General features: G+C 64.0%; 53 protein-coding genes (2 of these 53 cut by a window edge). 32 read left to right on the top strand and 21 right to left on the bottom strand.

The genetic code is table 11. The annotated features are described in order from the left end of the window. Nucleotides 1–366 carry the 5' portion of an OsmC family protein gene (locus ACX93L_RS13115; RefSeq protein WP_459405239.1) on the bottom strand. Its footprint begins 108 nt before the window's first position, so the window shows 366 of its 474 coding nt (coding positions 1–366); the start codon lies at nt 364–366; the stop codon falls past the left edge of the window. A 182-nt stretch (nt 367–548) separates the two neighbouring features. Between ACX93L_RS13115 and ACX93L_RS13110 the strand changes: the two genes are divergently transcribed. The 3 genes from ACX93L_RS13110 (at nt 549) to ACX93L_RS13100 (ending at nt 2326) form a co-directional block, all read left to right on the top strand. Next, nucleotides 549–1118: a PadR family transcriptional regulator gene (locus ACX93L_RS13110; RefSeq protein WP_459405238.1), complete on the top strand. Its 570-nt coding sequence runs from the start codon at nt 549–551 to the stop codon at nt 1116–1118. 2 nt (nt 1119–1120) lie between these two features. Then, complete coding sequence (locus tag ACX93L_RS13105; RefSeq protein ID WP_459405237.1) at nt 1121–1408, top strand: DUF2218 domain-containing protein; 288 nt, start codon at nt 1121–1123, stop codon at nt 1406–1408. A 141-nt stretch (nt 1409–1549) separates the two neighbouring features. Continuing rightward, nucleotides 1550–2326: an SDR family NAD(P)-dependent oxidoreductase gene (locus tag ACX93L_RS13100; protein WP_459405236.1), complete on the top strand. Its 777-nt coding sequence runs from the start codon at nt 1550–1552 to the stop codon at nt 2324–2326. Nucleotides 2327–2584: 258 nt separating this feature from the next. Here ACX93L_RS13100 and ACX93L_RS13095 read toward each other — a convergent pair whose 3' ends face one another. Then, a complete protein-coding gene (locus ACX93L_RS13095; RefSeq protein ID WP_459405235.1) occupies nt 2585–3955 on the bottom strand; it encodes an aspartate aminotransferase family protein in 1371 nt (456 codons plus the stop codon). Nucleotides 3956–4164: 209 nt separating this feature from the next. Between ACX93L_RS13095 and ACX93L_RS13090 the strand changes: the two genes are divergently transcribed. Next, entirely contained in the window at nt 4165–5523 is a 1359-nt protein-coding gene (locus tag ACX93L_RS13090; RefSeq protein ID WP_459405234.1) for a glutamine synthetase family protein, read from the top strand. A gap of 75 nt (nt 5524–5598) precedes the next feature. On the opposite strand, the gene ACX93L_RS13085 is transcribed toward ACX93L_RS13090, so the two are convergent. The 4 genes from ACX93L_RS13085 to ACX93L_RS13070 all read right to left on the bottom strand — a co-directional run bounded on the left by ACX93L_RS13085 (nt 5599) and on the right by ACX93L_RS13070 (nt 9278). Further along, entirely contained in the window at nt 5599–6225 is a 627-nt protein-coding gene (locus tag ACX93L_RS13085; protein WP_459405233.1) for a nucleoside triphosphate hydrolase, read from the bottom strand. Then, complete coding sequence (locus tag ACX93L_RS13080; RefSeq protein WP_459405232.1) at nt 6222–7004, bottom strand: ATP-binding cassette domain-containing protein; 783 nt, start codon at nt 7002–7004, stop codon at nt 6222–6224. Before ACX93L_RS13080 ends, ACX93L_RS13085 begins: the two co-directional genes overlap by 4 nt. Further along, on the bottom strand, nt 7004–8086 hold the full coding sequence (locus ACX93L_RS13075) for an ABC transporter permease (RefSeq protein WP_459405231.1): 1083 nt from the start codon (nt 8084–8086) through the stop codon (nt 7004–7006). Before ACX93L_RS13075 ends, ACX93L_RS13080 begins: the two co-directional genes overlap by 1 nt. 166 nt (nt 8087–8252) lie before the next feature. Then, entirely contained in the window at nt 8253–9278 is a 1026-nt protein-coding gene (locus ACX93L_RS13070; RefSeq protein WP_169589328.1) for a sugar ABC transporter substrate-binding protein, read from the bottom strand. A 237-nt stretch (nt 9279–9515) separates the two neighbouring features. Between ACX93L_RS13070 and ACX93L_RS13065 the strand changes: the two genes are divergently transcribed. Both ACX93L_RS13065 and ACX93L_RS13060 read left to right on the top strand, forming a co-directional pair. Further along, on the top strand, nt 9516–10760 hold the full coding sequence (locus ACX93L_RS13065) for an ROK family transcriptional regulator (protein WP_459405230.1): 1245 nt from the start codon (nt 9516–9518) through the stop codon (nt 10758–10760). Continuing rightward, nucleotides 10744–11178, top strand: coding sequence for an RbsD/FucU family protein (locus ACX93L_RS13060; protein WP_459405229.1), 435 nt, complete (start codon nt 10744–10746; stop codon nt 11176–11178). Before ACX93L_RS13065 ends, ACX93L_RS13060 begins: the two co-directional genes overlap by 17 nt. A 10-nt stretch (nt 11179–11188) precedes the next feature. On the opposite strand, the gene ACX93L_RS13055 is transcribed toward ACX93L_RS13060, so the two are convergent. Further along, nucleotides 11189–12109, bottom strand: a complete 921-nt coding sequence (locus ACX93L_RS13055) for a diacylglycerol/lipid kinase family protein (protein WP_459405228.1) — start codon at nt 12107–12109, stop codon at nt 11189–11191. 285 nt (nt 12110–12394) lie between these two features. Here ACX93L_RS13055 and ACX93L_RS13050 point away from each other — a divergent pair, with 285 nt between their 5' ends. After that, a complete protein-coding gene (locus tag ACX93L_RS13050; protein ID WP_459405227.1) occupies nt 12395–13630 on the top strand; it encodes an MFS transporter in 1236 nt (411 codons plus the stop codon). Here the strand turns inward: ACX93L_RS13050 and ACX93L_RS13045 are convergent. Continuing rightward, nucleotides 13619–14035 carry a winged helix-turn-helix transcriptional regulator gene (locus ACX93L_RS13045; RefSeq protein ID WP_459405226.1) on the bottom strand — a complete coding sequence of 139 codons (417 nt, stop codon included), beginning with the start codon at nt 14033–14035 and terminating at the stop codon, nt 13619–13621. The genes ACX93L_RS13050 and ACX93L_RS13045 overlap by 12 nt on opposite strands. Before the next feature lie 124 nt (nt 14036–14159). On the opposite strand from ACX93L_RS13045, the gene ACX93L_RS13040 reads away from it, so the two are divergent. Continuing rightward, on the top strand, nt 14160–15176 hold the full coding sequence (locus ACX93L_RS13040; RefSeq protein WP_459405225.1) for a zinc-binding alcohol dehydrogenase family protein: 1017 nt from the start codon (nt 14160–14162) through the stop codon (nt 15174–15176). Nucleotides 15177–15206: 30 nt separating this feature from the next. Here ACX93L_RS13040 and ACX93L_RS13035 read toward each other — a convergent pair whose 3' ends face one another. Continuing rightward, a complete protein-coding gene (locus ACX93L_RS13035; RefSeq protein WP_459405224.1) occupies nt 15207–15683 on the bottom strand; it encodes an Lrp/AsnC family transcriptional regulator in 477 nt (158 codons plus the stop codon). Nucleotides 15684–15813: 130 nt separating this feature from the next. On the opposite strand from ACX93L_RS13035, the gene ACX93L_RS13030 reads away from it, so the two are divergent. Beyond that, nucleotides 15814–16728 (top strand): DMT family transporter, encoded by a 915-nt coding sequence (locus tag ACX93L_RS13030; protein WP_459405223.1) that lies wholly within the window; start codon nt 15814–15816, stop codon nt 16726–16728. Nucleotides 16729–16753: 25 nt separating this feature from the next. On the opposite strand, the gene ACX93L_RS13025 is transcribed toward ACX93L_RS13030, so the two are convergent. Both ACX93L_RS13025 and ACX93L_RS13020 read right to left on the bottom strand, forming a co-directional pair. Continuing rightward, complete coding sequence (locus tag ACX93L_RS13025) at nt 16754–17368, bottom strand: L,D-transpeptidase (RefSeq protein ID WP_169589349.1); 615 nt, start codon at nt 17366–17368, stop codon at nt 16754–16756. Between the two features lie 110 nt (nt 17369–17478). Continuing rightward, the gene (locus ACX93L_RS13020; protein ID WP_459405222.1) at nt 17479–18606 is read right to left on the bottom strand and encodes a low temperature requirement protein A; all 1128 of its coding nucleotides are present in this window, start codon (nt 18604–18606) and stop codon (nt 17479–17481) included. A gap of 205 nt (nt 18607–18811) precedes the next feature. On the opposite strand from ACX93L_RS13020, the gene ACX93L_RS13015 reads away from it, so the two are divergent. Further along, nucleotides 18812–19207, top strand: coding sequence for a DoxX family protein (locus ACX93L_RS13015; RefSeq protein ID WP_459405221.1), 396 nt, complete (start codon nt 18812–18814; stop codon nt 19205–19207). Nucleotides 19208–19216: 9 nt separating this feature from the next. On the opposite strand, the gene ACX93L_RS13010 is transcribed toward ACX93L_RS13015, so the two are convergent. Then, a complete protein-coding gene (locus ACX93L_RS13010) occupies nt 19217–20116 on the bottom strand; it encodes a DMT family transporter (protein WP_169589356.1) in 900 nt (299 codons plus the stop codon). Between the two features lie 145 nt (nt 20117–20261). On the opposite strand from ACX93L_RS13010, the gene ACX93L_RS13005 reads away from it, so the two are divergent. Further along, nucleotides 20262–21047: an AraC family transcriptional regulator gene (locus ACX93L_RS13005; RefSeq protein ID WP_459405220.1), complete on the top strand. Its 786-nt coding sequence runs from the start codon at nt 20262–20264 to the stop codon at nt 21045–21047. A 43-nt stretch (nt 21048–21090) separates the two neighbouring features. Here the strand turns inward: ACX93L_RS13005 and ACX93L_RS13000 are convergent, their stop codons facing one another. The 3 genes from ACX93L_RS13000 to ACX93L_RS12990 all read right to left on the bottom strand — a co-directional run bounded on the left by ACX93L_RS13000 (nt 21091) and on the right by ACX93L_RS12990 (nt 24831). Then, complete coding sequence (locus ACX93L_RS13000) at nt 21091–22197, bottom strand: branched-chain amino acid aminotransferase (RefSeq protein ID WP_459405219.1); 1107 nt, start codon at nt 22195–22197, stop codon at nt 21091–21093. A 217-nt stretch (nt 22198–22414) separates the two neighbouring features. Continuing rightward, on the bottom strand, nt 22415–22906 hold the full coding sequence (locus ACX93L_RS12995; protein WP_459405218.1) for an EF-hand domain-containing protein: 492 nt from the start codon (nt 22904–22906) through the stop codon (nt 22415–22417). 263 nt (nt 22907–23169) lie between these two features. Next, on the bottom strand, nt 23170–24831 hold the full coding sequence (locus ACX93L_RS12990; protein ID WP_459405217.1) for an electron transfer flavoprotein-ubiquinone oxidoreductase: 1662 nt from the start codon (nt 24829–24831) through the stop codon (nt 23170–23172). Nucleotides 24832–25121: 290 nt separating this feature from the next. Here ACX93L_RS12990 and ACX93L_RS12985 point away from each other — a divergent pair, with 290 nt between their 5' ends. The 6 genes from ACX93L_RS12985 to ACX93L_RS12960 all read left to right on the top strand — a co-directional run bounded on the left by ACX93L_RS12985 (nt 25122) and on the right by ACX93L_RS12960 (nt 30931). Further along, complete coding sequence (locus ACX93L_RS12985) at nt 25122–26531, top strand: FAD-binding oxidoreductase (RefSeq protein WP_459405216.1); 1410 nt, start codon at nt 25122–25124, stop codon at nt 26529–26531. Between the two features lie 146 nt (nt 26532–26677). Further along, nucleotides 26678–26980 carry a putative quinol monooxygenase gene (locus ACX93L_RS12980; RefSeq protein WP_459405215.1) on the top strand — a complete coding sequence of 101 codons (303 nt, stop codon included), beginning with the start codon at nt 26678–26680 and terminating at the stop codon, nt 26978–26980. Nucleotides 26981–26984: 4 nt separating this feature from the next. Beyond that, nucleotides 26985–27737, top strand: coding sequence for an AraC family transcriptional regulator (locus ACX93L_RS12975; protein WP_459405214.1), 753 nt, complete (start codon nt 26985–26987; stop codon nt 27735–27737). Nucleotides 27738–28134: 397 nt separating this feature from the next. Further along, nucleotides 28135–29046 (top strand): NAD(P)-dependent oxidoreductase, encoded by a 912-nt coding sequence (locus ACX93L_RS12970; RefSeq protein ID WP_459405213.1) that lies wholly within the window; start codon nt 28135–28137, stop codon nt 29044–29046. Nucleotides 29047–29098: 52 nt separating this feature from the next. Continuing rightward, a complete protein-coding gene (locus ACX93L_RS12965; RefSeq protein ID WP_459405212.1) occupies nt 29099–30031 on the top strand; it encodes a LysR substrate-binding domain-containing protein in 933 nt (310 codons plus the stop codon). Nucleotides 30032–30142: 111 nt separating this feature from the next. After that, nucleotides 30143–30931, top strand: a complete 789-nt coding sequence (locus tag ACX93L_RS12960) for an SDR family oxidoreductase (RefSeq protein ID WP_459405211.1) — start codon at nt 30143–30145, stop codon at nt 30929–30931. Between the two features lie 123 nt (nt 30932–31054). On the opposite strand, the gene blaOXA is transcribed toward ACX93L_RS12960, so the two are convergent. Further along, nucleotides 31055–31876 (bottom strand): class D beta-lactamase, encoded by an 822-nt coding sequence (blaOXA, locus tag ACX93L_RS12955; protein WP_459405210.1) that lies wholly within the window; start codon nt 31874–31876, stop codon nt 31055–31057. Nucleotides 31877–31979: 103 nt separating this feature from the next. Here blaOXA and ACX93L_RS12950 point away from each other — a divergent pair, with 103 nt between their 5' ends. The 8 genes from ACX93L_RS12950 (at nt 31980) to ACX93L_RS12915 (ending at nt 37208) form a co-directional block, all read left to right on the top strand. Further along, nucleotides 31980–32864 carry a LysR substrate-binding domain-containing protein gene (locus ACX93L_RS12950; protein ID WP_459405209.1) on the top strand — a complete coding sequence of 295 codons (885 nt, stop codon included), beginning with the start codon at nt 31980–31982 and terminating at the stop codon, nt 32862–32864. A gap of 181 nt (nt 32865–33045) precedes the next feature. Next, entirely contained in the window at nt 33046–33270 is a 225-nt protein-coding gene (locus tag ACX93L_RS12945; protein ID WP_459405208.1) for a hypothetical protein, read from the top strand. 143 nt (nt 33271–33413) lie between these two features. Then, nucleotides 33414–33650 carry a hypothetical protein gene (locus tag ACX93L_RS12940; RefSeq protein WP_459405207.1) on the top strand — a complete coding sequence of 79 codons (237 nt, stop codon included), beginning with the start codon at nt 33414–33416 and terminating at the stop codon, nt 33648–33650. A gap of 97 nt (nt 33651–33747) precedes the next feature. Then, nucleotides 33748–33954 (top strand): hypothetical protein, encoded by a 207-nt coding sequence (locus tag ACX93L_RS12935; RefSeq protein WP_169589382.1) that lies wholly within the window; start codon nt 33748–33750, stop codon nt 33952–33954. 249 nt (nt 33955–34203) lie between these two features. Next, entirely contained in the window at nt 34204–35496 is a 1293-nt protein-coding gene (locus tag ACX93L_RS12930; protein ID WP_459405206.1) for an Hsp70 family protein, read from the top strand. Between the two features lie 212 nt (nt 35497–35708). Further along, nucleotides 35709–36581: a uracil-DNA glycosylase gene (locus ACX93L_RS12925; protein WP_459405205.1), complete on the top strand. Its 873-nt coding sequence runs from the start codon at nt 35709–35711 to the stop codon at nt 36579–36581. A 153-nt stretch (nt 36582–36734) separates the two neighbouring features. Continuing rightward, nucleotides 36735–36926, top strand: a complete 192-nt coding sequence (locus tag ACX93L_RS12920; protein WP_459405204.1) for a hypothetical protein — start codon at nt 36735–36737, stop codon at nt 36924–36926. 123 nt (nt 36927–37049) lie between these two features. After that, nucleotides 37050–37208, top strand: coding sequence for a hypothetical protein (locus tag ACX93L_RS12915; RefSeq protein ID WP_459405203.1), 159 nt, complete (start codon nt 37050–37052; stop codon nt 37206–37208). A gap of 57 nt (nt 37209–37265) precedes the next feature. Here ACX93L_RS12915 and ACX93L_RS12910 read toward each other — a convergent pair whose 3' ends face one another. Further along, complete coding sequence (locus ACX93L_RS12910) at nt 37266–38168, bottom strand: hypothetical protein (protein WP_459405202.1); 903 nt, start codon at nt 38166–38168, stop codon at nt 37266–37268. Between the two features lie 356 nt (nt 38169–38524). On the opposite strand from ACX93L_RS12910, the gene ACX93L_RS12905 reads away from it, so the two are divergent. Then, complete coding sequence (locus ACX93L_RS12905; protein ID WP_459405201.1) at nt 38525–39790, top strand: MFS transporter; 1266 nt, start codon at nt 38525–38527, stop codon at nt 39788–39790. Nucleotides 39791–39797: 7 nt separating this feature from the next. On the opposite strand, the gene ACX93L_RS12900 is transcribed toward ACX93L_RS12905, so the two are convergent. Then, entirely contained in the window at nt 39798–40736 is a 939-nt protein-coding gene (locus ACX93L_RS12900) for a DMT family transporter (protein WP_459405200.1), read from the bottom strand. A 349-nt stretch (nt 40737–41085) separates the two neighbouring features. On the opposite strand from ACX93L_RS12900, the gene ACX93L_RS12895 reads away from it, so the two are divergent. Then, complete coding sequence (locus tag ACX93L_RS12895) at nt 41086–42195, top strand: cache domain-containing protein (RefSeq protein WP_459405199.1); 1110 nt, start codon at nt 41086–41088, stop codon at nt 42193–42195. A 248-nt stretch (nt 42196–42443) separates the two neighbouring features. Further along, nucleotides 42444–45095 carry an aminopeptidase N gene (pepN, locus tag ACX93L_RS12890; protein WP_459405198.1) on the top strand — a complete coding sequence of 884 codons (2652 nt, stop codon included), beginning with the start codon at nt 42444–42446 and terminating at the stop codon, nt 45093–45095. Nucleotides 45096–45154: 59 nt separating this feature from the next. Here the strand turns inward: pepN and ACX93L_RS12885 are convergent, their stop codons facing one another. Further along, nucleotides 45155–46021 (bottom strand): DUF4344 domain-containing metallopeptidase, encoded by an 867-nt coding sequence (locus tag ACX93L_RS12885; protein ID WP_459405197.1) that lies wholly within the window; start codon nt 46019–46021, stop codon nt 45155–45157. A gap of 244 nt (nt 46022–46265) precedes the next feature. On the opposite strand from ACX93L_RS12885, the gene ACX93L_RS12880 reads away from it, so the two are divergent. After that, entirely contained in the window at nt 46266–48608 is a 2343-nt protein-coding gene (locus ACX93L_RS12880) for an ATP-binding protein (protein WP_459405196.1), read from the top strand. Nucleotides 48609–48648: 40 nt separating this feature from the next. Here ACX93L_RS12880 and ACX93L_RS12875 read toward each other — a convergent pair whose 3' ends face one another. Continuing rightward, nucleotides 48649–50622, bottom strand: a complete 1974-nt coding sequence (locus tag ACX93L_RS12875) for a putative bifunctional diguanylate cyclase/phosphodiesterase (protein ID WP_459405195.1) — start codon at nt 50620–50622, stop codon at nt 48649–48651. A 134-nt stretch (nt 50623–50756) separates the two neighbouring features. Further along, nucleotides 50757–53720, bottom strand: a complete 2964-nt coding sequence (locus tag ACX93L_RS12870) for a bifunctional [glutamine synthetase] adenylyltransferase/[glutamine synthetase]-adenylyl-L-tyrosine phosphorylase (RefSeq protein ID WP_459405384.1) — start codon at nt 53718–53720, stop codon at nt 50757–50759. Nucleotides 53721–54009: 289 nt separating this feature from the next. Here ACX93L_RS12870 and ACX93L_RS12865 point away from each other — a divergent pair, with 289 nt between their 5' ends. The 3 genes in view from ACX93L_RS12865 to feoB are tightly spaced (at most 39 nt apart) and all read left to right on the top strand, a layout consistent with a single transcriptional unit that may run on beyond the window. Next, nucleotides 54010–54258, top strand: a complete 249-nt coding sequence (locus tag ACX93L_RS12865) for a FeoA family protein (protein WP_459405194.1) — start codon at nt 54010–54012, stop codon at nt 54256–54258. A gap of 5 nt (nt 54259–54263) precedes the next feature. Then, on the top strand, nt 54264–54512 hold the full coding sequence (locus ACX93L_RS12860) for a FeoA family protein (RefSeq protein WP_459405193.1): 249 nt from the start codon (nt 54264–54266) through the stop codon (nt 54510–54512). Nucleotides 54513–54551: 39 nt separating this feature from the next. Beyond that, nucleotides 54552–56152 carry the 5' portion of a Fe(2+) transporter permease subunit FeoB gene (gene feoB, locus ACX93L_RS12855; RefSeq protein WP_459405192.1) on the top strand. 724 nt of this gene lie beyond the right edge of the window, so only the first 1601 of its 2325 coding nucleotides appear in the window; the start codon lies at nt 54552–54554; its stop codon lies beyond the right edge, outside the window.

Below are 56152 nucleotides of genomic sequence, written 5' to 3'. Positions count from 1 at the left end.
GCTGCCGGACTTGATCGTCACACGAGGCTTGAGAACGACGTCGGTGAAACGGCCGGAGCCTTCCTCGTCCATCACCATCAGCCCTTCGGCATGGTCCTCATAGGCGGTCACCACCACACCTGAGACGGCACAGAAATGCAGATACCACAGCTTGTGGCAGGCGGAGAGCGCGGCGACCAGAAGCTCCTCCGGGTTCCAGCGTGCGGCGTCTCCGCGGAAGGCCGGATCGGATGATCCCTGTATGTCCGACTTGCCGTTCGCCGATATCACATGATCTCGGTCGTATTCCCGATAACCGGACGTACCTGTGCCGCGATTGCCGGTCCAGGTGATGGTGACCGCGTATTCGTGCTGCTTGCCGGACATGCCTAGAAATCTCCCACTGCTGCTTCGGCCCTGACGATAGGCCAAGATCCGCATTCATCCAAGGCAGGAACGCCCGGAAGGTACCTTCCCACGCCAGCGGTAAAAAAATCAGGCAGCCCTTGAAGAGATATTTTTACGATATATCTTAGATACAGTTTCAACATATCAACAAAGGACGATCCATGAGACACTTTCATTTCGATCACCAAGAACATGGGCAAGGCTGGCACGCTATGCGGCACGGCTTCTTCGGCGGACGCCCCGAAGGCGGACGTGGCCGCGGTGGCGAACGCCGGCGGATGTTCGAATCGGGCGAGCTGCGACTCGTGCTGCTCAAGCTGATCGAGGAGCAGCCGCGTCACGGCTACGACCTCATTCGCGAGATCGAAAACCGCTCCGGCGGCGCCTATGCGCCGAGCCCTGGCGTCGTCTATCCGACGATGACCCTGCTTCTCGACATGGGGCTTACCGAGGAAGAAACGAGCGAAGGCCCGCGCAAGCTGCTCGCCATCACCGAAGCCGGGCGCGCTCACCTCGCTGAACGCGCAGGCGAAGTCGAAATCGCGATGGCGCGGCTTTCGGCTCTTGCGAAGGTCAGCGAACGCACCGACGCGGCACCGGTCCGCCGCGCCATGCAGAACCTCAAGGCCGCACTCCAAGACCGCCTCTCCGCAGACGGCGTCACCCGTGACGTCCAGCTCGACGTCGCCCGGATCATCGACGAGGCAGCAAGCAGGATCGAGAGGCTCTGACCATGGCGAGGAGGATCGCGGTGGTGCCGACCGAAAACGGATGGAAATACGTGCAGCAACTCTGCAAGCACTGGAGCCACAAGCTGGAGGTCGAACTGGGCGAGCACACCGGCACGGTGCGCTTTGCCGAAGCGGTGGCGACGATGAGCGCCGACGACAAGGCGCTCACCGTGGAGATCGATGCGGTCTCGGACGAAGTGCTGGAACGCATGAAGGGCGTGGTTGCGAGCCATCTCGACCGGTTCGCCTTCCGCGAGGCGCCCCTGCCCTTCGCGTGGGACGCTGCTTGACCCGACGCGACTAGGCAGACAACAACGCTGGCCGGCCCGCAAAGATCGGGCCGGCGGCCTCATTTCGGCGCCCTTGATCGGCGCTTGAAAAGTCCTGCCGATCGGCGTCAATTGTGCAGCCCGCAGTGAAGGAGGACACGCATGGCGAACACCCTGACCATTCCCGATCTCGCCGGCAAGGCCGTGCTCATCACCGGCGCATCGAGCGGGATCGGTGCGGCACTCGCCCGCGCCTTTGCCGCGCAGGGGGCCCTTGTCGGGCTTCACTACAATTCCGGGGCGGATGCGGCCGCCGAGATCGCCCGCGACATCACCGAAGCCGGGGGAAAGGTCTTGACCGTCCAGGCGGATGCGGCCGACTCGAACGCTCTGGCAGTGGCCGTCGACACGGTCGCGTCAACCTTCGGACGCCTCGACGGCCTCGTCAACAATGCCGGGAGCATGATCGCCCGCGTGCTCTACGAGGACATGACGGACGAACACTACGATAGGGTCATGGACGTCAACGGCCGGTCCGTGGTCGCAGCCGGCCGCGCCGCCCTTCCCCACCTGAAACAACACGGCGGGTTCATCATCAACACGACATCGGTGGCCGCACGCACCGGCGGCACGGCCGGATCGGGCCTCTACGGATCGTCGAAAGCCTTCGTCGCGGCCGTCACCAAGGGCATGGCGCTCGAATTCGGCAAGCATGGCATCCGGGTCAATGCAGTGGCGCCGGGCGTCATCGCAACGCCCTTCCAGGACCGCTATGCCCTGCCGGGCCAGCTCGATCAGATTTCGGCCAGTGTGCCGCTCAAGCGCACCGGCACGCCAGAGGATTGCGTCGGCGCCTATCTGTTCCTCGCCTCCGACATGCTGTCGGGATACATCACCGGCCAGACCATCGACGTCAACGGCGGGCAACTGATGCCGTGAGGTCTCAATAGACTTTCACAGGACCAGTCTTCGCTGCCCCTCATCCGCCTGCCGGCACCCTCTCCCCGTAAACGGGGAGAAGGGATCCGTCGCACCATCTTCGCCTGTCCCAAACGTTGCGATTTGCGCCTTCGGCACATCCTGCGTCCCCTCGCCCCGCTTGCGGGGGTCCGAAGGACGGGTCGAGACAAGCGGCTCGACCCCGGTCGTGTCAGGGTGAGGGACAAGGACGCTTGCTCGGGCTGATGGACCGGCAGCCTATTCCTTGTGATTGTCCTTCAGCCAGTCGAGGCCCTTGCGCAGGGTATCGACGGCTTGGTCGACCTCGGCATGGGAGATGATCATCGGCGGAGAGAAGAGCATGCGGTCGCCGGTGGCGCGCAGGATGACGCCGTTTCCGACGCACTGGTTGCGCACCAGCGTGCCGACTTCGTCCGGCTTGGCGAAGCGGCGGCGGGTCGCCTTGTCGGCGGCGATCTGTACGGCGCCCATGAGGCCGACGCTGACGGCTTCGCCGACGAGGTCGTGATCGGCGAGCGAGGCGAGCGCCTTGGCGAGGTAAGGGCCAATGTCGTCACGAACGCGCTCGACGAGACCTTCTTCCTCGATGATGCGGAGGTTCTCGATGGCGGCGGCGGCCGAAACCGGATGACCGGAATATGTGTAACCGTGATAGAAGTCGCCGAGCTCCTCGATCATGACCTTGGCCACGCGCTCGGACATCAGAACGCCGCCGATCGGCAGGTAGCCGGAGGACAGGCCCTTGGCGATCGGCGCGAGATCCGGCTCGAAGTCATAATACTGATGGCCGAACCAGGTGCCGAGGCGGCCGAAGCCGCAGATGACTTCGTCGGCGACCAGCAGGATCTTGTACTTGGCGGCGATTCGCTTGATTTCCGGCCAGTAGGTCGAGGGCGGAACGATGACGCCGCCGGCACCCTGGATCGGCTCGGCGACGAAGGCCGCGACATTTTCCTCGCCGAGTTCGAGGATCTTCGCCTCGAGCTCCTGGGCAACCTTCAGGCCGAAGGCTTCCGGGGTCAGGTCGCCGCCCTCGCCGTACCAGTAGGGCTGGCCGATATGGTGGATGCCAGGGATCGGCAGGTTGCCCTGTTCGTGCATCCACTTCATGCCGCCGAGCGAGGCACCAGCGACGGTCGAGCCGTGATAGGCGTTCTTGCGGGCGATCACCTGGGTCTTGGTCTCGTGGCCGAGTGCCTTCCAGTAGACGCGCGCCATGCGGAACCAGGTGTCGGAAGCCTCCGAACCCGAATTGGTGAAGAAGACGTGGTTGAGCTTGCCGCCGGTGTGGCTGGCGATCTTCTGGGCGAGCAGCGTGGTCGGCGGGGTCGTCGTGCCGAAGAAGGTGTTGTAGTAGGGCAGTTCCTGCATCTGTGCATAGGCCGCATCCGCGATCGACTGGCGGCCATAGCCGACATTGACGCACCACAGGCCCGCAAACGCATCGAGATACTGCTTGCCGTTCGAATCCCAGATGTGCACGCCGTCGGCCCGATTGATGATCTTCGTGCCGTCGGCATTCAGCTTCTTCATGTCGGAGAAGGGGTGGAAATGGTGGGCGGCGTCGATGGCACCGAGATTGGACAGGGCGGCGGCGGTCTTCGTCATGACAATATATCCTTGCGCAAGAAACCCGCAGTCCGGTGCACGCACAGGCCGAAAAGCCCGTCCGCGGCGTCCTGCTTCCCTTGCATGATTGAAAGGCGGAACGTTATCGGCTACGAACATGACCTTCCAAAAAGCGTTTGGCAAGGGCGTCGAAGTCGTACTTCCTGCGGCCAAATTGCCCCTCAAATCGCCAAAGAGAAGCATTTTTCATGACCGAATTGTCTCAAGACGCCAATTTTAACGCTGCAGATCCCTCCGCGCGTATCGAAGTCCTGCTCGTCGGCATGAACGGCGACCTGCGCGGCAAGATGATCCCAATAAAGGCCGAGGACAAGGTCTGGAAGAACACGGTGCGCCTGCCTGCCTCGACCCAGTCGCTCGACATCTGGGGCGACGACAACGACGACATCACCAAGATCTCGCTGACGCTCGGCGATCCGGACGGCATCTGCGTCGCCGACAAGACCTCGCTCACCACCCTGCCCTGGGGGCCCGCCGGCTCGAAGCAGGTGCTCGCCACGATGCACACGCTGGACGGCAACCCGCACTATATCTGCCCGCGCGCCATCCTCGCCAACGTGCTGAAGCGTTTCGAGGAACGCGGCCTGACGCCCGTGGTGGCGACCGAACTCGAATTCTACGTGGTCGAGCCGGACTTCCGCGAAACCGGCAAGCCGATGCCGCCGAAGGCACTCGTCATGGACGGTGAGGTCGAGGGTTTCCAGCTCTACGACATGCGCGCAACGGCGGCGATGGAAGACTTCCTCGGCACCGTCCGACGTTTCGCCGACGAGATGGGGCTGCCGGCGGACGCAACGACTGCCGAGTTCGGCCCCGGCCAGTTCGAGGTCAACCTCCTGCACAAGCCGAACGCCATAGCGGCGGCAGACGACTGCATCTACCTCAAGCGCGTCGTCGATTTCGCCGCCCGCCGCCACGGCCTCAAGGCCACCTGCATGGCCAAGCCCTATGCCGACCATGCCGGTTCGGGCCTCCACGTCCATGCCAGCATCATCGACCGGCAGGGCAACAACATCCTCGACGCCAAGGGCGGTGATCCGGTCAAGCTGAAGTCGATCACGGCCGGCATGCTGAAGACCATGCAGGACGCACAGCTGATCTTCGCGCCGTTTGCCAACTCCTATCGCCGCTTCCAGCCGGGCTCGTTCGCACCGGACAAGGTCGACTGGGGGTTCGGCAACCGCGGAACCGCCGTGCGCATCCCGGACAGCGATGGCCCGGCCGCCCGCGTCGAGCACCGTGTCGCCGGCGCGGATGCGAACCCGCATCTTCTGCTCGCGGCCATGCTCGGCGGCATCCTGCTCGGTCTTGATGAGGATCTCGATCCGGGTCCGGTCACCACCCCGGACAGCGCGCCGGAAAATCCGGACATGCTGACCTACGATTTCCTGACGGCGGTCGATCGTTTCCGCAAGTCGGCCTTCATCGCCGACATCTTTGGCGCCGAATACCAGCGGATCTACGGTGACACCAAGCGCAAGGAAGCGATCACCTATCTCAGGACCGTGACGAATTTCGACTACCAGACCTATCTGCCGCGGATCTGACGGCAGGACCCTGCCCCTCATCCGCCTTTCGGGCACCTTCTCCCTGCGAACGGGGAGAAGGACCGGCATCGAGGTTCAGAAATCGTCGATCCGGATGTCGGCCTTTCGGCTCTTTTCAAGCACCAGCCGGGCGTTCGGCAGGTCGTTGCCATTGAGCTTCCAGTCGATCCCGGCCGCATCGAGGTTGTAGCCCTCCCAGCGCGCGGTAAGCCGGCGTTCGAGCTCCTCGAAGGAGGGTGCGACGAAGATGGTGAAGTCGAAGAGCGGGGCGAGCGACGACCACGGCGCCTCATCGAGCAACAGGTAGTTCCCCTCGACCAGCACGATGCGGTCGTTCAGGGAGATGGGACGAGCCGAGGCGATGGCGATCTCGCGATCCCGATCGAAGACCGGCACCAGCACCTCTTCCTCCCCTGCCCTCACCGCACGCAGTATGTCGGCGAAACCACGCACGTCGAAGGTCTGCGGAGCCCCCTTGCGGGGCAGAAATCCCCGCGCCTCGAGAATGCCGTTGTCCATGTGGAAGCCGTCCATCGGCAGGACGACCGCAGTCTCGCCGTCGGCAATCAGAAGATCCCGCAGCGTGTCGGCGAGCGTCGACTTTCCGGCACCCGGCGGGCCGGCGATCGCCACGAGAAAACGGCGCGCCGAGCCGGCGCGCCAGAGGATCGTCTCGGCGATTTCCTTCGCCGTCATGGTCATGCGGCGAGCGCCTCGCCCGGTGCTTCCTTGGCGCCGGTCATGAAGGCAACCGCGTCCGACATCGTGTAGTCCTTCGGATTGATGACGCACAGGCGTCGTCCGAGACGATGGATGTGGATCCGGTCGGCGACCTCGAAGACATGCGGCATGTTGTGGCTGATCAGCACGATCGGGATGCCGCGGCGACGCACGTCAAGGATCAGTTCCAGCACGCGGCGGCTTTCCTTGACCCCCAGCGCCGCGGTCGGCTCGTCGAGGATGATGACCTTGGAGCCGAAAGCTGCAGCACGGGCAACCGCCACACCCTGGCGCTGGCCGCCCGAGAGGGTTTCCACCGCCTGGTTGATGTTCTGAATGGTCATCAGGCCGAGTTCGGACAGCTTGTCGCGGGAGAATTTCTCCATTGAGGTCCGGTCGAGCGACCGGAACACGCTGCCCATGATACCCGGCTTGCGGAGCTCGCGGCCGAGAAACATGTTGTCGGCGATCGACAAAGCGGGCGAGAGCGCGAGGTTCTGGTAGACGGTCTCGATGCCGGCCTTGCGGGCCTCGATCGGCGAGCGGAACTGCACCGGCTGCCCTTCGAGGCGGATCTCCCCCTCGTCCGGCGTGATGGCGCCGGAGATCGCCTTGATCATCGAGGACTTGCCGGCACCGTTGTCACCTATGACGGCGAGGATTTCGCCCGGATAGAGGTCGAAGTCGGCATTATCGAGGGCGGTGACGCGACCGTAGCGCTTGACGAGGCCGCGTGCGGTGAGAATGGGTTCCTGAGCCATCAGCCTGCTACCTTTCTGATCCACTGGTCGATTGCCACTGCGGTGATGATGAGGACGCCGATCAGCAGGTAGGTCCATTGCGGATCGGTGCCGATGAGGCGCAGGCCGAGCGAGAAGACGCCGACGATCAGCGCCCCGAACAGCATGCCGAGGATGGAGCCACGGCCGCCGAAGAGCGAGATACCGCCGATCACCACGGCGGTGATGGATTCGATGTTGGCGAACTGGCCGGCGGTCGGGGATACCGAGCCGATGCGACCGATCAGCGCCCAGCCGGCAAGCGCGCAGATGAGGCCGGACAGCGTGTAGACGGTGATGAGCATGCGCTTGACGTTGACGCCGGCAAGTTCCGCCGCATCCGGGTCGTCGCCGACCGCATAGACATGGCGGCCCCAGGCGGTGCGGTTCAGTACGTACCAGAGAAGCGCAACGAGCAGCACCATCGCGATGACGCCGTAAGTGAAGACGGCACTGCCGATGCGAAGGTTCTGGCCGAAGAACTGCAGCAGAGGCGCATTGGCGGAAATGTCCTGGCTGCGGATCGTTTCGTTGGCCGAATAGAGGAAGTTCGACGCGAGCACGATCTGCCACATGCCGAGCGTGACGATGAAGGGCGGCAGCTTCATGCGGGCGACCAGCTGGCCGTTGATGAAGCCGCAGGCCGCGCCGACGGCGAGGCCGCAGATTACGGCAACTGTCGGGGGAAGACCGTAGCGGAAGGTGAACTGGCCCATTACCACCGAGGACAGGACCATGATGGCGCCGACGGACAGGTCGATGCCGGCCGTCAGGATCACCAGCGTCTGGGCCGCGCCGACGATGCCGACAATCGCGACCTGCTGGAGGATAAGGGTGAGCGTAAAGGCAGAGAAGAACTTCCCGCCGAGAATGCTGCCGAAGACGATGACCGACATCACGAGCACGATCAGCGGCACCGCCGCCGGGCTCGAATGCAGGAAGTGCTGGAACTTCTGCAAGGGCGTCTTGTCATGGGTATCGAAGGAAGCGACCTGCGTCGAACTGTCGACGAGGACCTTCTCGAACTCCTGGCTCGGCTGCGAAATCGGATTTGCAGACTGCATCGCTCCGTCCTCCCTGGCTATTCGCGCGTGTTTCTGCGTGACGGTTAAGGAGCGACCGGCCCTCCGCCTGAGAGGCCGGTCGCAAATGCCCGCGACCGCTCGACCTTGAGGGACCTGACGTTCCTCAGAGGCCGCATAGCGACGCGATCACGGGCTTAAGGTCGGATCAACCCCAGCACTTGTCCTTGCCGGCCTTGGTGTCGATCGACTCGACGCCGGCAGCCGGCTTGTCGGTGACGAGGGCGACGCCGGTGTCGAAGAAGTCCTTGCCTTCGGTTGCCTTCGGCTTCTCGCCGGTGTCGGCGAACTTCTTGATCGCCTCGATGCCGAGCGATGCCATCAGCAGCGGATACTGCTGCGACGTGGCGCCGATCACGCCGTCGATGACGTTCTGCACGCCCGGGCAACCGCCGTCGACGGAAACGATCAGAACGTCCTTCTCCTTGCCGACGGCCTTCAGCGCTTCATAGGCGCCGGCGGCAGCCGGTTCGTTGATGGTGTGGACGACGTTGATCGAAGGATCCTTCTGCAGGAGGTTTTCCATGGCGGTACGGCCGCCTTCCTCGTTGCCGTTGGTCACGTCGTGGCCGACGATGCGGGCATCGTCCTCGTCACCGATCTTGTTCGGGTCCTTGGGGTCGATGCCGAAGCCGATCATGAAACCCTGGTCGCGCAGGACGTCGACCGTCGGCTGCGACGGCGTCAGGTCGAGGAAGGCAACCTTGGCGTCCTTGGCCTTGTCGCCGAGAGTGGCGGCGGCCCACTGGCCGATCAGCTTGCCGGCGAGCAGGTTGTCGGTGGCAAACGTCATGTCGGCGGAATCGACCGGCTCGAGCGGGGTGTCGAGAGCGATGACCAGAATGCCGGCGTCACGGGCCTTCTTGACCGCCGGAACGATGCCCTTGGTGTCGGAAGCGGTGAGCAGGATACCCTTCGCGCCGTCAGCGATGCAGGTCTCGATGGCGGCTACCTGGCTTTCCGAGTCGCCGTCGATCTTACCGGCATAGGACTTCAGCGTTACGCCGAGTTCGGCGGCCTTGGCGGTCGCGCCTTCCTTCATCTTGACGAAGAAGGGGTTGGTGTCGGTCTTGGTGATCAGGCAGGCCGATACGTCGGCGGCGCTGGCCGGGGCCGAAAAGACGGTGCCGATTGCGAGTGCTGCCAGCGATGCGGCAAAGAGAGACTTCTTCATGTGCTTCCTCCCGAAGATAACGTTCAATCCGGCTCGTGCCGGACCGCGAGCGTGGTCCCGAGCGCTCCCACGCCGGGTCGGCATCCTCAACGAGGCGCCATTCCTCCACACCCCATTAAGAACATCAGAGATTTCTCATTGTCAATAAATAAATCCAGTTGAATTATTAATTCGCTGTGACATTCTGCGTGGGGAGACGTATACGGACTTTCACGTATCGTCTGAGGAGGAGCAGCCATGTCATTGTCGGACCATCCCGCCGGCACGACGGACGTGCTGCCGCCGGCGACATCCGGCGGCGCCAACCAAGTCAGGGTCAGGGCGTATAACGAGCGCCTGGTGCTTTCGCTCGTTCGCCGCCAGAGCGGTGTCTCCAAGGCGGAAATTGCCCGCCTCACCGGCCTTTCGGCCCAGACCGTCTCGGTCATCATGCGCGCGCTGGAAAAAGACGGACTGCTGATCCGCGGCGAACCTCTGCGCGGCAGGGTCGGCCAGCCCTCGGTGCCGATGTCTCTCAATCCGGACGCCGTCTATTCCTTCGGGGTGAAGATCGGCCGGCGCAGCGCGGATCTCGTGCTGATGGACTTCGTCGGCACGATCCGGCTCAACCGGCACCTGACCTATCGCTATCCCAATCCGCGGGAAATCCTCGACTTCCTCGTCGACGGCATCGCGGAACTGGAGGACCAGCTGAGCACCGAACAGCGCGGCGCCATCGCCGGCGTCGGGATCGCCGCACCGTTCGAGCTATGGAACTGGGCTCGCGAGGTCGGCGCCCCGCACGGCGCCATGGATGCCTGGCGCGGCTTCGACCTTCAGGCCGAGGTCGCAAATCGGCTCTCCTACCCCGTCTACCTGCAGAACGACGCCACCAGCGCCTGCGGGGCGGAACTCGTGTTCGGCGTCGGGCGACGCTACCCGGACTTCGTCTATTTCTATGTCGGTTCCTTCATCGGCGGCGGCATCGTCCTCAATTCCTCGGTCTTCGTCGGCAGGACCGGTACGGCCGGCGCAATTGGTCCCCTTCCCGTCCGCAACAAGCACGGCGAGACCAAGCAGTTGCTCGAGATCGCCTCGATCTTCGTGCTCGAACGGCTGCTGCGCGAGCGCGGGATCGATCCCCAGCCGCTCTGGTATGCAGCGGAGCAATGGATCGACTTCGGCGAGCCGCTGGAGATCTGGATCCGAGACTGTGCCGCTGCGCTTGCCCAGGCCATCGTCGCGGCAAGCTCGATCATCGACTTTTCCGCCGCCATCATCGACGGCGGATTTCCTGACTGGGTCCGCGCGCGCCTCGTGGCCGCGACGATCGAGGAGATCGGCAAGCTCGACCTGCAGGGTATCGTCTTCCCCGACATCATCGAGGGCGCGGTCGGCGCGCAGGCCCGCGCCATCGGCGGCGCAAGCCTGCCGATCTTTGCCCGCTACCTCATCGACCAGACCGTCTTGTTCAAGGAAATCGACAATGCTGAAGGGAATTAATCCGCTTCTGAGCCCGGACCTGCTCGCCGCTCTCCGCGCCATGGGCCATGGTGACGAGATCGCCGTCGTCGATGGCAACTATCCGGCGCTGGAGCATGCGCGGCGGCTGATCCGGCTTGACGGCCACGGCATCGTGGCGGTGATCGACGCAATCCTCAGCGTCATGCCGATCGATGATTTCGTGCCGGAGGCTATCTTCCGTTCGACCGTCGGCGCGGATGCCGGACGGCTCGACCCGATCCATCAGCAGATGATCGCCTGCTGCGCCCGCCATGAACCGGAACGCAAGGTCGTCCCCCTGGTTGGTGAGGATTTCTACGGACGCGTGAAGAGCGCCCATGCGGTCATTCAGACCAGCGAACCGAAACTCTACGCCAACATGATCCTCCGCAAGGGCGTCATATACCCCGTCGCCTGAGGGCCACGGTTCAGGCGGCAGCGACAGTGCCGGCCGGAACGAGAACCTTGAGTTCTCGCGGATGCAGGCGGATCTCCACGTCGCGCGGCATGCGCAAAAGCTCCCCGTCCAACACACAGAGCGCCCCGCTCCGGCGCTTGGGGAAATGCAGCCGCACAGTCTCGGCGGTTGATGCGGTCACGGCCCCGTTGTCCTTCATCTTGCCGCGAAGGATGTCGAAGGCGAGTTTTGCCACGCCGGCCGGCTCCAGCGGGTCGGCAAGGTAGACCCCGAGCTTGCCGGTCGTCAGGTCGTCGGCGAAGAACAGCGGATTGTCACCGAAGGGATTGTTGGAAACCGAGATCGCCGAGACGACACGATGTTCGTTGCGGCCGTCGTGGTCGATGTCGAAGATCACCTCGAAGCGGGAGGGGCGCAGCATCACGCCGAGCGCGGCGCGCGTGCTGGCGCGCATCTTGCCGAAGCGCGAGCCATAGCTCATGGCATTGCGCATGCGGACCATGCGGGCATGCAGCCCCGCCGAGAACTGGTGCACGAAGGGCCGGCCGTTGGCCGTCGCGATGTCGACCGAACGGACCTCGCCTTCAGCCAGTGCTTGCAACACCGCGCGGATGTCGAGCGGCAGCTTCAGGGACCGCGCAAAGAGGTTCATCGTCCCGGCGGGCACGACGCCGAGCGGGAGGCCGGCCTTCCAGGCGATGCCGGCTGCGGCCGAAATCGTGCCGTCGCCGCCGCCTGCGATCAAAGCCTCGACGCCTTCATCACGCGCAGTCCTCTCGAGCGTCTCGACAACATCCTTCCCGGCGACGATCGCGAAGACAACCTCGTGGCCGGCGGCACGGAAGATCTCCTCCGCCTGGGCACAATAGGCGTCCATGTCGGCCGTCCGGAATGTTCCGCCGTCCCGATTGAATACTGCCTTCAGCCTCATCGCCACCTCGTTCCGTCGATCGTCCGGTGGCGTCCAGGACCGCCAGCGCTTTACAACGCATCGCTCGGCACAAGGTTTCACCACGCCTTCTCAAATCGGCACATTGCGGGCAAAATTCAAGTTGCGGCGCAAATGCTCTTTACTGCGACGCACAAAGACATGATAACTGTCAAATCACGTCAACACAGGGACATCCGCCGGACGACGCCGCTCCGCTTCCCTCATCGACTGTCTCCCGTCTACTCCTCTTGCGGTCGCGTCACGCGGCCGGCCACAGGTAATGCCATGACCGATTGCAGCGCCCTCCCCTCCGATCGCCGGACAGAATTCCTTCCGGCCAACGGCGCGCAGTCCCTCACGCCGCTGATGATGATCCTGATCGAGATCGCGCTTGCCGCCGGCGGATTCGGCATCGGGACCGGCGAGTTCGTCATCATGGGTCTCCTTCCCGACGTCGCGACCACCTACGGCGTCAGCGTTCCCGAGGCGGGCCGCGTCATCAGCGCCTATGCGCTCGGCGTGGTGATTGGCGCTCCGATCATCGCCGTACTTGCCGCCAAGCTCTCACGCCGCACGCTTCTGCTGATGCTGATGGGGGTCTTCGCCATCGGCAACGTGACGAGCGCGCTGGCCCCGGACTTCTGGTCGTTCACCGCGCTGCGCTTCGTCACAGGACTGCCGCACGGCGCCTATTTCGGCGTGGCCGCGCTCGTCGCCGCGTCGATGGTTCCGCCCTATCGACGCGCCCGCGCCGTCGGGCGCGTGATGCTCGGCCTGACGATCGCAACGCTAATCGGCACCCCCGTCGCCACCTTCATCGGCCAGCTGATGAGCTGGCGGGCCGCCTTCCTGATGGTCGGGGCAATCGGTGTGCTCACCGTCGTGCTGATCGCGCTCTACCTGCCGAAGGACAAGGTCGCGGAAGGTGCCAGCATCCGTCGCGAACTCGGCGCCTTCGGCCGGCTTCAGGTGTGGCTGACGCTCGGCGTCGCCGCGGTCGGCTTCGGCGGCATGTTCTCGATCTTCAGCTACATCGCCAAGACCACCACCGACACCGCCGGCCTGCCGGTCGGCATGGTGGCGATCGTGCTAGCGCTGTTCGGCATCGGGATGAATGTCGGCAACGTGGTCGGCAGCCGCATGGCGGACTATTCGCTGAAGGGCACGATCGGCGGCATGCTCGCCTTCAACGTGATCCTGATGACCGTCTTTTCGCTGACGGCCGCCGATCCGGTAATGCTGTGCATCTGCGTCTTCCTCACCGGTTGCGGCTTTGCCGCCTGCCCGGCCGTGCAGACGCGGCTGATGGACGTGGCAGCGGACGCGCAGACGCTCGCGGCTGCCTCCAACCATTCCGCCTTCAACATCGCCAATGCGCTCGGCGCCTGGCTCGGCGGACTGGTGATCAGCCAGGGCTACGGCTACGGCTCGACCGGTTATGTCGGCGCGGCCCTTTCCGCCCTCGGCCTCGTGGTCTTTCTCGTTTCGGTTCTCGTGGAGAAGCGCAGCTCAGGCCGCTGAGCGCACCGTTGCCTCGCCTTCGGCTGAGGTTTCATCCGCCGGCATCGAGATGGTGCGCGTGCCGTTCTTGCAGACGACATGCGTCTTGCCCCAGGCATCGAGCGCCCTGATGACCGGTTCGAGGCTGAGGCCAAGCGGCGTCAGCGCATAGTCGACGCGCGGCGGCACCACCGGAAAGACCGTCCGCGACACGATCCCCGCCTCTTCGAGCTCGCGCAGCTGTTTGGTCAGCATGCGCTGCGTCACCGCCGACAGCCGGCGGCGCAGCTCGTTGAAGCGTAGCGTCCGGTCGGTCAGCAGATGAAAGAGGATCACGCCCTTCCACTTGCCGTCGAGCAGGCTCAACGTCGATTCGACGGGGCAGCCGGGAAAGTTGTTGGTGAGTTTCGCGCGGGGTCGAGACATTTACAGTATCCTTTTTGATACTACATACACTTTCCGTCACTATAGACACAAAATGTGCATTCTTGCGTAATCGGTTTATACGTATCAATTGAATGGCGTGCAAACTTTTCAAAGGAGACATTCCATGCGCGCAGTCGGCTATCTCGCCCCTCAACCCATCACCGCAGAGACCTCCCTGATCGACATCGAGCTTCCCTTGCCGGAAGCGAAGGGCCACGACCTGCTGGTGGAAGTGAAGGCCGTTTCGGTCAATCCGGTCGATACGAAGGTGCGCAGCGCCGCCCAGCCGGAGCCCGGCCAGCATCGCATCCTCGGCTATGATGCCAGCGGCATCGTCAAGGCGGTCGGCGAGAACGTCACGCTGTTCAAGCCGGGCGACGAGGTCTTCTATGCCGGCGTCATCAACCGGCCGGGCACCAACAGCGAGTTCCATCTGGTCGACGAGCGGATCGTTGCCGCAAAGCCGAAAAGCCTGAGCTTCACCGAGGCAGCTGCCATTCCGCTGACCTCGATCACCGCCTATGAAATGCTCTTCCACCGGCTCAAGGTCGAGGACAAGGTCGCAGGCGTGAACCATGCCCTGCTCGTCACCGGGGGCGCGGGCGGTGTCGGCTCGATGGCGATCCAGCTCGCCCGCCAGCTCACCGACCTGACGATCATCACCACGACCTCGCGGCCCGAGACCAGCCAATGGGTCAAGGATCTCGGCGCCCACCACGTGCTCGACCACAGCAATGCGCTGGCCCCGCAGTTTTCCGCCCTCGGCATCGGCGCCCCGGCCTTCGTCTTCTCGATCACCCGCAGCGACCTGCATGTCGGCGACCTCCAGGCGATCATCGCACCGCAGGGGCGCTTCGGCATCATCGACGACATCAAGGGCGGTTTCGACGCCATGCCCTTCAAGGGCAAGTCGGTGTCGATCCACTGGGAATCGATGTTCACCCGCGCGGTCTTCCAGACCGCCGACATGATCGCCCAGCACAAGCTCTTGAGCCACGTCGCCGAACTGGTCGACACCGGACGGATCCGCACGACGCTCACCGAAACGCTCGGCACGATCAACGCAGCCAACCTGAAGAAGGCCCATGCGCTGATCGAATCCGGCCGAACAAAGGGCAAGCTGGTTCTTGAAGGCTTCTGAGGAACCCAGCGAGGCAGCGCATGCGCTGCCTCACCCTCTCGCCCTCGGCAGCTTCAAACGTCCGCCCGTTTTCACGCTTCGAATGGCGAAGTTGGACTGGATGTCGGTGACGTGCGGCAGGACCAGAAGATGGTCGGTGAGCAGTGCTTCATAGGCTGCCAAGTTTTCGACCACGACCTCTGCCATGAAGTCGGAATGGCCGGAGATCATGTAGCAGGCGACGACCTCCGGCAGGTCCTGCAAGGCGTGCTGGAAGGCCTGGGCGTGTTCCCGCGTATGATGAGCGACCTTGAAGGCGACGAAAACCGTCAGTTCGAGGCCGACGGTGCGGCGGTCGATGTCGGCGCGGTAGCCCCGGATATAGCCCGCCTCTTCGAGCATCCGGATGCGCCGCAGGCAGGGCGACGGAGAGAGGTTTACCCGCTCGGCGATCTCTACATTGGTGGCGCGCGCATTATCCTGAAGGGCTTCGAGAATGGCGATGTCGAATTTGTCAAGACTTGGCATAATCATGAACTCTTTGAGTAGAAATCGCAATTTTCTGCTAACAGGTTAAGTTCTGGAAGCACAATTGGCAAGGACACGCCACGACCTAAGGGGCTACGGTATCGACCTGCCTTCAATCGGGAGCCGTGCCATGTCCGTCACAACCACGCAGACTGAAAAACCGCCGCTTTCCGCCGGAATCGGCGCGGTGTCAGCGCTTTCCGTCGTTCTGATCTGGGCTGCCTGGCTCATCTCCACCCGGCACAGCGTCGGGACCTCCCTCTCGGCGCTCGATCTGAGCCTGTTGCGCTACGGCATTCCGGCCATCCTGCTTTCGCCCTACTGGCTACGGGTCGGGCTCTGGCCGAAGGACACGCCGAAATGGGCACTGGTGCTGATGGTGCTCGGGTCAGGGGCGCCGTTCTTCCAGCTTGTCGGCTACGGCATGAAGGCAACGCCGGCATCCGCGGCCGGCGTCCTGCTGCCCGGCGTCATGCCGCTCGCCGTGGCACTCATCGGCATTCTGTTCCTGGGCGAACGTCCCGACCGGATGCGCCGTCTCGGCATGGTTGCCATCGCCGCTGGCGCGGCACTTCTGCTGATCGACAACCTGTCGTCAGGGCAATTGAGCTGGGTGAGCTACACGATCCTGCCCGCCGGCGCGACGCTCTGGGCGGTTTACACCCATGCCTTCCGCAAGTCCGGTCTTTCCGCCTTTGAAGGGGGCGGCCTGATCTGCGCCTGGTCGACACTGATCAACCTCGCGCTCATCCCGTTTCTCGGCACACATCTGGCGAGCGCGCCGGTCTCCGAGATCGGCCTGCAGGTCGTCACACAGGGGCTTCTGTCGGGCCTGCTCGCCACCGTGCTCTACGGCTCCGCTGTGCGCATCCTCGGCGGCACGCAGGCCGCCGCCTATACCGCCGTCACGCCCGTTGCGGCGGCAATCGGTGGTGCCGTCCTGCTGGCCGAGCCGCTCGGCACGCTGACGATCGTCGCCACGCTCGTCACGGGTGCCGGCGTGCTTCTATCGACGGGACTGCTGTCGGGGCGTGCGACCCGCTGACTGCGCCCTCACCTAGGCTCCGGGCTCAGGCCTGGAGCACGACCACGCGATTGCCGACCTTCACGCGTTCGTAGAGGTCGATGACATCGTGGTTCATCATGCGCACGCAGCCCGACGACATGGCCTGGCCGATCGACCAGGGCTGGTTCGTGCCGTGGATGCGGAACATGGTGTCGTTGCCGCTGCGGTAGAGATACATGGCGCGGGCACCGAGCGGATTGTTGATGCCACCGGGTACGCCACCGGCATATTTCATGTTCTTTTCCGGGTTGGTGCGCAGCATGTTGGGCGACGGGGTCCAGCTCGGCCATTCCGCCTTGCGGCCCACATAGGCAACGCCAGCCAGCGCATAGCCGTTGCGGCCGACGCCGACGCCGTAGCGCATCGCGCGGCCATCGCCGAGCACATAGTAGAGGCGCCGGGCGGGCGTATCGACGACCACGGTTCCGGCCGGCTCGCTGGTTTCGTAGGCGACTTCCTGCCTGCGCAGTTCCGGCTTGATCTTGTCGAGCGGTACCTTCTTCAGCGGATGCGGTTCTTCCGGTCGATCGCCATACATGGCCTGCTGGCTCGGCATCGACTGGCAACCGGCAAGCATCAACGGCAGGCCGATCAACAGGCCGCGGCGGGAAATGGTCATTCAGGTGCCCCCAGAGCAATGTGCGAATATCGGGGCGCAGGTTAAGGAATTTATGGTTAATGCCCGGTTAAACCGACCGGAAGGCGGTTAACCATGACGGCGGGGATGGGTCATGCCGCCGGGGCCTGCTCCGTCCTTGGAAAGACCAGCCCCTCGATCACCAGCAGCACGACAAGCACGCCGAGGGTCAGACCGATCAGCCCCGCGCCGTGCAGCGGCAGATGGGCAAAGGCAAGCCCGGCCAGGAGCACCCCGACCACCAGACGGACCGCCACCGGACCGATCGTGCTGATCCGGCGGAAGGCGGCATCGGCAAGCAGGTAACCGCCGGCGCCGAGCAGAAGCAGGAACTCCGCACCGTGACCGGCCTCGCCTTCACCGCCATAGGCGACGGCGGCCTTCAAGCCCGCTGCGACGAGGATCAGGCCTGCGACCATGGCGAGATGGCCCATCGTATAGCCGAACAGGGCGATGCGCGTGCGGCGGCGATTGTCCGCCTCCTGCATCCGGTGCTCGGCGCGCTGGTCGTCGGCGTCGAAATAGCTCCACCACAAGGCGGCGATCAGCGCGACGGCGAGAACAAGGCGCAGGATCGTCGCCACGTCCAGCGCGCGATCGGCGAGCCCGGTGCCGATCGCGATGATCGTCTCGCCGAGCACGATGATGAGCAGCAGGCCGTGGCGTTCGACGAAGTGGACCGGATCGAGGGCAAAGCCCTCGCCGGTGTTCATCACCGCGACAAGCGCATAGAGGGCCGCCGGCGCAAGCAGGAGAACCCAGCGCCATTCCGCCTCGATCAGACCGGCCGCGATGACAAGCAGGGCGGCAGCAATGTTGAAGGGAACGATGCGCAGCATGGCGATGGCAGCGGGCCTGCCGCCGCGCGCGACAAAGGCCGCGAAATGGAGGATCACGATGAAGAGATAGGCAAAGCCGAAGACCAGCGGATCACCGCCCTCCCCGACCGGTGCCGACAGGGCGAGCACCATGAATCCGGCCATGGCAGCCACCAGCACGGCCCGCATCGCCTTCGGCGTGTGGGCGTGGTTGGTGAGCCAGATAAAGCCGCCATACATCCACCAGACGAGCATCAGCACGGCGAGCGCGTGCAGATACTCGAGGGCGCCGTGGACATGTTCCACCAGATGGGTCAGCCGGGTGATCACGAACACGAAGACGAGGTCGAAGAAGAGTTCGATGGTCTGCGCGCGGAATTCCTGCTTCGGGGCGTCGTGCATGCCTGATCCTTCGCCGTGACTGCTCTGGTTGCAGCGCAAGAAAGCAGGATTCACCGTCGATTGTCCACCGGCCGGGCCGCCGTCGAAAAATGTCTGGTGAAAACTCCTTCAACGACGGGGCCAAGGCCCTAAAGGGCAAGATTTGACCATTGCCAATGACGCCTGAATCCACACACTCCCGGCTATTTCACCGGAGAGCATTTTCATGAACAGTATCGTAAACTCACTGACCAGCAAGCCGTTGTTCGGGTACATCGCCCGCATCCTGCTGACCTACATGTTCTGGGCGAGCGGCATCGCGAAGATCGTCGATTTCCCGGCAGCGGTCGGCGAAATGACCCATTTCGGCCTCAACCCGCCGGCGGCCTTTGCAATCGCCACGATCATCGTTCAGCTGGCAGGCTCCGCCCTCATCATTCTCGATCGCTTCACCTGGCTCGGCGCAGGCGCGCTTGGCGTCTTCACCGCGCTGACGATCCCCGTCGCCCACAGCTTCTGGACCATGGAAGATCCCTTCCGCACGATCGAGTTCCATGTCGTCATGGAGCACATCACGGTGATCGGCGGACTGATGGTCGTCGCCTGGAAATCGGCTCGCTGAATTTCAACCTCAGGCGGGACGCGCTTCGGCGTCCCGCTTCCTTGCCGGCCGGAGACCGACCAGCACGCCGAAGAGCGTCAGCCCGCCGCCGATCAGATGATAGGAATGCAGGTTCTCGCCCAGCAGCGGCACCGCCAGGACGGCGACCATGATCGGCAGCACGTTGATGAAGAGGGCGCTCGGGCCGGCACCAAGGCCACGCACGGCGAGGATCCAGCAATAGGGCGCGAGCAGCGAGGTGGGTAGCGCTGCGAAAAGCACCAGCGGCAGGCTCGTGGCGGTGATCGGGCTGATGTCGCTCGCCAGCCAAAGAGGCAGAAGCACGAGCGTCGCGAATCCGATCTGCCACCACAATTGCGGCCACATCGGCAGGCTGATCGTCCAGCGGCGCAGGAGAACACCATAGAAGGTGTTGGCGACGACAGCGATCAGGATCAAGCCGTCACCGACATGGAAGCCGCCATCCGTCAGGACCGAGGGATCGCCGCGGGTGACCAGATAGGCGACGCCGAGAAGCGAGACAAACGCGCCGGCCACCCGCGCCCGCGTCAGCTGCTCGTTGGCGAAGATCGAGCCGGCGACCGCGGTGAGCAGCGGCATGAGCGCCACCAGTACGCCCATGTTGACCGCCGTCGTGGTCTTCGCGGCCTCATAGGCGAGGCTCTGGTAGACGACCATTCCGAGCATGCCCAGCACGAAGAGCTGCGGCGCCTTGCGCAATGCCTCCTGGCGATGGCGCCAGACCGACCGGGCGACGAAGGGGGTGAGCACGACGAAGGCGATCAGCCAGCGGTAAAAGGCGATCGAGGCCGGCGCGATGACACCGGCGGACGCCTTGGTGACGATGGTGTTGCCGGCCCAGATGAGCATTGTCAGGAGGGCCAGCAACGCCGGCGTCAGCATGGCCATTTCCGCCGATCCGGTCCCCGCCGCTCTGTCAATCTGCCGTCCGTTCGCCATCGCCGCCTCGCATCGTCCTTGATGGCACACCCCTAGCAGACGTCCAATTTTCGCAATATAACGAATTTCGGACAATGCATTGCGAGGAGCCGTCATGCCGATCCGTTATGGCGATGTCGATGGGGAGCCGCCCGATCCGGTGTTCCTGCGCACCGAGCATTTCCGCGCCGGGACCGTCTTTCCGCCGCGCCGGCAGATCTGGGGCGAACTGAACTTCGCGCTGCAGGGCGTGGCCGAATTCGAGATCGCCGGAGACACCTACATGTCGCCGCCGCAGTATGCCGTGTGGATTCCGCCGGGCTTCGAGCACACCGGCGTTAACCGCCACGACATCCGCTATGCTTCGGCCTACATTGCCGCATCGCTCTGCGACGGCCTGCCGGCCGAGCCCTGCACGCTCGTGCTCAACCCGCTGCTCAAGGCGATCTTCGCCGATTTCGACGCTCGCGCCGTTCGCCATCCGAAGACGGAGGCAGATCTGAGGCTCGCCATGGTCATCGTCGACCAGATCCGCGCGGCGCCGCGCTTCGCCCATTACCTGCCTTCGACAGACGATCCGATGATCGCGCCGGTGCTGAGGGCCCTGGAGGTGGATCCCGGCGACCGACGCTCGGCGGCGGACTGGGCGCGGACGGCGGGCACCACGGAGCGCACCTTCGCCCGGCGTTGCCAGGACCGGCTCGGTATGTCGTTCAACGACTGGCGGCTGCGGCTGAAGCTCGTGACGGGGCTCGCCCTTCTGGAGGATGGCGCGAGCGTTCGGGCGGTGTCGCAACGGCTCGGCTACAACAACCCTTCGGCCTATATCGCGATGGTCCGGCGGCTGACCGGCGCCAGCCCTTCGCAGTTGAGGGGCTCCCAAGAGAAAGGCCCGCGTTGAGGGCGGGCCTTGCAGACTTGAAGACTGAAAAGCGCGAGGCGCCTCAGATGCCGTCGATGGCGTGGATCCAGCCGTGGCGGTCGTTGCTCTGGCCGCGCTGGATGGACACCAGCGCATCGCGAAGCTTGTTCGTCAGCGGACCGGTCTCGCCGCCGCCAATCTTGAACTCGCCTTCCGGGAACTTCACGGTGCCGATCGCGGCGACGACGGCCGCGGTGCCGCAGGCGAATGCTTCCTTGAGCTTGCCGCTTGCCGCATCAGCCTTCCAGTCGTCGAAGGAATAGGGCTTCTCGTTGACGGTGATGCCTTCGTCGCGGGCGAGCTGGATCAGCGACTTGCGGGTGATGCCGGGCAGGATCGTGCCGCCGAGCGGCGGCGTGGTGATCGAACCGTCCTCCATGACGAAGAACACGTTCATGCCGCCCAGTTCCTCGACCCACTTGTGCTCGGCCGCATCGAGGAAGACGACCTGGTCGCAGCCCTTGGCATAGGCCTCGGCCTGAGCGACCAGGCTTGCCGCATAGTTGCCGCCGCACTTGGCGGCACCCGTGCCGCCCGGTGCTGCGCGCGTGTAGTGCTCGGAGACCCAGATGCTGACCGGCTTGGCGCCTCCCTTGAAATAGGGGCCGACCGGCGATGCGATGACACAGAAGATGTATTCCTTCGACGGGCGCACACCGAGGAAGGTCTCGCTGGCGAACATGAAGGGGCGCAGGTAGAGGCTCGCGCCTTCCATGGCCGGAATCCACTTCGCATCGATCTCGACCAGCTTCTCGACTGCGGCAAGGAAATCACCCTCGGGAATTTCCGGCATGGCCATGCGGCGGGCCGATTCGTTGAAGCGGCGGGCGTTTTCTTCCGGGCGGAACAGAACGGCACGGCCGTCGGCCGTGCGGTAGGCCTTCATGCCTTCGAAGATTTCCTGGGCGTAGTGAAGGACGCTTGCCGCGGGATCGATCGGGAAAGGCGCACGCGCCGTGACTTCGGCGGAGTGCCAGCCCTTGCCCTCGGTCCAGCGGATCACCGACATGTGGTCGGAAAACAGCGTTCCGAAGCCTAGATTCTCGAACGCCTTCAGGCGATCGGCTTCGGGCAGCGGGTTGGCATTGGGCTTGACGTCGAAGGGAAGACGGGGTGTTTCGGCTTGCATTGCGTTGATCTTTCAGCTGACCTTTCAGGTGGGGCGCAAACTGACGCCTTAGCCGCGATTTTTCAAGCCGATATTGTGAAAGATCGGTACAGGGAACACTGTACGGCGACCTGGTGATAGCCGCGGCATTTGCGCCAAGAATATGGCGCCTCCCTCCCCTGCAGGAGGCCGGCCGGACAAGCTTGGCCCGGCCAGCCTGCGATCAGAGGGCCTCCGATCAATTCCATTGCTGGCTGCGCCATTCCCAGGGCGTCACCTTGCCGTCCTTGTCGCCGTCTGCGGCTTCGAATCGTGCCTTGGCATTGGCTATGAATTCGGCCTGGGACACGCTGTCGTTCTTGTCGGTGTCCATCACGCCGAAACGGTCGCCCTTTTCCTTTTCACGCGCGGCCTGTCGGGTCTTGTTCCAGCCTTCTTGCGGCCCCATGCGGACCGCCATGTACTCGTCCTTGGTCAGCTCGGCGTTGTCGTCCGAGTCCATTGCGGCAAACACCTCTTCAGCGGCGGACGCCGCCTCTTCCGCGCTGATGACGCCATTCTCGTCGGCGTCGATGATCGGAAAGCGACCGCGTCCGGGTCCATTCATCATCATCCCGCCACGACCCCAACCCGGGCCGGCGCCAAAACCATACGACTGCGCTTCAGCAATACCTGCCACCAGAGCCGCAGCAAGGGACAGAGTGGCAAAGGTCTTCAGTTTCAGTGACATCGGCTCAATCCTCCAAGAATTCGTGTTTTAAGCCATGCCGACGGACCGCCCTGCGATCTCGTCGGACAGCTGTAACTTATCTTATCTATATATTCGGAAATTGATATACATCAACGAAGGCGCATGAACTCGCAGTGGCGCCAAACCGTGCCACAAGCCCAAAACGTTTGCACCTGACGTCCAGGGACGTCAGGTGCAAAATCTCTTAGGGATACAATCTTGGATACCGCGGACCTGAATTGAGGGGCCGGGGCCAGGGCCCATCACATGTTGGGATAGACCGGACCTTCCGCGCCCTGCGGCGGAACCCAGTTGATGTTCTGGTTCGGGTCCTTGATATCGCAGGTCTTGCAGTGGACGCAGTTCTGCGCGTTGATCACGTAGACCTGCTCGCCGTCCTTCTCCACCCATTCATAAACGCCGGCCGGGCAGTAGCGGGTCGAGGGACCGGCGAAGACGCCGAGTTCCGAACGCTTCTGCAGATCCATGTCCTTGACCTTGAGGTGGACCGGCTGGTCTTCCTCGTGGTTGGTGTTGGACAGGAAGACCGACGACAGGCGATCGAAGGTCAGGACACCGTCCGGCTTCGGATAGGCGATCGGCTTGAAGTTCGCGGCCGGCTGGAGCGAGGCGGCATCGGTCTTGCCGTGCTTCAGCGTGCCGAACAGCGAGAAGCCGAACAGCTGGTTGGTCCACATGTCCAGACCGCCGAGCGCCACGCCGATCGCCGTGCCGAACTTCGACCACAGCGGCTTGACGTTGCGGACCCGCTTCAGGTCCGTGCCGATGTCGGTGGAGCGCCATTCGTTCTCGATCTCGACAGGCTCGTCATTGGCACGGCCGGCGGCAATCGCGGCGGCGATCTTGTCGGCGGCGAGCATGCCCGACAGCACGGCATTGTGGCTGCCCTTGATGCGCGGCACGTTGACGAAGCCGGCGGAACAGCCGATCAGGGCGCCGCCCGGGAAGGAGAGCTTCGGCACCGACTGGTAGCCGCCCTCGGTGATCGCCCGCGCGCCATAGGAGAGACGCTTGCCGCCCTCGAAGGTCTGGGCGATCGCCGGATGGGTCTTGAAGCGCTGGAACTCCTCGAAGGGGAAGAGATAGGGGTTCTTGTAGTTCAGGTGGACAACGAAGCCGACGGCGACGAGGTTGTCTTCCAGATGGTAGAGGAAGGAACCGCCGCCGGTCTTCATGTCGAGCGGCCAGCCGAAGGAGTGCTGCACCAGGCCCGGCTTGTGGTGTTCCGGCTTGACCTGCCAGAGTTCCTTGAGGCCGATGCCGAACTTCTGCGGCTCGCGATCCTTCTGAAGGTCGAACTTGGCGATCAGCTGCTTGGCGAGCGAACCGCGCACGCCCTCGCCGATCAGCACGTATTTGCCGAGCAGTTCCATGCCGCGGGTGTAGTTCGGGCCCGGCTCGCCATTCTTCTCTATGCCCATGTCGCCGGTCGCGACGCCGATGACGGCGCCTTCGTCGTTATAGAGCACTTCGGTCGCGGCAAAGCCCGGATAGATCTCGACGCCCAGCGCTTCGGCATGGGTGGCGAGCCAGCGACAGACATTGCCGAGCGAGACGATGTAGTTGCCGTGATTGTTCATCAGCGGCGGCATGAAGGCGTTCGGCAGGCGGATGGAGCCCGCAGGCCCGAGGAACAGGAAGTGGTCGTCCGTGACCTCGGTATTGAACGGATGGTCGGCTTCCTCGCGCCAGTCGGGCAGCAGTTTGTCGATGCCGATCGGGTCGACGACGGCACCCGACAGGATATGAGCGCCGACTTCCGAGCCCTTTTCGAGCACGACGACCGTCAGGTCCGGATTGACCTGTTTCAGCCGGATTGCCGCCGAAAGACCCGCAGGCCCAGCGCCGACGATCACGACGTCGAATTCCATGCTCTCGCGTTCGGGCAGTTCCATCTCGCTCATTATCTTTCTCCGCTCGGCCGATCCCCGGTTCTTCGGCTTCTTCCTTGTCAAAACACAAGCGCCTTGTCGAGCCGGGATGCGACAACCAATGGCCCGAAATTATGGCTTACCAACATTCCCAAACAGAATATCTGACGCTTACGTTAACGTCAATGTAACACCTGTTAGAATTCACTCCCCTGCGCTAGCCTATCATGCGAGCCGCCGCAAGCCGTCAACGGATTGTCGAAGACCTCCCGCCGGACTAAAGATCGAGCCGACATCACGGTCGAACGGCGGAGAAGCAGATCATGGCAGGCGGCAAGACGGGCAGGTTCACACCGGACGAACTGGCGGAGAAGCTTTCCGGCCTTCATCCGGACCTTGTCGTGCTCGGCCCGTCGGAACTTGTCGGGCGTCATCCCGGCGAGCATCCCGACAATCTTGCCTGCGGCGTCATGGCCCAGCCGGCATCGACCGCCGCCGCCGCCGCGCTCGTTGCGTGGTGCAACGAGAATGCCGTGGCGATCGTGCCGCAGGGGGGCCTCACCGGCCTCGTCGGCGGCAATGTCAGCCACCAGGGCGAGGTGATCCTGTCCTCGGCGCGCCTCAACCGGATCGTCGCCATCCATCCGGCGGAAATGACGGTCGAAGTCGGAGCCGGCGTTCCGCTCGAGGCGCTGCAGCAGGCCGTTGCCGCTCACGGGCTGACCACCGGCATCGATCTCGGTTCGCGGGGTTCGGCGACCATCGGCGGCATGGTCTCCACCAATGCCGGCGGCATTCTCGCCTTCCGCAACGGCGTCATGCGCCACCAGGTCCTCGGCATCGAGGCGGTGCTACCCTCCGGCGCGATCTTCTCCGACATGACCCGCGTGGTGAAGGTGTCGGCCGGCCCCGACCTCAAGCAGCTTTTCATCGGCGGAGAAGGCGCCTTCGGCTTCGTCACCCACGTCGTCCTGAAACTCGAACCGCAGCGTGCCCACCGCGCGACCGCCTTTCTCGGCGTGACCGACGCAGCTTCGGCGCTCTCCGTCATCCGCCATTTCCGCAGCCTTCCGGCGATCACGCTGGAGGGTGCCGAAATGATGTGGCCACGCTACATTCACGACGCTGCGGCGCTCAAGGGCTTCGATCTGTCGTGGCTCGACGACGGTGCCGGAGCCCTTCTGATCGAAGTCTCGGCGGAGACCGTCGAGAAGGCTACCGCAGCACTCGAAGAGGGACTGGAGACACTCTGGGAACCGCTCGCGCTGAAGGGCGGCGTGATTGCCCAGTCGCTCGACCAGGCTCGCAAGTTCTGGGAGATCCGCGAGGATTCCGGCTTCTACTATCCCGCGGTTCCGAATGCCCCGTCCTTCGACATCTCGGTCCCGCCGACCTATCTCGACGCCTATGTCGCAGGCCTCGAGGCACGCCTCAAGGCGATCGATCCGAGCTATGCGGCCTATGTCTACGGCCATATCGCCGACGGCAACCTGCATCTCACGCTCATCAAGCCCGGTCCCCTGCCCGAGGATGAACTCATCGCCGTCGAGACGGCCATCTACACCGGCATTCGGGAAGCCGGCGGTTCATTCTCGGCCGAACACGGTGTCGGCTTCGAGAAGCGCCACGCCTTCGAGGCCTTCGCCGCACCGGAAAAGCAGGTGCTGGCGCGGGTGATCAAGCAGGCGATAGACCCAAAAGGCCTGTTCAACCCGGGCAAGGTGCCGTTCTGAACCTGTATGTGGAACTGACCGTTCCGGGCCGGTAATTGTCCTGTACGCGTTGGTATGTCCGATGGCCGTCTGGCAACAACGAGACATCGGAAGGATCGCCTGCGGCACCTTCCTCTCGTTGCTGTTTGACACCGATAGGACCGCCAATGCTCGTCGTCCATGTTCGTTTCCGCGTTGCTGAACACGATCGCCAGAGGGCCCTCGATGCCCTGATGGCAAACGCACCCGCCACCCGTGCCATGAAGGGTTGCCTGGCCTTTGTCCCCTTTCTTGATCCAACAGACGGGCGAGGCATCGGCGTGTTGCACGAATGGCAGACCGGCGAGGACTTTGCGGCCTATGCCGCCTCGCCGGGATTTGCCGAAACGTCTGCCATCCTGCGGCCCCTGATGACCGAGCCGCCGCTCAGCCGCCGCTTTGACGCGCGACTGATCGAGACGCTAAACTAAACAGATGACACCGGATACCTATTGTTTTCACAAGAGCTTCGAGCCTGCCGGCCCGTCCGAGTTCCGGATGGAGCGGCACTATCTGCTCTATGCGATGGAAGGCACCATGCGGCTGGAAGCGGAAGGCCGTCGCTGGACCCTGCCGCCTGCCCGCGCTGCATTGATCGCCGCTGGCCATTCGGTGAAGATATCGATCCTGTCCCGGCTGACCTCGGCCTCCGTCCTTTACGCCTCCGGCTTCGCGCCCCCTCCGCCACAAGCGCTGTCCGTATTCGACGTCTCCCCGCTGGCACGGGAACTGATCGCCGAATGCCGTGACTGGGGCCCCGAAAGCGGCCCGCTTGGACCCTATGCACGAAAGATCTTCGAAGCGCTGGTGGGCGTCAGCCTGAAGCTCGCGGAAACGCCGAACCCATGCGTCATGCCCACTCCGACGAGCGCGGCCCTTGCGCGGGCGCTCGCGCTCACCGAAGAGCGGGCCGATGGTGCGCCCGTCTTTGCCGAGATCGCCAGCGCCACCGGCCAGTCGCCCCGGGCGCTCGCCCGGCGCTTCTCGACGGAGATGGGGATGACCTGGCGCGAAGCGCTTCGGCGCATCCGCCTGATCCGTGCCGTCGAAACGCTCGCTTCGAGCGACGCACCGGTGACGGAAATCGCGCTCGGCGTCGGCTACAATTCACTGTCGGCCTTCAACGCCGCGTTTCGCGACCTGATGGGCAAGACCCCGCGCGACTATCGCGCCACCTTTCGAGACTGACCAAGCCCAACTCGCGCCATGCGCAGTCTGCCACTATCCCCGACAGGCTTTGCCGGAAGATCCCGTCACGGACATCGACGATTGCATCGGAGATCCGCGAGGATTCCGGCTTCTACTCTTCCGCGGTCCCGAACGCCCCCCTGCTTCGACATCTTCGTCGCGCCGACCGACCTCGACACCCCGAAACGGCCATCCATACCGGCATCCGCCAAGCGGGCGCTGGCGCGGTCGATCCAGCAGGTGATCGTCTCGACGGCCTGTTCAATCCGGGCAAGGTACCGTTTTAGCCTCCCGAACATGCACAAATGAAACGATGCCTCAGGCGCCGTTTTCTTCGTTTGAACGATGCCATCTGGGCAAGCAGGCTTGTGCCATCAAACGGGGAAAGGATGCGGCGATGGCGATACGCTACGGGTTCATCGGACTTGGAAATCTCGGACGGCATCTCGCAGGCAGCCTTGTCGCGCACGGTTTTGACGTGACGGTCAATGATCTCGACAAGCGACAGGCGTCGGAGCTGATCGACGCCGGTGCCGCATGGGCGGACGATCCGAAGACCGTCGCCGAGGCCGTCGACGCGGTGATCACCTGCCTGCCCTCGCCTGCCGTCAGCGAACGGGTGCTGACCGGTGATCGCGGCATCCTCGCCGGGCTCAAGCCCGGCGGCACCTGGATCGAGATGAGCACGCTGGACGAGAAAGAGGTGCTGAGATTGGGCGCCATTGCCGCGGCTCACGGTGTGCGGATGATGGAAGCACCGGTGACCGGCGGCGTGCATCTGGCGGCAACCGGGCAGATTTCGGTGATCACCGGCGGCGATGCGGATCTCTACGAACAGCATCTGCCGGCCTTCCAGGCGATGGGCAACCGGATCTTTCGCGCCGGCCCGCTCGGCAAGGCGGCGGTGATCAAGGTCATCACCAACATGCTCGCCTTCATCCATCTGGTGGCGACCGGCGAGGCGCTGATGCTGGCCAAGACCGGCGGCATCGACCTGACCGATGCCTTCAACATCATCAAGGCCTCGTCCGGCAACAGCTTCGTGCACGAGACGGAGGGCCAGGTGATCCTCAACGGAAGTTACAACATCAACTTCACCATGGATCTCGCAGTCAAGGATCTCGGCTTCGCGCTCGGCTTCGGCCGCGAATTCGGCGTCCCGCTCGATCTTGCCTCGCACACCCTGCAGACCTTCATCCGGGCGCGCTCGATCTACGGCGGTGACGCGTGGTCGTCGCAGGTGGTGAAGCTGCTGGAGGACGCTGTCGGCACCGATCTGCGCGCGCCGGGCTTTCCTGCCGAACTGTAACAGGACAGAGGATTGCAGCTTTTCCTCGTTCGTCGATGCGGCTAGCATCGGCATGAACCAAGCGATCCCGATGACCGACACCCTTGCCGCGCCCGCCTACCGACTGCCGCCGCTCGCTTGGCTCCGGGCCTTCGAGGCGACGGCCCGGCATTTGAGCTTCACCAAGGCGGCGCTGGAGCTCAACCTCACCCAGGCCGCCGTCAGCCACCAGGTCAGAAGCCTCGAGCGTCAGCTCGGCGTCCAGTTGTTCGAACGGCTAGCCCGCAGCCTGAAGCTCACCGAGACCGGCGCCGCCTATCTGCCCCCGGTCCGGCGGTCCTTCGAAGATCTCGCCGCGGCGACCGACGGGTTGTTCGGCCCGGTCGGAACGAAGACGCTGACGATTCGCGCGCCGGCATCCTTCGTCGTGCTGTGGCTTGCGCCGCGCCTCGGGCGATTTGCCGAAATGCGGCCCGACATCTCGATCCGCATCGCTTCGGTCGTCTGGGCACAGACCACCTATGACGAACCGGTCGACGTCGACATCCGCTATGGCGACGGTCATTGGCCCGGCCACAAGGTGGAACCGCTGATGCCAGCCGCCGCGATCGTCGTCTGCCGGCCCGAGACTGCGCCCGCCGGGACCGATGCCGAACGGCTGGCGCATTTCGCCGCGAACGGCTCGCTGATCCACGTCACCGGTTATGAGGATCTCTGGCAACGTCTCGCCGCATCGTTCGGCACCGCACTGCCGCGCATAACGGCGGGCATCAACGTCGATACCACAATGGCGGCCCTGGAGCTGTCTGCGGCCGGAATCGGCCCCGCCATCGTCGAGCATCAGTTCGCCGAGCCCTATCTCAGCCGCGGGTTGCTCGTGCGTGCACTCGAAACCGCGCTACCGATCCGCGAAGCACATTTTTTCGCAACACCCGAGGGCCGGACCCGCTCATCAGTGGAAGCCAATGCCTTCAAGGCCTGGCTCAGGGCCGAGGCCGTCCGTTAGGCAGGCTGATCCGGTGTCACCGTGGATAGGCGGTCGCCCCGCCTTTCCTTCGCCGCGTCGTGGCCTGTAGACTGGCCGCAACGACATTCGTTTCAGAGAAGGGTTTTCATCATGGATCTCGGCATCAAGGGAAAGCGGGCGCTGGTGCTCGCCTCGTCGCGGGGCCTCGGCCTCGGCATCGCCAAGGCGCTCGCCGACGAGGGCGCTCATGTGCTGCTCTGCGGCCGCAGCGCCGCCAAGCTCAAGGCCAATGCGGAGGCGATCAACGCCGCCGGCCGCGGCAAGGCGGACTGGGTCGAGGCCGACCTCGCCGACGCAGGCTTCGTCGACACGATGCTCGCCGCAGTCCACCACAAGCTGGGCGGCATCGACATCCTGGTGAACAACACCGGCGGCCCGACGCCCGGTACCGTCGAGGAAATGACGGCGGAGAAGCTCTACAATTTCTTCCAGTCGATGGTGGTGCGCGTCATCACGCTCACCAATGCGCTGCTGCCGCTGATGCAGACGCAAGGTTTCGGCCGTATCGTGACGGTTGCCTCGTCCGGCGTCTTCGAGCCGATCCCCAACCTCGCGCTGTCCAACACACTGCGCGGCTCGCTGGTCGGCTGGAGCAAGACACTCGCCACCGAGGTCGCCTCCTATGGCGTCACCGCCAACATGCTCTTGCCCGGTAGCATCCATACCGACCGGATCGACGAACTGCAGGCCGACCGCGCCCAGCGCTCCGGCAAGCCGATCGAGGAGATCCGCGAATCGGCACTGAAGTCGATCCCGGCCGGCCGGCTCGGCAAGGTCGAAGAATTCGCAGCAGCAGCCGCCTTCCTCTGCTCGGCGCAGGCCGGCTACATCACCGGCTCGATGATCCGCGTGGACGGTGGCGCGGCAAAGTCGATCTGATCCGATCGGCAAACCGGCGATCTTCTGAAGCAAAAACCCCGCAACGCGCCATGCGTGCGGGGTTCTCGCCATCTTGGGCGATGCCAGACTGTCGACGCTGAATGCCGCGCCCGTCCGCTCCGTCTATAGATCCGCCAGGATCCCCGGCAGATCGGCAATCAGCCCGTCCCGTGTCTCGAAGCTGATCGGATCCTGATAGGGGCGGTTGGCCACGTGCAGCCGCGCGAATACCACCTTGCGTCCTTGCCGCTCGGCCCAGCCGACGAACCAGCCGATCGGGCGGTTGGTGTCGCGCGTACCGTTGGCGTCCCGCATCCGGCCGCTGCCCGTCTTGCCATGGATCACCCAGCCGCCCGCGGCCTCGAAGCGCGGGGTGATCGCCTGGGTCATGGCCCTTGCATAGTCCGAGACCGGCAGCTTTCCATCAAGAAAACGGCGCAGGAAGTCCACCTGCTCGTCCGGCGAAATGGCAAGCGACGACATCAGCCAGGATTCGGTCAGGCCGTTCGAACCGCCGGGGCCGCCGGAAACGTCCTTGTTGCCATAGGCGAAGCGGCGGACGTAGTTGCCGAAACGTTCCTCGCCAAGGCGGCGGGTGATTTCCTGCGAATACCAGACGATCGACTCCTTCTCCCAGCCGGTCGGATCGAAGGCCTTCTTCACCCGCTCCGGGCCGCCGAACTTCGCCTGATAGTCCCAGCGCGGCGTCTTCTCGTCCTTCAGAATGCCCGCGTCATATCCCATCATGGCCAAAGGCAGCTTGAAGGTCGACATGGGATAGACGCGCCGGTCGCAGGTTCCTTCGCGGTGGATGACCTCTCCGCTCTGCGCGTCGAGAATGACGGTGCAGCGGATCGGATCGACCGCGAATGCCGGGTCTGCAGCAGAGAATGCGGCAAAAAGGCCGACGGCTGCGGCCAGAAGGTCGCGTCTTTCAAGGATCATGATATGGCTCCCTTGGTTTGGATCGGCCTGTTCTAGGCGCCATTGCGGGTGCGCGACAAACGATGATAACTGGCGCGAGGCATAAACAGAATTTGGGCATGTCATGGTCCGGCCGCATCTTCCGCTGAACGCGCTTCGCGCCTTCGAGGCCGCCGCGCGCCATCTGTCCTTCACCCGGGCGGCAATCGAGCTCTGCGTCACCCAGGCGGCCGTCAGCCATCAGGTAAAGCTGCTCGAACAGCGGCTGGGCGTCACGCTTTTCCGCCGCCTGCCGCGAGGCCTCATGATCACCGAAGAGGGTCTGGCGCTGCTGCCGACGCTGAGGGACAGCTTCGATCGCATGGCCGACATGCTGGAACGCTTCGAGGGCGGGCAGATGCGCGAGGTGCTGACGCTCGGCGCCGTCGGCACCTTTGCCGTCGGCTGGCTTCTCCCGCGTCTTGCCGACTTCCACGCCCGCCACCCTTTCATCGACCTGCGGCTCTCCACCAACAACAACCGCGTCGACATTGCCGCCGAGGGTCTCGACTTCGCCATTCGCTTCGGCAACGGCGCCTGGCACGACACCGAGGCGGAAGCGCTGTTTGCGGCGCCCCTGTCGGCGCTGTGCGTGCCGGCGATCGCGAGGCGGCTGAAGGGCCCGGACGATGTCGGGCGCGAGACGCTGCTGCGCTCCTACAGGGCCGACGAATGGCCGGGGTGGTTCGAGGCGGCCGCCATCGCCGCCCCGCCGATCACCGGTCCGGTCTTCGATTCCTCCGTGCTGATGGTGGAGACGGCGCTGCAGGGCGTCGGGATCGCACTCGCACCGCCGCTGATGTTTTCTCGCCACCTCGCCTCGGGTGACCTGGAACAGCCCTTCCCGATCTATGTCTCGAAGGGAAGCTACTGGCTGACCCGGCTCAAGTCCCGCACGCCGACCCCGGCGATGAAGCTGTTTTTCGAGTGGATCCGCGAGATGGCGGAGCAGACACGGGCCAACGCCTAGATCGCGCCATCGATCCGCAGCAGCCTGGCTGCGCTCCCGCTCGGGAAAGACCCCGCAAGGCTTTGGGCGCGAGGGGTTTTCGCCATTTTAGTCATTATGCAAGCGGAACAGGATTTCGCTGGCGTCCGGCTCAGACTCGACTATAGTGGGTGCGACAAATTGTTCCATGGGAGGAGAAACTTTGGAGCAGATTCGCTACCTCTTTACAGCCGTAGGGGTTCTGACCCTCGTCGTCGGCCTTGTCTGGGTTGCTCACGGCACCGGGACCATCCACCTTCCCTTCACCGGCTTCATGCCAAAAGACAGCGTCTGGACGATCAACGGATCGCTGGTCGTGATCTTCGGGCTCATCACGCTCGTCGGCGCCCGCCGGCTGCTGCGCGACCACGACAAGCCAGCCGCCTGAGTATATTCTCCTTGAGAGGACTGCAGTCGCCCGCGTCAGCGTGGACGAGCGTTAGAGTTCGCTAAAATTCTCAGGGAAATATCGACCAAAGCGCAAGATCCTCCCGCTATTCTCGCCGACAATGAGAATGCGGGAAATGAACGATGCCCGATATGGTCGATGCCTCCGGACATGACATCCGGAACGAGCACGAGAGACATCGCGTGGAGCGTAGCCTGCGCGGGCGCGCGGCGCTTCAGGTTTCCGCCGCCGTGCCTCGACTTACGACGGTTTCGCAGGGCCTGATCATCGACAGCCTGCTCGGTGCCATCGCCTCCCCGGGCGGCGCGGAAGCGCCCGCCAACGAGAACCTCGTTCAGCGCTATTACGGCGACGTCTGAGATTTTCGCAGGCAGCGCCCGACCGCCCCGGACAGAATTCGCTTCACGGATTGGGGCACGCGCCCTATGATCCGTCGGGAGGAACGGGAGGAAGGCAATGCTTGCAAGGGCGCGTCTACTGCTCACGTCGGTCGGTCTGGTGCTGGCCCTTATCGGTTTGGTCTGGGCAGGACAGGGGTCCGGCTTCTTTCCCTATCCGGCCTCGAGCTTCATGATCAACCAGAGCCCGTGGATCGCCTATGGCGCGCTCACCACGATCGTCGGCCTCGGCCTCGTCTGGACCGCCCAGCGTTTCCTGAGGTGACGCTGACTGCGGCAGTTGCTTCGCCTGCAACCGGACCACGCTCCCCAATGCCGGCCGGTTTGACGTCGTAGTCAGCGCCTGCCCACGGACAGCGCAACAGCTAAGTCCGCCTGAGGTTTAACCTTGCCTTCCCCCGCCCCTTCATGGCATTAGGCGCGCTCTTCATTTCGGGGCGCGGTCACCGCGCCTCTTTTGCGTTCGGGCCCTGTCCGGTTCCAGCAAACCATAGATTTTCGAGGGAGAGCGGCAATGGCGCATGCGCTGGGGCTTGATTTCGGCACGACCAACACCGTGCTTGCACTGTCCGACACGGCAGCCGAAACCCATTCGGTCGCCTTCACCTCGACCGCCGGCACCACCGACAGCATGCGCACGGCGCTGTCCTTCATGAAGGACGCGCAGCTCGGCGCCGGCGTGCTGAAGGTCGAGGCCGGACAGGCGGCGATCCGTGCCTTCATCGACAATCCCGGCGATTGCCGCTTCCTGCAGTCGATCAAGACCTTTGCCGCCTCGCCGCTTTTCCAGGGCACGCTGATCCATGCCCGGCGCTTCCAGTTCGAGGACCTGATGGAGGTGTTCCTGAAGCGTCTGGAGGCCTATGCCGGCGACGGCTGGCCGGCCGACGCGCCGCGGATCGTCGCCGGACGGCCGGTGCATTTCGCCGGGTCGAGCCCGGATCCGGAGCTCGCCATCCGCCGCTACAACGATGCGCTCACCCGTTTCGGCTTTCCGGAGATCCACTATGTCTACGAGCCGGTGGCGGCGGCCTTCTACTTCGCCCAGCACCTCAAGCAGGACGCGACCGTTCTCGTCGCCGACTTCGGCGGCGGCACGACCGACTATTCGCTGATCCGCTTCGAGACGACGGGCGGCAAGCTCTCCGCCGTGCCGGTCGGGCATTCCGGCGTCGGGCTTGCCGGCGACCAGTTCGACGCGCGCATCATCGAGCATCTGGTGGCACCGGAAATCGGCAAGGGCAGCCAGTTCAAGAGTTTCGACAAGGTGCTCGACGTGCCGAGCAACTACTACACCAGCTTCTCGCGCTGGAACCAGCTGTCGGTGTTCAAGACAAGCCGCGAATATGCGGACCTCAAGTCGCTGGTGCGCCAGGCGCTGGAGCCGGAAAAGCTGGAGCTCTTCATCGATCTCGTCGAACACGACGAGGGCTACCCGCTCTACCAGGCGGTCTCGGCGACCAAGATGGCACTTTCCTCCGCCGACGAGGCGGAATTCCGCTTCTCTCCGCTCGGGCGTGCCGGCGAGAAGACAGTGAAGCGCAGCGAATTCGAGGGCTGGATCGCCGACGACCTCGCCCGCATCGAAGACGCGCTCGACGACGTGCTCCAGCGCACCAACACCGCGCCCGGCGCCATCGACAAGGTGTTCCTCACCGGCGGCACGTCCTTCGTGCCGGCGGTGCGCCGCATCTTCACCGAGCGCTTCGATGCCAGCCGCATCGAGACCGGCGGCGAACTGGTGTCGATCGCCCATGGCCTGGCACTGATCGGCGAGCGCGACGACATAGCGCAATGGGTGGCGTGAGGGATTGAGGCCCGTCCCCGCCCTTGAGCGGGAGATGCCCCAAAGGGGCAGAAGGGGTATGGCGCAGCGATGCCTTTTGCCCCTTCTCGCCATTCACTGGGAGAAGATGCCGCCCTTCGCCTCACTCGGGAGGCGAATGAGGGGCGGAAGACCTACCCGATAATCGCCCCGATGGCCTTCCTGTCCGCGGTCCTTTGCGGTAAGACCCGAGGATGATCTCCGCCCGCGACATGACGCCTGCCGAACTGGCCGCGCTTCTGCATTTTCATGCCGAAGCGGGGGTGGAATGGCTGACGGAAGACGATCCGATCGACAGGGTCGCGGCCTTTGCCGAGGAGCGCGCGGCGCGCAATGTCCGGGCACCGGCGGCTGCGGCACTCGCCCAGCCGGAGGGCGGGCAGCCGACCAGCAGCCGCACGCGGCCGACGACGGCGCCGCCGCCCAGGCCGGTTTCGCCCTCGGCGCTGCCGGCCATTCCCGACGAACACGCGATCACCGAGGCGCGGTTTGCCGCCGAAAGCGCGCGGTCGCTCGCAGAACTCAAGACGGCGGTGGAAGCCTTCGGCGGCTGCAACCTCAAGACCTCGGCGCGCTCGACGATCTTCGCCGCCGGCGACACGGCGAGCCGCATCATGGTGATCGGCCCGATGCCGAGCGCCGACGACGATCGCGAGGGGCTCGCCTTTTCCGGCCGCGCCGGCCTGCTGCTCGACAGGATGCTCGCCGCGATCGGGCTTACGCGCGAGGCGATCCTGATCACTACCGTCATTCCCTGGCGCCCGCCGGGCGACCGGCCGCCGTCGGCGCCCGAAGCGGCGATCTGCCGCCCGTTCATCGAGCGTCAGATCGAGCTTGCCGAGCCGAAGGTGGTTCTTCTCTTCGGAAACTTCACCGCGCGCTTCTTCTTCGGCGAGACCGGCACGATCCATGCGCTACGCGGCCAGTGGCGCGAGATCGCCGGCGGCGGACATCGTGTGCCCGCGATCGCGACGCTCCATCCCCAGGAACTCCTGACGGCACCGGCCAGCAAGGCGCTCGCCTGGCGCGACCTTCAGGCCTTTGCCGCGCGACTCGCCGACACCTGACTGGGCAAAATTTCGGCAGATATTACGAAATTATGAACCAGCCATGCGGCTTATGCATGCCTGCCTCGCGTTCCGCCTCTTGTATGATTTATGCTGCACTGCGATATATGGACTCATCCAAGGGAGGATCCGAGAGACAGGAAGATAGACGTCATGACCGTTCGTGCCCGCCCGATACACTGCAAGTTCGAGACCTTGCGTCTCGCCGCAGAGCGCCAGCGTAGCGGCCAGCCCTATCACCGCTTTGGCTCTGCCACCAATGAACAGCTGAGCGCCCGCGTGCTCGGCCGACTGGGCCCGATCACCCGTCCCTCCGCTCTGTTCTGCGATTTCCGCGAGGCGTGAGGCCTTCGCTTCATGCGGGCGACGCATGCCAGCCCCGCACGCTTGTGCGTTGCACAATTTCACGCCCTGTGCAACTTTCACCACCGTGAAAATAACCCTGCAAAAAATGCAAAGGAGTGAGCCATGACCGCAATGTTCCACCCGCTCCGCAGCCTCAAGGCCGCCGTCAGCCAGATCGGCACGGCCGTGGATGCGTCCGAGGCTTACAGCCGTGCGCTTTCCGGCAAACACAAGCGCCAGTCTCGCGCCGAAAACGCGCTCGTCCGTCACATTCCGCTTTGATGGATTGGGCGGCGCGGCCACGCGCCCTCAAGCCCTCAAGCCCTGCCCCTGCGGTCTTCAGCCTTCCATACCGGCTGCGGGCCGCAATTGCGTTTCGGGCTGCGGCAACAGCCGCGCGCAAGCCTTCTCATAGGCCTCGTCGACGACGGCGAACTTGATCGCCTGCCAGCCGCAATATTCGTCGAGCAGATCGGCCATGAACCACAGGTGGGTCTTCTTGACCGGGTCCTGCCACTGCAGGCTCTTCTCTTCCACCGCACGACGCAGCAACCGCTGCAGATGTGTGCGCGACATCATGAAATGTTCGGCCATGGAACGGGCGTCGACCCGGCCGATGTCGTATCGGTCGGCGGACGGATCCGTCGCCTTGATGCGACGCACCAGTTCATCCATCACGAGACCGCCCGCCTCGGTCCACAGGAACAGCGCCACGCGTGGCGGCGGCTCCCGCCAGCCTTCGTGTTCGAACGAGCGCCGCGCGACGTGGGGCTGTATCAGGCGGAAGAGCTCCGGATGGGCCATCAGGGTCGGTGCGCGCACGCCGCCGTCCAGTCGGTCGAGCACGGCGAGGTTGGCAACCGTCCAGCGCATCATTGCATTGTAGCTGATTTCCGTCGCCTCGAAACGGCGCGGACGGCGGCTCGGATCCCCCGCGACGCGGATGAAGCGATAGGTGAGCAACTGGTCGAGGAAGTTCAAGACCGTGTTGCGGCTCGCGGCATTGACCGAGGTAATGACTTCGCGCAGGCGCGTGGTCGTCAAACCGCTTCCAGGAACAGCCGGATCATATTCGAGGTGCAGCGCGAAGGCAGACTGGCTGAGCAGCCAGCGCTGGTGGGAGGCGAGCAGGCGCGCCAGGCGCGGATTGCCGTCGTATTCGCCCTGAAGCTCGACCGAATAGTCCCTCAGCGCCTCGCGAAAGGCGCAGCTCCCGCGCAGTTCTTCAGCAGTGAAGGCCATGGTCCGCCCTCCCTGCGGGCAACGCCGCCTGCCGCCGAACAAAGACCGGAAACCGTGGTGCCACGGCAAGGCGATGCGTGATCCGCGATGCTCGGCAGCCCTGATGTCTGTCGTATTCGCTCTTCATGCAATCATCATCGCTTGTTTGGATCTTCCATCGCTGTGCCGACATCAACCGGCCGGGCGACCGAACGTCCATCCTTCCCTTCGTTTCCTTCTTTATCACTTTGACGCAACAAAAGAAAAGAGATCGGTTGTGACGGCGATCAAAGTTTGCGGCACGCTATGTCGCAATCGACAGCTTACCCCGAATTGATTAAGGGCATGCTTCAATTCACATCCCGGAAGGTTCTCCGATGCTGGCCAGCCTCGCTTCGATCGCCACTCTCATGCTGTCCACCCTTCTGATGATGATGGGCTTCGGACTGATGAACTTCATGGTGCCGATCCGCTCGATTGCCGAGGGCTGGTCGACCTTCACCATCTCGATCATCGCCACCGCCTATACGTTCGGTTTCACGATCTCCTGCATCATCACCCCGCTCTTCGTGCGCCGCGTGGGACATGTCCGGGTGTTCGCCGCGCTTTTGACGCTGCTCACCGTCTCCATCCTGCTCTGCGCGCTGGTGGTCGACTGGCGCGCATGGATGCTGTTCCGCGGCATTGCCGGCTTTGCCATCGCTGGCGCCTATCTGGTGATCGAGAGCTGGCTCAACGAACGCGTTACCAACGAGAACCGCGGGGCGCTCTTCTCCGTCTACATGATCACCAGTCTTTCCGGCTCGATCGGCGGCCAGTATCTCGTGCCGCTCGGCGATCCCAACCAGGCCGGGCTCTTCATCCTCTGCGCCCTCATCTTCTGCTTCGCGCTGCTTCCGACCACGCTTTCGACGGCGCAGTCCCCTGCTCCCATCCCGGCGGCGAAGTTCGATCTCTCCCGCCTCTACCGCCGCTCTCCGGTTGCCTTCTTCGGTTCGCTGCTGTCCGGCGCGCTTTCCGGCACCTGGGGCAGCCTCGGTGGCGTCTACTCGCAGAATGTCGGCATGACGACGGCCCAGGGTGCAACGCTTCTTGCGGCCTTCCTCGCCGGCGGCGCCATCGCGCAGATGCCGATCGGCCGGCTTTCCGATTTCATCGACCGCCGTCTCGTCATGGTCGGCTCCGGCGTGTTCGGGGCGGTGTCATGCCTGGCGATGTTGGTCTTCGGCGGCAGCCCGGTCGCGCTCTATGTCGCCGGCTTCTTCGTCGGCACCGTGCTCTATCCGGTTTATGCGCTGAATGTCGCCCATGCCAACGACATGGCCGAACCGGACGAATTCGTCACCATATCCAGCGCCATCATGATCCTTTACGGCCTCGGTACCGTCACCGGCCCGCTGATGGCCGGCACGCTGATGCAGGCCTTCGGGCCGAACGGACTGATCTGGTTCATCGCGACCGCCTTTACCCTTTATGCCGGCTATGCGGGCTGGCGCATGCTGCGCCGTCCTCCGAGCGAGGGACCGGCCGAAAAGACGGGATTCCATTCGATGCCGTTGCCGATGCAGGGAACCGATGCGGCGGGCTCGCCGTTGAGCGACGCCGGATCCGAACCCACCGCATCTGCTGACCGGCGCGGTTGACGGCGCCTCACACCTGTGGGGTCGAAGCCTTGCGCGCCGCCCGGCGCTCGAGGCCGAGCTGGTGTTCGCGATAGATGATGAAGATGCCGGCGCCGACCACGATCGCCGCCCCGACCACCGTCGTCAGCGGCGGCACCTCGCCGAACAGGATATAGGCGATCACCGAGCCCAGGATGATCGAGGTGTATTCGAAGGGCGCAACGGTCGAGACATCGGCATGGCGGTAGCTCTCGGTCAGAAGGATCTGGCCGAGGCCGCCGAAGAAGCCGGCGAGCGCCATGAGGCCGAGCGAGGGCCAGCTCAGGACCTGCCAGCCGAAGAACCAGGTGGTCGCCGACAGCAACGATGCCGTCAACGAGAAGAAAAGAACAATGGTCGCGGTCTTTTCTTCACGTACCAGCTGGCGGACCTGCAGCATGGCGGCAGCCCCGAGCGCCGCCGAACAGAGGATCGCGACCGCGCCGGTCGCGGCAGCCGAACCGAGGCCCTGTTCCTCGAACAGGGTGAGTTTCGGCCAGGAGATGATCAGCACGCCGATCAGGCCGACGAAGACAGCCGTCCAGCGATAGGCGCGCACGGTTTCCCGCAGGAAGACGGCCGCGAAGACAACGGCCAGGAGCGGCATCGCATAACCGATGGCGATCGCGTCCGGCAGCGGCAACAGCACCAGTCCGTAGAAGCCGACAACCATCGACGCCACCCCGATCAGGCCGCGCTTCACATGGCCCAGGGGATTGTTCGTCTGGAAGGCGGCGCGAAGGTCGCCGCGCAAGGCGAGATAGACCAGGATCGGCACGATGGCGAAGGCCGAGCGGTAGAAGGTGATCTGCCCGGACGGCATGCCCGCGCCGGCAAGTTTGATGCAGCTCTGCATGCCGACGAAGACGGCCACGGACATGATCTTCATGACAATGCCGCGGAGCGGATTGGAGGCGGGATCTGCCATCAGGGGGCTCGTGACTGGCGAGATGGGACGGGATCGACGGAGCAGACCGCCATGGAACGGGCAGTCGCCTGCAGACGCGAACGACAGAATCCCGTGTCCGAAGACTGGCACTTCGCGCCGGAGGAGACAAGGGCGCAGTCGATCGCCGGCAAGTGACTCAAGTTTAGGCAAACTGCCCTGCGAAAGGCACGAAAACCCCTGAGAACCATGGCTTTCGGCGGTTTCGCTTCATCCATGGTTAACCAATCACGAAGATCATATTTCCATTGATTGCGCCTCTTTCGGCCGCATCGCTCGCCGGGATATCGCGAGCGATACGGCAGACATCCGTTTTTGATGGTGATTTCCAATGAGCGACCCGTTGTCGAAACAGAACACCGCCACGCCGAAGGTCGCGACCCCGCGGTCCATGCGTCTCGTCACCGAGGGGATTGGCATCGACCTCGAACGCTTCAGCGCCGACAACACCCACGTGGTGCGGCAGATCCGTTTGCTGGCGATCAACGCACTCATCGAGGCGGCCCGTGCCGGCGAGGCGGGCAAGGGGTTTGCTGTCGTCGCCAACGAGGTGCAGCGGCTGGCCCAGGAAGCAGCCGACATCACCGACCGTTTTCAGGAAAACGTGCTCGGCCGCGTGGGCCTCGGTCGGTCCATGGCCGATGCCCTTGTCGGCGAGATGGAGGGTGCGCGCCTCACCGATCTTGCCCAGACGCTGGTGCAGTTCATCGTCCGCAATCTCTTCGAGCGCACCGCCGACGTCCGGTGGTGGGCGACCGACCCGGCGCTGTGGCAGGCGCTCGGCGAGCCGTCGCCGGAACGCTTCGCCTATGCCGCCGAGCGGCTCGGAGTCATCAACCGCTTCTACACGGTCTATCTCGACCTCGTGATGACGGATGCCGACGGTCGGGTCGTAGCCTCGGCCAATCCGCGTTACCAGCGCAGCCTGAAGGACCGCAAGCTTGCCGCCGAACCGTGGTTCGTCGCAGCGCGCCAGTGCGGCAGCGGCGACGACTACATCGTCGACGAGGTGAAGCCCAGCGTCGCCCACGAGAACCGGGACACCCTCGTCTACGCGACCGGCATTCGCGAGGGCGGCCGGTCCGACGGGCGCCTGATCGGCACCCTCGGCGTCTATTTCGACTGGCAGGCCCAGGGCCAGGCCATCGTCGAGAAGGAGGCCAACCTGCCACCGCAGGTGGCCGACCGGACCGAAGTCATGCTGCTCGACGGCGCCCTGAAGGTGATTGCGTCCAGCAACCCGGCGCGACGCTACACCCACTTCGCGCTCTCGAATCCAGAAAAAGTCATGCGCGGCAGCTACTATGACAACAGCGGCTCGATCGTCGCCTTTGCGCGTACCCTGGGCTACGAGGACTATGACGGTCTGGGCTGGTACGGTGTGATCGTCCAGCAGACCGAGAGCGACGAGGCGATCCGCGCCACGCTCGGGCTCAAATAGCATTCGCTTGAACAATATTACCGGATCGGAAGCGTTCTATTCGAGACGACTTCGGTTCCTTTTTACCATGCCCGCGGTTCAAGTCGCGCTGCGTGAGAAAACTGCGGATGATCTGCCCAAATTTGTTCGTGTTTTAACAATCGTTCAGAAATTGATGCAATCATCTTGAATGATTAGGCCGTGATGCCGGGGGACAGGACCGTCCCCCGCGGGTCGCTGCCTCACCTAATTGGCGATCAGGACATATCATGCGAACAGATACGGGCCGGACCATTCATCTGGCAGACTACCGACCTACCGACTTTGTCCTGGAACGCGTAGACCTTACATTCGAACTCGACCCGACGGAAACCAAGGTCGAGGCACGCCTGATCTTCCATCGCCGCGAAGGCGCCGATTTGAACGCGCCGCTCGTGCTCGACGGCGACGAGCTCAACATGACCGGCCTGCTGTTCGACCAGATCGAAATGGCGCCGGAGCGTTACACCGAGACGGCAGACAGCCTGACGATCCGCGACCTGCCGGAATCGGTCCCGTTCGAGATAACGGTCACGACGCTGATCAATCCCGAGGCCAACACCCAACTGATGGGCCTCTACCGGTCGAACGGCATCTACTGCACGCAGTGTGAGGCCGAGGGCTTCCGCCGCATCACCTTCTTCCCCGACCGGCCGGACGTGCTGGCCGTCTATACGGTCAACATCATCGCCGACAAGGATGCCAACCCGCTTCTGCTGTCGAACGGCAACTTCCTCGGCGGCGCAGGCTACGGTCCCGGCAAGCATTTTGCTGCCTGGTTCGACCCGCATCCGAAGCCGTCCTACCTCTTTGCCCTCGTCGCCGGCGATCTCGGCGTGGTGGAAGATACCTTCGTCACCATGTCGGAGCGCGAAGTGGCGCTGAAGATTTATGTCGAGCACGGCAAGGAAGCCCGCGCGGCCTATGCGATGGACGCGCTGAAGCGCTCGATGAAGTGGGACGAGGAAGTCTTCGGCCGCGAATACGATCTCGACATCTTCATGATCGTCGCCGTCTCCGACTTCAACATGGGCGCGATGGAGAACAAGGGTCTCAACATCTTCAACGACAAGTATGTGCTTGCCGATCCGGAGACCGCGACCGACCAGGACTATGCCAATATCGAGGCGATCATTGCGCATGAGTATTTCCACAACTGGACCGGCAACCGCATCACCTGCCGCGACTGGTTCCAGCTGTGCCTGAAGGAAGGCCTCACCGTCTATCGCGACCACGAGTTTTCGGCCGACCAGCGTTCGCGCGCCGTCAAGCGCATCGCCGAGGTCCGCCATCTGCGTTCGGAACAATTCCCCGAGGATGCCGGCCCGCTGGCCCATCCGGTGCGCCCCACCCAGTTCCGCGAGATCAACAACTTCTACACGACGACCGTCTACGAGAAGGGTTCGGAAGTCACCCGGATGATCGCGACCATTCTCGGCCGCGACGGCTTCAAAAAAGGCATGGACCTCTATTTCGAGCGCCATGACGGGGAAGCCGCGACCGTCGAGGACTTCGTCAAGAGCTTCGAGGATGCCAACGGGCGAGACCTCACGCAGTTCTCGCTCTGGTACCATCAGGCCGGCACGCCGCAGATCACCGTTTCGTCGACCTATGACGCGGGCGCCAAGACACTCAGCCTGTCGCTCGAGCAGATGGTCCCGGCAACACCCGGCCAGACCGCTAAGGAACCGATGCACATTCCGCTCAAGTTCGCGCTGATCGGCGAGAACGGTTCGGAAGCCTCGCCCGCAGCCGTCAGCGGCGGAGAGGTGACCGGCGACGTGCTGCACCTCACGGAGCGCAGCCAGACCTTTGTCTTCACCGGCATCGGCGCGCGTCCGGTCGTCTCGCTCAATCGCAGCTTCTCCGCTCCGGTCACGCTGCATTTCGCCCAGAGCAAGGAAGACCTCGCCCACATCGCCCGCCATGACAGCGACCTGTTCGCCCGCTGGCAGGCCATTACCGATCTCGCCCTGCCGAACCTGATGGCGGCGGCCAAGGCCGCAGCCGCCGGCAAGGCAATCGAATGCGACGCCGGGCTCAGCGACGCGCTGCTCGCGATCGCTGCGGACGACACGCTGGAGGCCGCCTTCCGCGCCCAGGCGCTGGCGCTGCCGAGTGAATCCGATATTGCCCGTGAACTCGGCTCGAACAACGATCCGGACGCCATCTACGAGGGCCGCCAGGCTATCCTGTCCGCCATCGCCAACGCTGGCGCGGACACGTTCCGCTCGCTCTATGACAGCCTTGCCTCAGGTGGATCGTTTACCCCGGACGCAGCAAGCGCCGGTCGCCGGGCCCTGCGCAACGCCGCCCTCGGCTTCCTCGCGCTCAGCGACAAGAGCCCGGCGGGTGCGGCGCAAGCCTTTGCCAAGGCCGACAACATGACCGACCTCGCCCAGGCGCTGACGGTGCTTGCCCATCGCTTCCCCGAAGCTCCCGAAACCCATGCGGCACTCGCCGCCTTCGAGAGCCGCTTCGCCTCGAATGCGCTGGTGCTCGACAAATGGTTCGCGATCCAGGCGACGATCCCGGGTGAAGGCTCGCTCGACCGCGTCATGCGGCTCATGCAGAACCCGCATTTCGCCGCCTCGAACCCGAACCGGGTCCGCTCGCTGATCGGCACCTTCGCCTTCGCCAACGCGACGGGCTTCAACCGCCCGGACGGCAAGGCCTATCATTTCTTCGCCGAAGAGATTCTCGCGATCGACAAGCGCAATCCGCAGCTTGCCGCCCGCCTTCTGACCGCGCTGCGCTCTTGGCGCCTGCTTGAGCCCGTCCGTGCCGAACAGGCCCGCGAAGCGCTGATGACGATCGAGCGCGCTGCTCCGCAGCTCTCCTCCGACGTCGCCGACATCGTCGAGCGCATCCTCAAGGGCTGAGAGCTTCTTGTCTGGCGCGGGCCAACCCCGCGCCAGCCTTGGTCTTGCTCGTCAGGGTCTTACTCGTCGGGATTGTCGATGTACCACTGGGCGTCGAGTTCGGCGCTGTTCAGCACATCCTCGTAACAAAGCGTCATCTCGCGGTCGTCCGGGCTCCAGAAAGCATTGGCGACACCGCATTCGGTTGCCGTCAGCTTGATCCCGTCCTTGAGCTTGTAGGTGCCGGAAAAGGCGGCCTCCACCAGTTCCAACACCTCCATATCCATGATCTTCTTGCGGAAATAGGCAAGCTGCGGATTCTTCGTTTCCTCGTATTTAATGACGAAATTCGTCTTGTCGTTCTTGCCGGCCTCGTGCGGTTCGAGCAGCTTGCTCCAGCTGGTCAGCAGGCTTTCGTATTCGGACGGGCACTCCTCGGCGCGATAGTCGGGAAACTCGAGCGAATCCGCGAAGTCCTTGAAGCGCTTCTCGTTCTTTCCGAGCATCAGGCACACCGTGCTGTAGGCGCGCTGCTCGTCGAGGCCGTGACTGTCCCAGAAGGCGAGTTCGTCGTCCTCTGTCGCCTGGCCCGCCGAGAGGAACCAGACATTGGCGAAATCCTCGACGGCAGTGTTGAAGTTCTCGTCCTCAGCCTCGAGCAGAAGGACGACCGCAAGGCCGTCGACAGCGTCCTCTTCCTTGCCCAGCACCGGCAGCGAAAACTCGGAGACCAGCATGTGGCCGGCCTCGTGGAACACGGTGGCAATCGCGTTGTGAAGGGCGAACTGATCGGCTTCCTCGACCTGCTCCTCCGACAACTCGTCATAGAGGCTCGGCGGCGCCGGTTCGGCGGCTTTCGACGGCCCGGTGACCATCAGGGCAAGCATCATCATCAACGCGGAGGCTCCCGCCCGAACCGGCGTCCCGCGCATGGGCATTTCAGACATTACGACATTCCCCCTGGACCACGTCACCCGCTATGCAAATCTCGTCTTCGATAAGCGAGAGACGACCGTCTTTTCAATCAGATTCAAGCCTTTGGCGAAGTTCGTACAAAAAAAGCCGATTCGGAAGAATGGGTTAAGATTTTGTTCACCACCCCCATCTGGACAAGGCGAATCACCGGTGATTCATTGAGTCAGATTCGGGCGAGCGGCGCTTCGGATCACACGAGGGATCGAGGCAGGGACAATGTCGAACGCGCGGCGGGCAACCGCAGCCGATGAGCGGCTGCGACTCAATATTTCTGGCATTGCGGCCTTTTTCACGAAACTGCGCGAGGGCTTCGGCGGAGTCAACGGCTCCGAGAGCGAGCCGTCGCGGCGCCTCGAGACGATCCTGCGCCGTTCGATCCCGATCCTGATCATCGCCTTCCTCGGCGTCGTGGCGCTGGCACGCGGCATCGGCATGCTCGGCGAACATGGACGCTTCGAGGAAGGGATCCGCCAGATGACGGCCCTGATGGCGACCACGGCGGACGCTGCCCTCGGCGAGAAGGTTGACCTCTTCGCCACGGCCGACCGCGCCGCCGCCGAGGCGATCCTCACCCGCTATCTGTCCAGCGCTCATCTGAAGAACGGCGCCTTCGTGCTGCTCACCGACACCGACGGACGTGTCTTCGCCTCGTCTCGGTCCGGCGCCGGCTATGTTGGCCTGCCGCTTGCCAATCTTCTGCCCCAGGTCGCCACCATTCGCCGCTTCGCCGATCAGGGCGGCGGCATCGAGACCGACATCGCCGGCGTGCGCCATTTCGCGGTGATGACCCCAGTCGGCAGCGACGGCGCCATGATCCTCAGCGCCCATTCGCTCCAGGGCATGATGGACTTCTGGCGCGCCGAGATCGCCCTCAACGTCACGCTGTTCTCCGGCATCTCGCTGATCCTTCTCGTCATCCTCTACGCCTATTTCCAGCAGGTGAAGCGGGCCCGCGAGGCGGACGACGTCTCGCTCGAATCCAACATGCGTGTCGAGGCCGCACTGTCGCGCGGGCGTTGCGGCCTGTGGGACTTCGACCTTGCCAGTCGCAAGCTGTTCTGGTCGCGCTCGATGTACGAGATGCTCGGCCTGCCGCCGTCGACAGAAGTGCTCGCCTTTGCCGATGCGGCACGCCTGATGCACCCCGACGACGGCAATCTCTTTGCGCTTGCGCGCGCCGTCGGACGAGGCGGCTCGCGCCAGATCGACCAGATCTTCCGCATGCGCCACGCCCAGGGCCATTACGTCTGGATGCGCGCCCGCGCCCAGGTGATCCGCTCCACGACCGGTTCGCTGCACGTCATCGGCATCGCCATGGACGTTACCGAGCAGCACCGCCTCGCCCAGCGCTATGCGGAGGCCGACCAGCGGCTCGCCGACGCCATCGAATGCACCTCGGAAGCCTTCGTCCTTTGGGACAAGAACGACCGGCTCGTCATGTGCAACGCGCATTTCCAGAAGGTCTACGGCCTGCCGGACAGCATCCTCGTACCGGGCACCGAGCGCTGGGTGGTGCAGGCCGCCGCGCAGAAGCCGATCATCCAGCGGCGCGTCGCCGACCCGGATCAGGGCAGCGCATCGCGCACCACCGAGGTCCAGCTCGCCGACGAACGCTGGCTGCAGATCAACGAGCGCCGCACCCGTGACGGCGGTCTCGTCTCGGTCGGCACCGACATCACGCTTCTCAAGCGCCACCAGGATCGCCTGCGCGAACAGGAGCGCCGGCTGATGTGCAATATCGGCGACCTCTCGCTGTCGCAGAAGAAGCTCGAAAAGCAGACGGCCGAGCTCTCGGTCGCCAATGCCAACTACCAGGCGGAGAAGGAGCGTGCGGAAGCCGCCAACAGGGCGAAGTCCGAATTCCTCGCCAATATGAGCCACGAGCTCAGGACGCCGCTCAACGCCATTCTCGGCTTTTCGGAAATTCTCCTCGCCGGCATGTTCGGCCCGATCGGCTCACCGAAATACGAGGAGTATGCCCGTGACATCCACGACAGCGGCAAGCACCTGCTGAACGTCATCAACGACATCCTCGACATGTCGAAGATCGAAGCCGGCCAGATGAAGATCCGTTGCGAGCGGATCGACCTCGACGCGCTGATCGAGGAGAGCCTTCGCCTCACCGCCATCCCGGCGGAGGAAAAGAACGTCCATGTCGAGCAGCGCGTCTCGCCCGGACTGGTGATGACCGCCGACCGCCGCTCGATGAAGCAGATCCTGCTGAACATCCTGTCGAACGCGGTCAAGTTCACCGAACCGGGCGGCAAGATCGCGCTGCGCACCCGCAAGATCGGCGACAAGGTCGCCATCACCATCGCCGATACGGGCATCGGCATTCCGAAGGCCGCCCTGTCGAAGATCGGCCAGCCCTTCGAGCAGGTCCAGAGCCAGTATGCCAAGAGCACCGGCGGCTCCGGCCTCGGTCTCGCCATCTCGCGCTCGCTGGTCAACATGCACGGCGGCAGTCTCAAGATCCGCTCCCGCGAAGGCTGCGGCACGGTGGTCTCGGTGATGATCCCGGAGGTCTTGATTATCGAGACGGCGCGCAAGCGGGCCTGACGTCAGGTAAGCCCCGGCAGGTTGTCGGTCGCTCGTCCGCTCAGGAGACCCGGCGGCTCTCCAACGACGCACCCGCTCCTTTCAGGAAGGCGTGCGTTTCGGCTTCGGCCATCGGCCGGGCGAAATGGTAGCCCTGAACCGAGCCGACGCCCAGCGTTTCGAGGATCGCCATCTCGTTCTCGGTCTCGACGCCCTCGACGATCGCCTCCAGCCGCATCTCGGCGCAGAGCGCGAGGACGGACTTGACGATCTTGACGCTGGTTTCCTTCCGGTGGATCTCGCGCACGAAACTGCCGTCGACCTTGATCTTGGAGAGCGGCAGTCGGTGAACGTAGCTGAGGCTCGCATAGCCGGTGCCGAAGTCGTCGAGCGCAATACCGCAGCCAAGCTGCCTGAGGATCCGGATCGAGGCGTTGGCCTGCTCGAAATCGCTCATCACGGCCGTCTCGGTGATCTCGAAGGTGATACGGCGCGGATCGACGCCGCTCGCCCTGATGATGCCGACCAACCGATTGACGCCTTCGGCCGTCGCGAGGTCATGGGGAGACAGATTGAAGGACAGGAAGACATCGTCCGGCCATGTGCCGGCGGTCTTCAGCGCGCGCTCCAGAAGCAGGCGGGTGATCAGGCCGATCCGGCCGTTGTACTCGGCGATCGGAATGAACTCGGCCGGCGACACCGGACCAATGGTCGGACAGTTCCATCGGGCAAGCGCCTCGAAACCGGCGGGGCGTCGCGAGGCGACATCGATGATCGGCTGGAAGACCAGCGAGAGTTCCGTTTCGAGGTCGGCGACCTGCAACGTCTCCTCGACCACCTTCTGACGCGACAGTTCGTCGGCCTGCTCGGCATTGAACACCACGACACCGGCACGATGATGCTTCTTGGCGGTGTAGAGGGCGTAGTCGGCGCGTTCGTAAAGCTCCTGCCCGTTCGCGCCCACCTGCGGGAAGATCGCGAAACCGAGCGAGGCGGTCACCTGGACTACGCCGCCGCCGAGATTGATGCGCTGAGCGATGGCATCGCAGGCGTGGTTTCCGAGCGCCACCACCGAGGCTTCGTCATGGTTGCCTGTGACGATCAGTGCGAACTCGTCGCCGCCGAGGCGAAACACGGAGACGGCCTCGTCGGCAAACCGGCTGAGGCGCTCGGCCACCTCGACAAGAACCTTGTCGCCGGCCGAATGCCCGTACATGTCGTTGATCGGCTTGAAGCCATCCAGATCGATCACCCCGATCGCCAGCATACCGCCTTCGGACTGCGCCCGGGCAAAGGCCTGGTCGAGCGTATGGAAGAAGCTGCGGCGATTGGCGATGAGTGTCAGGCTATCGAGGTTTGCGAGCCTCAGATTCTCATCCGAGAGCGCCTTCATGGTCTTGTTCTGCGCCTGCAGGACCAGACGCTGTTCGGCGAGCTGATGGAAATCGCGATAATGGGTGAGAAGGACAGCGATCATCGCGACGCTGACGAGGATCACGTTGATCCCGGTCGCGACGAAGGTCTCCTCGCCGCTCAACACCATGGCAAGGAAGAATGGAGCATTGACGAGAACCGTCACGACCATTGCCGCCGAACGCAGATGCATCAGGCAGAAAATGCAGCCGATGACTGTGATCGCCATGAAGAACGCCACATGGGACTGCTGGAAGCCATCACCATAGGGCAGTAGAGCCAGGGACCAGCCGGTACAGAAGATGGCGATCGGCGCTGCCAGCCGGTTGGTGGCCTTGAGGCGGTGATAGGCCTGCGCGGCATCGACCTTGCGGTTGCGGGAAACGAACCAGCCGATACCTCGCGCCACGAAGATGATGGAAAGCACGGCCGGCAGGTAGATGACCAGATAGGCGGGCGCAATGTCACGATGCGTCCAGGCCAGCGACAGCATGTTGGTCGTCAGGATGAAATAGAGCAGCGGAACCTGCTTCGAGAAAGCCTCGAACTGCGAAAGCGTGAGCTCCGGATTTTCGTTGGGCACCTTCAGTGCCTCAAGGATCCACCTGATCGAATGTTTCAAGGTTCCGATATCCGACGTCGAACGATGTGGCGGGCCACACCCCTGCGACCTCACCTCATATTTCTACTTCAGAGTAGGTTAAAATACCGAAAACCCCGAAATTCCGGACTTTCAAAACCATCAGGGCGGCCGCCTCATCCCTTCACGACGCTTGAGAAGACCTTGCGGACCGCCTTCGACAGACGCTTGATCTCGGCTTCGAGCGTCTTCAGGTCGGGGCTGTCGCCGGCGCGGCAAACGAGATCGACGAGGCCTGCCGGAACGGTTGCCGGATCGAAGCCGCCGTCGACGCACAGGCGGATCACCTGCGAAAGCTCCGTGTAAAGCCTGAGGGCCGAGAGGCAGAGATCGAGATCGTTCGGGTCCATCAGCTCGGCCCCAAGCCGCTTCAACGCGTCGGCGGTCGACAGGCCGTTCACCTCGGCATCGACCTTACGCCCCCGCGCGACCAGCGCGAGGTGCTGGGCGATAAACTCGATGTCGATCAGGCCGCCCGGAATGAGCTTGAGATCCCAGATATCCTTCGGCGGCTTCTCCTTGTCGATCATCGCCCGCATTTCGGCGACGTCGGCCGCGGTCTTCGCTGCGTCGCGGGGCTTTGCCAGGACGGCGGCGATCACGCTTCCGGTCGCCTGCATCAGCTCTTCGTCGCCGCAGATCAGTCGGGCACGCGTCAGCGCCATGTGCTCCCAGGTCCAGGCCTCCTCGAACTGGTACTTTTCGAAGGCCCTGAGCCGGGTCGCCACCGGTCCCTTGTTGCCGGAGGGACGAAGCCGCATGTCGACCTCGTAGAGCACACCCTCGGCAGTCGGGGCCGACAGCGCCGCGATCAAACGCTGGGTCAGGCGCGTGTAGTAGCGTACCGGGTCGAGCGGCTTTGCCCCGTCGGAATCCCCCGCCTCGTCGTCGTGCTCGTAGAGCAGGATGAGGTCGACGTCGGAACCGGCGGTGAGTTCGAAGGAGCCGAGCTTGCCCATGCCGGCCAGCGCCACCTTGCCGCCGGCGATGCGGCCGTGGGCGGCCTCCATCTCGGCGACCACCGCCTTCAGCGCCTCCTCGATGATGAGGCCGGCAAGGTCGGTGAAGGCATGGCCCGCCTGCGGTCCGCCGATGGTGCCGGTGAGCAGGCGGATGCCGATCAGGAAGCGCTGCTCGGCGGCGAAGATGCGCAGCCGGTCGAGGATTTCTTCGTAGTGGCGGCTGCCCTGCAGGAAGGACGAAAGGCGCCGGGCGAGATAGGTCCGGGTCGGCAGCTCGACCATCAGGCCCGGATCCAGCATGCCGTCGAACACATGCGGACGCTGGGCGATGATTTCAGCGAGCCGCGGTGCGGACGACATGATGTTGACGATGAGGTCCAGCAGCGCGGGATTGCTGGTCAGGAGCGAAAACAGCTGGATGCCTGCCGGCAAGCCGGAGATGAAACTGTCGAAGCGCAGCAGCGCCTCGTCGGCGCGCCGGCTCTCGCCGAAGGTCTTCAGGAGCTGCGGCGTCAGTTCCGTTAGCCGCTCGCGCGCCTCCACCGACTGGGTCGCCCGGTAGCGGCCGTAGTGCCAGGTGCGGATGACGCGCGAAATGTCCTCGGGCCGTTCGAAACCCAGACCCTTCAGCGTCTTCAGCGTGTCCGGATCGTCCTTCTGGCCGGTAAAGACGAGGTTGCCGCTCGCCGACGACAGCCGCTCCTCCTGTTCGAACAGCCGGGCATAGCGCCGCTCGACCGTCTTCAGCACGCTCTCCAGCCGCGTGGAGAAACCGGTGGTGTCACTGAAACCCGCCATATAGGCGATGCGGCGAAGCTCGGTTTCGGTTTCGGGCAGGAGATGGGTCTGTTCGTCATGCACCATCTGGATGCGGTGCTCGATATCGCGCAGGAACCAGTAGGCCTCGATCAGTTCGTCGCGGGTCGCCGCGTCGATCCAGTTGGCGGCGGTCAGCGCATGAAGTGCGGCCTCGGTCGGGCGCAGGCGCAGTTCCGGCATGCGACCGCCGGCGATCAGCTGCTGGGTCTGGGCGAAGAATTCGATCTCGCGGATGCCGCCGCGGCCGAGCTTGACGTTGTGCCCCTTGACCGCGATCGCGCCGTGGCCCTTGTGGACATGGATCTGCCGCTTGATCGAATGGATGTCGGCGATTGCCGCATAGTCGAGATATTTGCGGAAGACGAAGGGGACGAGCTCCCGCAGGAAGCCCTGCCCCGCCTTCAGGTCGCCGCCGACCGGCCTCGCCTTGATGAAGGCGGCGCGTTCCCAGTTCTGCCCCCTGCCCTCATAGTAGAGAAGGGCCGCCTCGACCGGGACGGCGAGCGGGGTCGAGCCCGGATCGGGACGCAGCCTCAGGTCGGTCCGGAAGACATAGCCGTCGCCGGTGCGGTCCTGCAGGATACGCACCAGCCGGCGCATCATCCGGCCATAGGTTTCCGTCGCATCTTCCGGCGATACGAGGATACCGGCCTCGGGTTCGAAGAAGATGACAAGGTCGATGTCGGAGGAATAATTGAGCTCGCAGGCTCCGAGCTTGCCCATGCCGAGCACGATCAGGCCACTCTCCGCCGAGGGTTCGTCCCGGTCCTTGAGGACCAGTTTGCCGGCGTCCTGGCCGGCGATCAGCAGGTGGTCAATCGCGGCCGCGACGCAGGCGTCGGCGATCGCCGAAAGCCAGCGCGTCGTGTCGCGTGCATCGAAGATGCGCGCCAGATCGGCGAGTGCGGTGACGAAGGAAAGCTTGCGCTTGGCGACGCGCAGCCGGGTCATCACCTGCGCCTCGGTCGCGACCGCACCGCCGTCCTCGCCGCGCCAGGCATTGCGGGCGTCGGCGACGAGCGTCTCGAGCAGCGGCTCGAGCGGCTCCTCGAACGCGCGCACCAGCGTTGCCGGATCGAGGGCTGCCATGTCGCGAAGATAGGGAGAGAGCGAAAGTGCGGCGGTGACGAAGGTCCGGAGCGGGCTTTCGCCGGCGACGAGATCGGCCAGCACCGGATGCTGCTTGCCGGCGTCTTTCAGCAGGGACACGACCGACTTCAGTTCCGTCTGGTTGAACGGCCGGATCACACCGTCCGCGACCTCGGACAACCGCCTCGCCTTCGATTCATCCATCGCCAGCCTCCCCGCATGCGTCATGTGCGAAAACCGTTCTAGCGAATCTCGCACCCCGCTGGGAAGGTAGGACGTGTTGTGCGGAAAGGCCATGCGCCGGATCAATGGGCGGTGCGGCGATGCCTGCGTCATTTTGTTTGTTGAAGATCAAACTCATCTTTCGGTAGAGCTATATATCCGCACATGGAGACAGCGATAGGTCGGCAGGTGCTCTTTTGCCGCCACCTTGTTCGGAATGACACGCAACTGCAATCGCATCTGGGCGCGCGGCGCCCCTTTCATGCGGGAGATGACCATGATGACGCAAACGGCTGCCTACCCTCTCACCATGGCCCGACCGGGCGAACGGGTGCGCATCGTGGCGCTGGCGGGCGGACGCAGTCTCGACCGGCGGCTGACGGATCTGGGGCTGGCGCTCGGTTCGATCGTCCGCGTCGTGCAGAACCAGATGACCGGGCCGATGATCGTGGCGATCCATGAAAGTCGCGTCGGCCTCGGCCTGGGCATGGCCCAGAAGCTCACCGTCGAACCGATCAAGGACTAGATCACATGACGCTCCTCAACGAACTCCCGATCGGCGCGGTCGTGCGCGTCACCGGCTTCAGCGACCGGAACGACCCATGCCGGCGTCGCCTGCTGTCGATGGGCCTCACGCCGGGCGCGGTGGTTGCCGTCACCCGGAGGGCGCCCCTCGGCGATCCGGTGGAAGTGAACCTCAGGGGCACGGCCCTTTGCCTCCGCCGCGAAGAGGCGCGGATCGTCACCGTCGAGCAAATTGCCGACAGCGTCCCGGCCTAGATCCTGGTTCACAACGTCCCCAACCTGCGGATACATCCCATGAAACAGATGACCGTCGCCGTGGTCGGAAATCCCAATTGCGGGAAAACCACCCTCTTCAACGCCCTCACGGGTTCGCGCCAGAAGGTCGGCAACTGGCCGGGCGTCACGGTCGAGAAGAAGACCGGCACGATGATGCTCGCCGGCAAGGCGGCGACGCTGGTCGACCTGCCCGGCACTTATTCCCTCGGCTCGCTCGAAACCTCGCTCGATGAAAGGATCGCGCTCGACTTTGCCGTCTCCGGCGAGGCGGACGTGCTCGTCAATATCGTCGACGCTTCCAATCTCGAGCGGCATCTCTACCTGACAACCCAGCTCCTCGAAATGCGCGTCCCCATGCTGGTCGTGCTGAACATGATGGACGTGGCCCGCCAGAACGGCGTGAAGATCGATGTCGAGGCGCTGGCCGGGCAGCTCGGTTGCCCGGTCGTGCCGATCGTCGCGGCAAAGGGCACAGGCCTCGAAGCGATGCAGAAGGCCATTGCCGACGTCGCCACCTCGGGAAGGGTGCCATCCGGCTTCTGCCACTATGATGCGGCGGTCGAGAAGGCCGTCGAGCGTCTTGCTCCTCGCCTTCCCGAGTCTGCAGCCGATCCCCGCTGGCGGCTGCTGCAGATCTTCGACGGCGACCGCAGCCGGCTTGATGGCCTTCCCGGCGCGCTTGGCGCCGAGATCGCCGAAACCCTCGCCGAACTTGAAGACGAGTGCGGCGAGGACCTCGACATCCTGATCGCCGATCGGCGCTACGCCTTTGCCGGACGGGTGGTTGCCGCCTCGGTGGAGCGGCCGCGCATCGCCTCTCAGTCGCTGACCGACCGGATTGACCGGATCGTGCTCCACCGCGCGCTCGGCATCCCGATCTTCCTCGCCGTCATGTACCTGATGTTCATGTGGACCATCAATGTCGGCTCGGCATTCATCGATTTCTTCGACATCGGCGTCGGTGCCGTGCTGGTCGACGGGCTCGGCCACGCCATGCGCTCGGCCGGCTCTCCCGAATGGCTGACGGTTCTAATCGCCAATGGCATCGGCGGCGGTATCCAGACGGTGGCCACCTTCATCCCGGTCATCGCCTTCCTCTACATATTCCTGTCGATCCTCGAGGACTCGGGCTATCTCGCCCGCGCTGCCTTCGTGATGGATCGCTTCATGCGCATGGCCGGACTGCCGGGCAAGGCTTTCGTGCCGCTGATCGTCGGCTTCGGCTGCAACGTCCCGGCGATCATGGGAACCCGCACGCTCGACAACGAAAGCGACCGGAAGACCGCCATCATAATGGCGCCCTTCATGTCCTGCGGCGCACGCCTGCCGGTCTATGCGCTGTTCGCCGCCGCCTTCTTCCCCGCAAACGGCCAGAACCTCGTCTTCGGGCTTTATCTCGCCGGCATCGCGGTCGCCATCTTCACCGGCTACATCATGAAGATGACACTCACCCACGGCCAGGTGTCGCCGCTGGTGATGGAACTGCCGCCCTATCACATGCCGACCCTGCGCAATGTGGTCATGCATACCTGGGAGCGCCTGAAGGGCTTCGTGTTGCGCGCCGGTCGCGTCATCGTTCTGATGGTGGCCTTCCTCTCCATCGTCAGCGCGATGGACAC

Source organism: Rhizobium sp. CAU 1783 (assembly GCF_054551725.1).
The sequence above is the reverse complement of the archived record's forward strand: the minus strand, read 5'-3'. Positions and strand labels throughout refer to the sequence as shown.

What these genes read in the sequence shown, in the direction of transcription:
- ACX93L_RS13110 (WP_459405238.1), top strand. Translation starts at nt 549, where the DNA reads ATGAGACACTTTCATTTCGATCACCAAGAACATGGGCAAGGCTGGCAC.
- ACX93L_RS13105 (WP_459405237.1), top strand. Translation starts at nt 1,121, where the DNA reads ATGGCGAGGAGGATCGCGGTGGTGCCGACCGAAAACGGATGGAAATAC.
- ACX93L_RS13100 (WP_459405236.1), top strand. Translation starts at nt 1,550, where the DNA reads ATGGCGAACACCCTGACCATTCCCGATCTCGCCGGCAAGGCCGTGCTC.
- ACX93L_RS13095 (WP_459405235.1), bottom strand. Translation starts at nt 3,955, where the DNA reads ATGACGAAGACCGCCGCCGCCCTGTCCAATCTCGGTGCCATCGACGCC.
- ACX93L_RS13090 (WP_459405234.1), top strand. Translation starts at nt 4,165, where the DNA reads ATGACCGAATTGTCTCAAGACGCCAATTTTAACGCTGCAGATCCCTCC.
- ACX93L_RS13085 (WP_459405233.1), bottom strand. Translation starts at nt 6,225, where the DNA reads ATGACCATGACGGCGAAGGAAATCGCCGAGACGATCCTCTGGCGCGCC.
- ACX93L_RS13080 (WP_459405232.1), bottom strand. Translation starts at nt 7,004, where the DNA reads ATGGCTCAGGAACCCATTCTCACCGCACGCGGCCTCGTCAAGCGCTAC.
- ACX93L_RS13075 (WP_459405231.1), bottom strand. Translation starts at nt 8,086, where the DNA reads ATGCAGTCTGCAAATCCGATTTCGCAGCCGAGCCAGGAGTTCGAGAAG.
- ACX93L_RS13070 (WP_169589328.1), bottom strand. Translation starts at nt 9,278, where the DNA reads ATGAAGAAGTCTCTCTTTGCCGCATCGCTGGCAGCACTCGCAATCGGC.
- ACX93L_RS13065 (WP_459405230.1), top strand. Translation starts at nt 9,516, where the DNA reads ATGTCATTGTCGGACCATCCCGCCGGCACGACGGACGTGCTGCCGCCG.
- ACX93L_RS13060 (WP_459405229.1), top strand. Translation starts at nt 10,744, where the DNA reads ATGCTGAAGGGAATTAATCCGCTTCTGAGCCCGGACCTGCTCGCCGCT.
- ACX93L_RS13055 (WP_459405228.1), bottom strand. Translation starts at nt 12,109, where the DNA reads ATGAGGCTGAAGGCAGTATTCAATCGGGACGGCGGAACATTCCGGACG.
- ACX93L_RS13050 (WP_459405227.1), top strand. Translation starts at nt 12,395, where the DNA reads ATGACCGATTGCAGCGCCCTCCCCTCCGATCGCCGGACAGAATTCCTT.
- ACX93L_RS13045 (WP_459405226.1), bottom strand. Translation starts at nt 14,035, where the DNA reads ATGTCTCGACCCCGCGCGAAACTCACCAACAACTTTCCCGGCTGCCCC.
- ACX93L_RS13040 (WP_459405225.1), top strand. Translation starts at nt 14,160, where the DNA reads ATGCGCGCAGTCGGCTATCTCGCCCCTCAACCCATCACCGCAGAGACC.
- ACX93L_RS13035 (WP_459405224.1), bottom strand. Translation starts at nt 15,683, where the DNA reads ATGCCAAGTCTTGACAAATTCGACATCGCCATTCTCGAAGCCCTTCAG.
- ACX93L_RS13030 (WP_459405223.1), top strand. Translation starts at nt 15,814, where the DNA reads ATGTCCGTCACAACCACGCAGACTGAAAAACCGCCGCTTTCCGCCGGA.
- ACX93L_RS13025 (WP_169589349.1), bottom strand. Translation starts at nt 17,368, where the DNA reads ATGACCATTTCCCGCCGCGGCCTGTTGATCGGCCTGCCGTTGATGCTT.
- ACX93L_RS13020 (WP_459405222.1), bottom strand. Translation starts at nt 18,606, where the DNA reads ATGCACGACGCCCCGAAGCAGGAATTCCGCGCGCAGACCATCGAACTC.
- ACX93L_RS13015 (WP_459405221.1), top strand. Translation starts at nt 18,812, where the DNA reads ATGAACAGTATCGTAAACTCACTGACCAGCAAGCCGTTGTTCGGGTAC.
- ACX93L_RS13010 (WP_169589356.1), bottom strand. Translation starts at nt 20,116, where the DNA reads ATGGCCATGCTGACGCCGGCGTTGCTGGCCCTCCTGACAATGCTCATC.
- ACX93L_RS13005 (WP_459405220.1), top strand. Translation starts at nt 20,262, where the DNA reads ATGCCGATCCGTTATGGCGATGTCGATGGGGAGCCGCCCGATCCGGTG.
- ACX93L_RS13000 (WP_459405219.1), bottom strand. Translation starts at nt 22,197, where the DNA reads ATGCAAGCCGAAACACCCCGTCTTCCCTTCGACGTCAAGCCCAATGCC.
- ACX93L_RS12995 (WP_459405218.1), bottom strand. Translation starts at nt 22,906, where the DNA reads ATGTCACTGAAACTGAAGACCTTTGCCACTCTGTCCCTTGCTGCGGCT.
- ACX93L_RS12990 (WP_459405217.1), bottom strand. Translation starts at nt 24,831, where the DNA reads ATGAGCGAGATGGAACTGCCCGAACGCGAGAGCATGGAATTCGACGTC.
- ACX93L_RS12985 (WP_459405216.1), top strand. Translation starts at nt 25,122, where the DNA reads ATGGCAGGCGGCAAGACGGGCAGGTTCACACCGGACGAACTGGCGGAG.
- ACX93L_RS12980 (WP_459405215.1), top strand. Translation starts at nt 26,678, where the DNA reads ATGCTCGTCGTCCATGTTCGTTTCCGCGTTGCTGAACACGATCGCCAG.
- ACX93L_RS12975 (WP_459405214.1), top strand. Translation starts at nt 26,985, where the DNA reads ATGACACCGGATACCTATTGTTTTCACAAGAGCTTCGAGCCTGCCGGC.
- ACX93L_RS12970 (WP_459405213.1), top strand. Translation starts at nt 28,135, where the DNA reads ATGGCGATACGCTACGGGTTCATCGGACTTGGAAATCTCGGACGGCAT.
- ACX93L_RS12965 (WP_459405212.1), top strand. Translation starts at nt 29,099, where the DNA reads ATGAACCAAGCGATCCCGATGACCGACACCCTTGCCGCGCCCGCCTAC.
- ACX93L_RS12960 (WP_459405211.1), top strand. Translation starts at nt 30,143, where the DNA reads ATGGATCTCGGCATCAAGGGAAAGCGGGCGCTGGTGCTCGCCTCGTCG.
- blaOXA (WP_459405210.1), bottom strand. Translation starts at nt 31,876, where the DNA reads ATGATCCTTGAAAGACGCGACCTTCTGGCCGCAGCCGTCGGCCTTTTT.
- ACX93L_RS12950 (WP_459405209.1), top strand. Translation starts at nt 31,980, where the DNA reads ATGGTCCGGCCGCATCTTCCGCTGAACGCGCTTCGCGCCTTCGAGGCC.
- ACX93L_RS12940 (WP_459405207.1), top strand. Translation starts at nt 33,414, where the DNA reads ATGCCCGATATGGTCGATGCCTCCGGACATGACATCCGGAACGAGCAC.
- ACX93L_RS12935 (WP_169589382.1), top strand. Translation starts at nt 33,748, where the DNA reads ATGCTTGCAAGGGCGCGTCTACTGCTCACGTCGGTCGGTCTGGTGCTG.
- ACX93L_RS12930 (WP_459405206.1), top strand. Translation starts at nt 34,204, where the DNA reads ATGGCGCATGCGCTGGGGCTTGATTTCGGCACGACCAACACCGTGCTT.
- ACX93L_RS12925 (WP_459405205.1), top strand. Translation starts at nt 35,709, where the DNA reads ATGATCTCCGCCCGCGACATGACGCCTGCCGAACTGGCCGCGCTTCTG.
- ACX93L_RS12920 (WP_459405204.1), top strand. Translation starts at nt 36,735, where the DNA reads ATGACCGTTCGTGCCCGCCCGATACACTGCAAGTTCGAGACCTTGCGT.
- ACX93L_RS12915 (WP_459405203.1), top strand. Translation starts at nt 37,050, where the DNA reads ATGACCGCAATGTTCCACCCGCTCCGCAGCCTCAAGGCCGCCGTCAGC.
- ACX93L_RS12910 (WP_459405202.1), bottom strand. Translation starts at nt 38,168, where the DNA reads ATGGCCTTCACTGCTGAAGAACTGCGCGGGAGCTGCGCCTTTCGCGAG.
- ACX93L_RS12905 (WP_459405201.1), top strand. Translation starts at nt 38,525, where the DNA reads ATGCTGGCCAGCCTCGCTTCGATCGCCACTCTCATGCTGTCCACCCTT.
- ACX93L_RS12900 (WP_459405200.1), bottom strand. Translation starts at nt 40,736, where the DNA reads ATGGCAGATCCCGCCTCCAATCCGCTCCGCGGCATTGTCATGAAGATC.
- ACX93L_RS12895 (WP_459405199.1), top strand. Translation starts at nt 41,086, where the DNA reads ATGAGCGACCCGTTGTCGAAACAGAACACCGCCACGCCGAAGGTCGCG.
- pepN (WP_459405198.1), top strand. Translation starts at nt 42,444, where the DNA reads ATGCGAACAGATACGGGCCGGACCATTCATCTGGCAGACTACCGACCT.
- ACX93L_RS12885 (WP_459405197.1), bottom strand. Translation starts at nt 46,021, where the DNA reads ATGTCTGAAATGCCCATGCGCGGGACGCCGGTTCGGGCGGGAGCCTCC.
- ACX93L_RS12880 (WP_459405196.1), top strand. Translation starts at nt 46,266, where the DNA reads ATGTCGAACGCGCGGCGGGCAACCGCAGCCGATGAGCGGCTGCGACTC.
- ACX93L_RS12865 (WP_459405194.1), top strand. Translation starts at nt 54,010, where the DNA reads ATGATGACGCAAACGGCTGCCTACCCTCTCACCATGGCCCGACCGGGC.
- ACX93L_RS12860 (WP_459405193.1), top strand. Translation starts at nt 54,264, where the DNA reads ATGACGCTCCTCAACGAACTCCCGATCGGCGCGGTCGTGCGCGTCACC.